We start from the raw sequence: 57,297 nt of genomic DNA on the forward strand, positions 1-57,297 counted from the left end.
GAAAAGCCTACGGGTTTCGAACCCTCAAATGCCTGCAAATCGCCCTATATCACGAGCTTGGCAAGTTGCCGGAACCTGATTATCTCCACAGATTCTGCTGACGAGCCAGTTTTTCACACCCATCCTCAACCAAACGAATAAAATCCGTGGCATCAGAGAAATAGTTTTTGAATGCAAATCTAACTTCCTCTGAGGTATCTGCTTTTACTAATACGATGTCAGTGCCAGGAAGTTCTTTTTCTAACTCAAATAGTGCGGCAAGTGCTTCAGTTGCGCTACGGAATGTCCGAACTTCAAGTTCGCTCGACTCGTGAAAAATAAGGATAGAGTTTCGATTTGCACTAACTTCAGTGCTTGCTGTGTTTAATCCTCTTAGCATGTTCAATAGGTTCAATTTCGCATCAATATCAAGAAATTCTTTAACAACCTCGATATCCGATTTTTCCGAAAAAGGACCTTTTTTGTCTTCATATGCTCTAGCTAGGATTTCTGAAGCAAGTGCCATAGCATGATTATAGCGATCATCGCCTTGCTCAAACTTGGGCTGGTTCTCAGTAATAAACCCTATTACTTCTACTGCAGTAGCCCATGCATGCTGAACTTCTGTTCGATATTGAATTTCAACCAGAAGTCCTTTTAGATGTTTTCCTGCCATAGAGTTGACATCGTATGAATAGACGTCGTGTATTCCTCGGTATCCTGTGCTTTTTGGGTTAGCTATATAGTTATATTTATCCGGATCATTCTTTCTCTTATGATGAAACCGTGCTTTATGGAAATTCCCCCGGAATCTATTTAGGGATTCAATATCTCTAAAGATTAAGCGGCATCCTGCAACATCATCCATTCTTGCAAGCTGCATTTCAGGGAAACGCGATAATTTGTCGAAAATAGTAGATTGTCTCTTATGCCTTTGTGCAACCGTAATATCAGTACCACGAGTACGGTTACGTAATATAGCCTGAAACGTATTCAAAACAGCACGATGTGCTGCTCTCCACTCTTCAATAACAAAATAGTCTTCGATATTTGCGGAGTTCTCTCGCACAGCATTTCCTGCCCGGTTTACTCTGGACTTAGACCCCCCTGGGAATTTGTCGTTTACTGTATTACTCAATGCAACCTCTTCATGTACGCCGAACGGTTCATGATAACCGGCGGCGACGCGAACTTGCGTGACCCACCGCATTTTTCAAAATTTTGCAGAAGTATTTTCCGTCCGCGTTGATTAAGTTGTCGCTATCTGCTGTTCCATTTTAACCGAAAATAAATTCGTCCTCATTTTCCATTTTTTAAATAAAATTAGAATTTATCCAATAGCTCTGCCTTTTTCTTTTCATATTCTAGCTGTGTAATATATCCAGAATCTAGCATTTTTTTTAACTCAACTATTTTATTGAGTGTTTCATCTGCAGAACCACCAGACGATGCTTTTTGTGAGATCCCACCAGTATGTGGGGGGGCTGAGTTAGCTGCTATATTATTGTTTATCAGGGAATCAATGAATGATTGATCATTAAACAATTGAGTAATACCGTCCTGCAACGCATTATCTAATGCTTCTTTTGCATTTTCGCCTGTCATAAGTTGGATATTTTTCAGAGTGCCATGCGCAACAATTTGTCTTGTATATATTTTCAGTCCTGTTTTAGAGTACACTGATATTCCAATATTAAAATCTGCAAATGCATCACACGCAAAAAAACCAGGTTGGAAATTATTGTAGAATCGTGTTAAATCTCCTTTAATAAATACATTTGGATTATTCCCATACTTGAACCCTCTCGCCTTCAATTCATTTTTAATAGCATTGGCGATGGTTTGAGTAACACTCTCTGTCGTCCTTATCGGGGCCAATTCATTCCCAAAAGCGTTTTTCTTGCAACTTATTCTTGTTTTATCGTCTCGATTGTCAGTAATTTCTAATTCTACAGTTACTTTATCTGCGCCTTTTATTAATTTCGATGAACTAATCGGCTTGTAATTAATTGAAACTCTCTCTGATGTCAAAGCACATCCAGTCAAACAAAGCAACGAAGAGATTAGTAATACCTGGAAAACATACCGAATTGTCATACTCCCCTCCTAATATATATTCGTAATTTTGGGACACCACACGTACTTGTGCATTTACCCGAGTCAACATTCATTTTTTCCCGTGCCCCTCCTTTGCAGGAATAAAGTAGATATCTATGGAAAGCTAACCCCGCTGGCAAACTTTCCCTCAGAGCGGTTCGAAATAGTCCTTGTTTACTTAAGAAGCGAACGAGCCCGTAGAAAAACCCTCCCACAAGAGCAATCCCCGTTTGCCTGATTGATTTTTTTCTTTCCGAAATCCGCCCGTCAGGTGTGACCTGTTCAGGCGATAACCGTCTCCTCAGTGTGAATTGTCGGAGATTCTACCGTTTATCAGCCGATTTGGCTCCCTTTTTTCTCTTTTTTGCCTTAAATCATCCCAAATCGGTGAATCTTTGTCATGTTGTGCAACATGGTCATCATCTGCCACTGGCCGTTGACCTTCTTCTTGCCCCGCAGGCTGAATCTCTTGATGCCGATGGCGTCGGTGATGTGGCAAACCTTGATGTTGACCTCTCGCATATCGGACAAAACGGAATGTATTAAAAACAAACCTATGACGATGGGTGGAACTAAGTGGCAAACAAGGGAAAGGAGACGCCGGTTGGCGGATCGGTCAGGATGGTGTGTTGGATATCCCCCTCCCTGGATACCTCGACTGTCGTAGAACACTGTTTGCCAGGATAGAAAAATTCTCAGGGTCTGTCAATCACCCATGAACGTGGTATTAAGATATTTTTAACGCCAAGACTGGCGAGAGTTGGGCAGCCATCTTGCACAGCTGGCTGGACGACCGCCTGCGGATGGGCATATTGGCATCCGGCGGTCTGCTCATATCGGGAGGGTTGCTGCAAAGACGATTTGCTGCCCACCCTCCTGGAGGGTACGGAACACATTTGCTCAAAGGAGGGGGGGCTGATGTCTGGACTGATCCCGCGACATGGTGGATACCGCAATCTGAAAAGCTTCCAGGTGGCGCAACTGGTCTACGACGTGACGGTCCGGTTCTGCGACAAGTACACCTGAATCAGTGGGTTTATGCCGGATGAAGAGTGCAGGTGCTTGGCCTGAATGCGCTTTTCAAAAATCTGAGGCGCACCCTTAGGTTCGCCGGTGATTTTTGGGAAGCGCAGGCAGGTCAATGACTTGTGCTATTCGCCGGTAATAAGCCCCCTGCTTCAGGTTATAGACCGTTTCAGCCGGACGAAAGATCAGATGGTTCAGGCGGCGCGCAGCGGGGTACAGAACATCGCGGAGGGTTCGCAGGCTTCGGCCACATCGAAGAAGACCGAACTCAAGCTGACACAGGTGGCCCGGGCGAGCCTGGAAGAGCTGAAGCTCGACTATGAGGATTTTCTGCGACAGCGGAAATTGCCCATGCTGGAACCGCAGCACCCTGCGCTGATGCGCTTCAAGGCTCTGAAGCCGCAAACCCTGAAAGAGGTTCAGGCCTGGGTTGCCGCGGAGCGGAAAAGATTCCTGGACGAACAGGGACTGACACGGAGGCTGGACAGGGAGACACGGACTGTCCCGGAGCGGTCGGGCCTTGCCGGGTCCGTGAACGTCGCTGCACGTCCGTGCGGGTCCCTCTCTTCTGCCTGCCTGGCCGCGAACGCCGCTCTTTCGTTGCTGAATCTGGCCTGTTACCTTCTCGATCGCCAGGTGAAGCGCCTGGCCCTGGATTTTGAGAACGAAGGGGGCTTTTCCGAACGCCTCTATCGTGTGCGCAGCGCAAAACGCAGGCAGAAGTCATAACCCATCCGCCGGCCCGTTCGGGCTGGCAGATCAGAACTCCGCAGGCTGAAATATCTTTATCCCGGCTCTTCCCGCCTGTGCTAAAATCCGCGCCTTCGCAACAACCGAACCACTGGAGGAAACATGGCCATTGAACTGACCGAACCGCAGCGGAAACTGCTGCTTTCCTGGCTGATTGAAGAGACCTCACTGCCTGCGGGCGGAGTGGCGCGAACCGTGGAGCTGCTTGGGGAGGGGGCGACGGTGCCGTTTATTGCCCGCTACCGCAAGGAGGCGACCGGCGAGCTGGATGAGGTGCAGATCCGCGCCATCGAGGAGCGCTGGAACTACCTGCTGGAGCTGGAAGAACGTCGCGAGACGGTGCTGAAGAGCATCGCCGACCAGCAGAAGCTGACCGCCGAGCTGGAGGCGAAGATCCGCGCCTGCCGGCAGAAGACCGAACTGGAGGATCTCTATCTGCCCTACCGGCCCCGGCGCCGGACCAAGGCGATGATTGCCCGCGAACGGGGACTGGAGCCGCTGGCGGAGATCATCTGGGCGCAGCAGCCCCTGCCGGGGAGCCTGGACGAGATCGCCGCTCCCTTCGTCGACGCCGGCAGGGAGGTCGCCGATACCGCCGCGGCGCTGGCCGGTGCCGGACATATCCTCGCCGAGCGGATTGCCGAGGACGCCGAGATCCGCGCCCAGGTCAGGCGCCTGACCTGGGAGAAGGGGGAGATGGTCTCGAAGGTCGCACGGGACAGGGAAGGGCAGGTGAGCAAGTACGAGATGTACTACGATTACCGCGAGCCGTTAAAATCCATCCCTTCGCACCGGCTGTTGGCCATGCGTCGCGGCGAAAAGGAAGACTGGCTGCGCCTGTCCCTGGCCGCTCCGGAGGAGGAAATCCGGGCGTTGATCGAAAAACGGGTCATTCATGGTGGAGGGCCGTTTGCCGAGCTGCTGCGTGACATCGTTCGGGACGCCTACGCCCGGCTGCTGGCGCCGGCCATCGAGGTCGACCTGCGGCTGGAGGCCAAGCAGGCGGCCGACGCGGCGGCCATCGAGGTGTTTGCTGAAAACCTGAAGAACCTGCTGCTGCAGCCGGCGGCCGGGCCGAAGCGGACCCTCGGCATCGACCCCGGGCTGCGCACCGGCTCCAAGCTGGCGGCGGTTGATGCCACCGGTCGTTTCCTGGCTCATGCCACCATTTATCCGCATACCGGTGGCGCACAGAAGGTCGAGCAGGCCCGCGCGATCCTGGTGGAGATGGTTCGCGACCACGCCATCGAACTGCTGGCGGTCGGCAACGGCACCGCCGGGCGCGAGATGGAGCAGTTTGCCCGTCAGACCCTGGGGGAGGCCGGCATTGAGCTGCCGGTGGTGCTGGTCAACGAGGCCGGGGCCAGTGTCTACTCGGCCAGCGAGATCGCCCGCGACGAATTTCCCGATCTCGACCTGACGGTGCGCGGCGCCGTCTCCATCGCCCGCCGGTTGCAGGACCCACTGGCCGAGCTGGTGAAGATCGACCCGAAAAGCATCGGCGTCGGCCAGTACCAGCACGACGTCAACCAGAACGCCCTGCAGCGCAGTCTCGACGCCACCGTCGAGTCGGCGGTCAACTGGGTCGGGGTCAATCTCAATACCGCCTCCTGGCGGCTGCTCAGCTACGTCTCCGGCCTCGGCGAGAACCTGGCCCGCAACATCGTCGCCCATCGTGACGTCAACGGTCCCTTCGCCAGTCGCGGGGCGCTGCTTGAAGTGTCGCGCTTCGGTCCGAGGGCCTTCGAGCTGGCGGCCGGATTCCTGCGCCTGCCGGAAAGCATCCATCCGCTTGACAACACGGCGGTACACCCGGAGCGCTACGCGCTGGTGGAGCGGATGGCTGCGGATCTCGGCTGCTCCGTTGCCGAACTCTGTGCCGATCCGCGGCGTACCGCGAATATCGATCTGCAGCGCTACGTCAGCGCCGAGGTCGGGCTGCCGACCCTGCGGGACATTCTGGCGGAGTTGCAGAAGCCGGGGCGCGATCCGCGCGAGAAATTCGAGCCGCCGCGCTTCCGTGACGATGTGCGGGAGATTTCAGACCTCAGGGAAGGAATGACTCTCGACGGCACGGTGACCAATGTCGCCGCTTTCGGCGCCTTTGTCGATATCGGCGTGCACCAGGATGGCCTGGTCCATGTTTCGGAGTTGGCACACCGCTTCGTCCGCGACCCGGCCGAGGTGGTCAAGGTCGGTCAGCAGGTGAAAGTGAAGGTGCTCAGTGTGGATGGCGCCCGCAAGCGCATCGGCCTGTCGATCAAGCAGACCCAGCCGGCTCCGCAGGGTGGGGGCGGAAATCGCCCGCAGCGAAAGCGCAGGGAAAAATCTCCTGATGGATTGCAGGCCGCTTTCGAGAAGGCGGGGTTTCGAGTGAAAAAGTAGGCTGGAAGGCTGGAAGATTCGGCAGACCTGCCTTGCCAGGTAGGGTATAATGTCGCCACGAAAGGAAAGTGCCTATGTCCGCAGCTGACAAAACCGTCGACCTTCACCTCCATTCCACCTGTTCCGACGGCCTGATGACCCCGGAAGAGGTGGTGACGCTGGCGGCCGAGCGCGGGGTGGCGGCCATCGCCCTGGCCGACCATGACAATGTCGACGGCATCGACGCGGCGCTGGCGACCGGTGAGCGGCTGGGGGTCGAGGTGATCTCCGGGGTCGAGTTGTCGGTCATCTGGGAGGATCTGCAGGATGTGCATCTGCTCGGTTACGGCTTCGATCATCACCACCCGCGGCTGACCGCCAGCCTGGCCGAATTCCGTGATTTCCGCGCCGGGCGCAACGAACGGATCGTCGAGCGGGTGAACGACAGACTGGCGGAGCAGGGACGGACGCCGATTTCTTTCGAGCGGGTGCGGCAACTGGCCGGCGGCACCTTCGGCCGCCCGCATATCGCCCGGGCGCTGCTGGAGGCGGGGCATGTCAAGACCATGGAAGAGGCGTTCAAGAACTACCTGGTCAGCTGCAATATCCAGAAACGCTTCTTCCCGGTTGCCGAGGCGATCGACCTGATTCACGATGCCGGCGGGGTCGCGGTGCTGGCCCATCCCCCCTACATTCCTGGAGGTCGTGAGACTTTCCGCCGCATTCTCGACGACCTGCAGCCGAAAGGTCTCGACGGGGTCGAGGTTTACAACGGCGGCGCCGGAGTCGAGGAGACCTTCTGGTATCTCACCGAAACCCGCCGGCGGGGCCTGCTGGTGACCGGCGGCTCCGACGATCACGGCAACGGCGACTCCGAACAGGATGCCGCCGGGGCACGCCTCGGTTCGCTGAATGTACCCTACGATTGCCTTGCGGAACTGCGGTGTAAGCTTGAATCGGCGGGTTGTACCTGCCGGTGATACGGCGTCTGGAATCCGGGTCAGTGTCCCACGGCATCCCACAGGGTCGGTGACGAAACATCCTTGTCGGTATTCTGTGTCCGGGTCGGCTGAGAGTCATTTCCGCTTCCCTCTCGGCGATCGAGCACCTGGCGTACCGCCCCGGCCAATTCCTGTGATCTGCAGGGTTTATGCAGGTAGTGGTCGAAGCCGAGATGATGAGCATCTTCAGGCGAACAGCTTTCGCTGTATCCGGTGCAGATGATGACCGGGAGGGTGGGGTTGAGATCGCGGATCGCCAGGGCCAGTTCAGAACCGCTCATTCCCGGCATGTTCTGGTCGGTTATCAGCAGGTCAAAGCTGAAAATTTCTTTCATCGCTTCCTTCAGGGCGGTTTCCGGTTTCTCGGCCGTCGTCACCCGGTAACCGAGGTCTTCCAGCAGGGTCTGCCAGGCCAGGAGAATGGCGGGCTCATCGTCAACCACCAGAATCCGTTCCTTGCCGCCGGGCAGTTCGCCAGTGGTTTCCTCCAGCGGGAGATTGTCAAAATCGCAGCAGGGAAAGCGGACCTCGAACGTTGTGCCGTTATCGGGGGAACTTTGGACATTCAGGGTTCCGTGATGGTTTCGGACGATTCCGTGTACCATGGCCAGCCCTATTCCCGTTCCTTGGCCGGCCTCTTTTGTCGTGAAGAATGGTTCAAAAATATGCTCAAGGATATCGGCCGGGATCCCTGGCCCGTTGTCGCTGACCTTGAGTACGGCCTGCGCACTCTCGTCCTGTTTCACTCGGATTTCAAGGCGCCCTTTGTCGCCCATGGCCTGGACGGCGTTGGTGCAGAGATTGAGAATCAACTGGTGCAGTTGGGTGGCGTTGGCTTCGACCCAGAGATTCGAAGCGTCGATATTCATGCAGATATCGATACCCGCCGGTGTTGAGGCCCTGACCAGTTTCATGGCCTCGCTGACCGACTCGGCCAGGTTGACCGGTTGCCGTTTCTGTTTGTCCTGACGGCTGAAAGCCAGGATCTGCCCGACCAGATCCTTGGCGCGGTTGCCGGCTTTGAGGATTTCTTCCAGCAGGGGACGGGTCTCATGATCCTCTGCCAGGCGCATATGGGCCAGATCGGCAAAGCAGATGATCGGCATCAGGATGTTGTTGAAATCGTGGGCGATACCTCCGGCCATGGCGCCAAGGGCCTCCATCTTCTGAGTCTGGCGCAGTTGCGCCTCAAGCTGAGCTTTTTCGCGTTCCGTCTTTTGCCGGGCCAGGATGTCGTGACGCAGGGCGTCGTTCGTTTTCTGCAGTTCCGCGGTTCGCTGGGCGACCCGGGCTTCCAGTTCACGGGTATGGTTCCGCTGGGTTCTGGCCATGTGAGCGAAGGTCCGGTTGAGCAGTCCGAATTCATCCGCTCGGTTCAAGTCGAGCTTCAACTCTTGCTCGCTCCCCTTTTCAAGCAGGGACGCGGCCCTTGTCAGACGATGGATCGGCCCGGTGAGTCCCTTGATCAGGCGTTGCAGAATCGTCAGCAGGATCAGGTAGAGGAGCAGGGCCAGCCCCGTGATCTGCATGCCGGTACGCCAGAAACTGTGTTGCAGGGGTTTGAGCGGCAGCAGCACTGAAGTACACAGCTGATGCTCTTCATTGTCGACGCAGCGGCTGAGGGATCGATACCCGGTCCCGGACAGAGTGATGGTGGCATCTTTTTCCGTCGAGGACAGTTCGGAGAAGATGTTGTCCGGCGGGCTTTCCAGGTTGCTGAGAAAGACCCGGCCGTCAAGTGTCAAAAGGAAATTGTCGAACAGGCTGGTCGGGGCATGGTGCCCGATGGTCTCCAGGGTCAGTCGCTCGCCGCCGACGATATAGCCGATCAGTTTTTCTCCCCGCTGGATAGTCGACCGGGTGCACAGAACGGCTCCCTGACCTTCGGTAAGCAGGTGAGTTCCCGGGGCATCAAAGCAGCTTTGCGGCAGTTTCGCGGTTGCCGCCAGAAGATGACCTGACGGGGTGAAAACCTGCAGGGCCGAAATGTCCAGCGCCCGGCTTTGGCGTTGCAGGTAATTTTGCAGCTGCGGAAGGATCTTGAGGTCGCTGGTGATCTGCAGGGTATTGTCATTGGCCAGACCGGCGACCCCTTGCTCGAGACTGTTGCGCAGGTGCTTCTGCAGCAATGTCAAGGCTCCCAGGTCGGCTTCGAGTCGCTGACTGAAGTTATGGTTGAGCTGCCGGTTGATCATGCCGTCGAATAACAGGACGGATGCCAACAACGGTACAATGAGTGCGATCGAAATCAGCAGTGTCAGTTTCTGTCGGAAATGGAGTCGGGTGAGAAAATTCATGAATTCGTATTTTTTAACGGTAGATATGGTCAGCAGCGGTCAGTAGCGGCATTGGTATCTGCAGCCCCAATTCTTTGGCGCGGGTGAGGTTGAAGACAATGGCGTAATCCGGGGCATCAACGATGGCCAGGTCACCTGCGCGGCGTCCTTCAAGAATCCAGCCGACCTGGCGTCCGGCGACGGCGCCCATTTTGCGAAAATCAACAGCGGCTCCACCGAACAGGCCGAGTTTGGAGAAGTAGTAATTGAGTGCCATCTCCGGCTTGGTGCTGTGGGCGATGGTCCAGGGAAAAATCTGTCTGGCGGTGCGGGTGGTTCCGTCGGCGGTGGGAAGCCGCACGGCAACCGGATAGATGGCGACCACTTCAGGGTTCTCGTTGAGTTGCCGGATCAGGTTCTGGTACTCGCCGAAGGTTTTTACCTGACGTTCTTCCCATTGCAGGCCGGCAATTTGACGAGCTTGACCGAGTTCTATCCGGAATTGTTTGCTGAGTGCTTTTCCGGTGGGAGAATCATCCGTGATGCCGACCACCTTGCCGCCCCGCAGCCCCGGAAAGGCCGCCGCCAGGACTTCAAGGGAGTGTTTGAGATACAATTTTTCATAAACGCCGGTGATATTGCCCTCCGGATGCTGGCGCGACGTCATGAAACGACGCATCCGGTTGTAATCTTCCGGTTGGCCGTTCAGGCCGGAAAAGACCACGGGGACCGGGCCCCCGGCCAGGGCCAGACCGACTTCCCGGAACGCATTGTCATCGAACGTGAGAACGATATCGGGATTGAATTGACGAATTTTCTCAAGGGCCGCCAAGCCTCTTTGATGAATTTCATCCGGGGATGTGTAGCGGCTTTTGGTCTGCATGTAGAATCGGCCGAGGATCAGGTTTTCACCTTCAATCCAGCCACTGTCGCGAAGCTCGTTCAGCGCCCCGGTTTCCTGGGGAGCGCCGCAGACGTTGTCACAGTCGTAGCTTGCCACCAGAAAGAGTCGTGCGGGGTTGTTGGCTCCGGTTGCCGAGACATTGACGGAGACACAGAGAACAAACACGATAACCGCAAAAAAGAAACCCCGTTTCATTGGCACTCCGAAATAAATTAATTTTTAAAAACAGTATGTTGTCTGCTCCTTATCGGAAGAATAACAGGATTGTTTAGATCTGTGGCATGGATTGTAAAATTATTTTTTATTAAACGGTAGGCAGGGGAGGTTGCTGGATGTCGTGGCTGGAACCTGAATCAGTGAGCCCCTTGTCGGCGGATAGCACAAAGTCATGGATCTGCCTGAGCTTCCCAAAAATCACCAGCGAACCTATGGGTGCGCTTCAGATTATTGGAAACCTCATTCAGACCAAGTACTTGCACTCTCCATCCAACAGGTACTCACTGATTCAGGTGGAATTTTGTCTTGGAGGGACGATATGCCGAAAGAGATGAGCTTTCAGCTGGTCAGGTGTTCGATGAGGATCTTCAGGCCGATGCCGATCAGCACCAGGCCGCCGATGATTTCCACCGGTTGCCCCCAGCGGTCGCCGAGACGCCGGCCGAGCAACATGCCGACCACGGTCAGGATTCCGGCCACCAGGCCGATGACCAGGGCCGGGAACCAGATCGAGACACCGAGCATCGCCAGGGTCAGTCCGACCGCCAGGGCGTCGATGCTGGTGGCAACCGACAGCATCACCATCGTCCAGCCGCGGGTCGGGTCGCCGCGGACCTCCTCCCCGTCATGGTGAAGGGCTTCCCACAGCATGCGGCCGCCGATGAAAGTGAGCAGGCCGAAGGCGATCCAGTGATCGACCGCGACGATCCACCGCTGTATCGCCAGACCCGCCAGCCAGCCGATGACCGGCATCAGCGCCTGGAAAAGGCCGAAATGCCAGCCGAGCCGGAACAGGTGGCGGCCGGTCAGTGTCGGCAGACTCAATGAGCTGGCCAGCGCCACGGCGAAAGCGTCCATTGCCAGCGCCAGGGCAAGGCCGAAGAGAGTGATCAGGTCCATGCGGGTCTCCTGCGGCGGAAGCGGCATTTAAACACTCCCCGGAGGACGGGTCAATCCCGCGCCGATCCCGTGACGATACTCTTGCCACAAGCGGGACGGCAGTTTATTATGAACCGCTTTGCAAGCCCGCTGACAGAACCGAATGAACAGGAGCTGACCTGATGAACCTACTGCTGACATTGCTGTGCCTGTTGTTTCTGACGTCTCCGGCCGCGGCGTTCATGGCCGAGGGCGGGGGCTGTGGTGCCGGTGAGTGCAGTGACTGCCACAGCCTCGATATCCCCGAAGCGACCAGGCTGCTGGAGGGCGGGGTCGACAAGGTGGTCAAGGTCGAATTCGCCGAGATGCCGGGCGTCTGGCTGGTGGAGGTGGAAAGGAACGGACAGACCTTTCCTCTCTATCTCGACTTTTCAAAAAAATACCTGATCGCCGGCAACATCATCCGCCTGAAGGACAAGACGAACATTACCGCGGCGGCACAGGAAAAAGAACGGCCCAAGGTCGATGTCAGCCGGATACCGCTGGATGACGCCCTGCTGCTCGGCAATCCGATGGCGGCCACCCGGGTGATCGTCTTCACCGACCCGCGCTGTCCCTACTGCAAGCGGTTGCACGGTGAATTGAAGAAAGTGGTCAAGCTCGATCCGAATATCGCCTTCCTGATCAAGTTTTTCCCCCTGAAGATGCATCCCGATGCCTACGGGTTGGCCAAGACCCTGGTCTGCAAGAAGGATATTGCCCTGCTCGACAAGGTTTTCGCCGAGGAGGAAATCCCGTCGGCCGAGTGTGAAGCCGCAGCGGCCGTCGATGCTAATCTGAAACTGGTGAAGGAGCTCGGTATCAACTCCACCCCGACCATGATCCTGCCCGACGGGACTGTCAGTCCGGGAGCAAAACCGGCGGCGGTTCTGTTGAAGATGCTGGGCTCGAAGGCTGCCGCGGAGCAGGATTGAGCCTGTTCTCTTGCCTTTATCCGGGACATCTGTTAAAAGGCAGTTTTTCACCTGCAAGGAGGTATCGATACCATGGGATTGATGTCCGGCAAACGCGGCGTCATTTTCGGCGTGGCCAACGACAAAAGTATTGCCTGGGGGGTTGCCCGGCAACTGCACGAGGCGGGAGCCGAGATCGCCTTCACCTATCTCAACGAGGCGCTGGAAAGGCGAGTCCGGCCGCTGGCCGAAAGCCTCGGTTCGGAGATCATTCTACCCTGCGATGTCGCTTCGGATGAGGATATCGCCGCGGTTTTCACTGAACTGGAAAAACGCTGGGGACAGATCGATTTCGTGGTCCACGCGGTCGCCTTCGCCAATCGCGAGGACCTGAAGAACCCCTTCTCCCAGACCCGTCGCGATGGTTTTCACCTGGCCCTCGACATCAGCGCCTACTCACTGATCCCGATGACCCGCTATGCCATCCCGTTGATGAAAGAAGGGGGCAGCGTGGTCACCATGACCTATCTCGGCGCGGTCATGGCGGTCCCCGAATACAATGTCATGGGAGTGGCCAAGGCGGCTCTCGAATCATCGGTCCGTTACCTGGCCACCGAACTGGGTGAGAAGAAGATTCGCGTCAACGCCGTTTCCGCGGGACCGATCAAGACCCTGGCGGCTTCGGGCGTCGGCAATTTCAAGCAGAAGCTGCATATCATGGAGGAACGCTCGCCGCTGCAGCGCCTGATCACCCAGGATGAAGTCGGCAAGGCGACCCTCTACCTGCTTTCTGATCTCGCCAGCGGCGTTACCGGCGAAATCCACTACGTCGATGGCGGCTTCAATATTTCCGCCCGCTGACATGGCGATTCGCTTGCGCGCGAATTCGGGGTCCGGCAACGGGCCCCTTTTCGTTTCGGGCGTTTCCGGGGTGCCGCGATGGCGGTGATCCACGGTGTTACCACCGGGCTCAAAGCGAGCCGGATCCAGGCCTTGGAGCGGATCTACCGGCGCCGGATTCCGGGCGGGGAGGTGGTCACCACCGAACTGGCCCGCTACCTGACCGAACTCTCTTTCGAGCTGCGCCGGCAGATCGGCATCATCGTCGACCGGCGCGGCCTGATCCAGCATGTCATCCTCGGTGACGACCGGGAAATCGTCATCCCCGACCTCTCCGGCTACGGCCTGGGGCGCAGCGGTCTGCGCGGACTGCGCTGCATCCACACCCATCTCAGGCAGGAACCCCTTTCCCAGGATGATATCAACGATCTCTCGTTGCTGCGTCTTGACCTGATGGTGGCCGTCGGTGTCGACGATCAGGGCCTGCCGGGACGGACCGAAGTCGCCCACCTGCTGCCGACCAACCCGGCCGGAACCACGTGTGAGCGGCTTTCCTTTGCCGACTTCTACCAGCTTGATCTTGTTTTTGACGCCTTTATCCACGCCCTTGATGATGAACTGGAGCGGGATCTTGCCGCCACCGTCGATCTCGATGACGGTCGGGAACGCGCCATCCTGATCTCGGTCAATGGCGGCAAACCGCGCCAGGTCGAGGAATCCCTGGCCGAGCTGGCCGAGCTGGCGCGAACCGCCGATGTCCAGGTGCTCGACCGGGTCGTGCAGCGGCCCCACCGGATTCATCCCCGCTACCTGATGGGGGAGGGGAAGCTCAAGGAGGTGGTGATCCGCGCCCTGCAGCAGCGGGCCACCATGCTGATTTTCGATCATGACCTGGCGCCGGCTCAGGTTGGAGCCATCGCCGCCATCACCGACCTCAAAGTTATTGATCGCAGTCAGCTGATTCTCGACATCTTCGCCCGCCGCGCCCACACCCGTGACGGCAAGGTGCAGGTCGAGCTGGCACAGCTGAAATATATCCTGCCGCGCCTGACCGGCCGGGGGACGGCCTTCTCCCGGTTGATGGGGGGGATCGGCGGTCGCGGACCGGGGGAGACCAAGCTGGAAATCGACCGCCGCCGGACCCGTGATCGCATCCGCCGTTTGGAGAAACAATTGCAGGAGCTGACTCGCGGCCGCCGCCAGCGCCGTCAGCGGCGGGTTCGCGCCGGAGTCCCGGTCATTTCCATCGTCGGCTATACCAACGCCGGCAAGTCGACCCTGCTCAACGCCCTGACCCAGAGCGCGACCTTCACCGAGGATCTGCTTTTCGCCACTCTCGACACCGCCAGCCGCCGCCTGCGTTTCCCCAGTGATCGCGAAGTGATCATTACCGATACCGTCGGTTTCATCCGCCAGCTGCCGAAGAGTCTGCTCGGAGCCTTTCGCGCGACCCTTGAAGAACTGGAGGATGCCGACCTGATTCTGCACCTGGTGGATCTTTCCAACCCGCAGTTCGAATCCCATATCAGTGCCGTGGAAAAGATTTTGCAGGATCTTGATCTGCAGCATCTTCCCCGGCTGCTGGTCTTCAACAAGATCGACCAGGTCCCCGAGGAGGAACTGCAACCCCTCTGTCGACGGTTCGAGGCCCTGCCGATCAGTGCTCTGCAGCGCCGCAGTTTCGACCCCCTGCTGGCGGAGCTGGAGCGGCGCTTCTGGCCGGAAGAAGCTCGAAATACTTGACACAAAAAGGTTTTTTGTTTAGGTTCGGGCCGACTTGCAGGAGTTTTTCATGGTGGTTCGCATACTTTTTGTTTTTTCTCTGATCCTTCTCGGCGGCTGCGGTGCCCGGCTTTCCGCGCCGTCTCCGGAGGTGAAGGCCGCCGCTGCTGCGGTTTCCGGGGGAGCGGCGGCAGAGGCGCGTCAAACCTGTGACATCTCGTCACTGGAAGCGGCGCGGGACAGAATGTCGTTGCTGCCCGGCGATTTTGTCCTCGCCGACCGGGCATTGCTGGAGAGCGAAGAACCGTCGTCCACGTTTGACCTCGAGACCCTGGCCGATACCCTGCTGCTCACCGGGTTTGATCAGCATCCCCCGGAAAATGAGGGTTTGACCACCCCCGCGTCGGGCGAACTGTTCGATTTTCCGGTGGTGGAAAACGCTAAAGTCAAATATTTCATCGATTATTACACTCACGGTGGTCGCAAGGGTTTTGTCCGCTGGCTCGCCCGCTCGGGGCGTTACCTGCCGAGGATGCGTGCCATTTTTGCCGAACAGGGCCTGCCGCGCGATCTCGCCTACCTGGCGATGGTCGAGTCCGGGTTCAATGAAAGGGCCTACAGTTGGGCCAATGCCGTCGGGCCCTGGCAGTTTATCGAGAAAACCGGCAGTCACTACGGCCTCAAAACCGACTGGTGGCGGGATGAACGGCGCGATTTCGAAAAATCGACTTACGCCGCCGCCCGTTTCCTTGCCGATCTGCGCGACCGTTTTGACGGCAACTGGTACCTGGCGGTAGCCGCCTACAATGCCGGCGGCGGAAAGATCAGTCGTGCCGTCAGGAAATACAAGAGCACTGACTTCTGGGATATTTCGCGCGGGAATTTTCTCCAGCCGGAAACCCGCAACTATGTGCCGAAGCTGCTGGCGGTGCTGCTGATCAGCAAACAGCCAGGCAAATACGGTTTCGATACGGTTGCATTGCAGCAACCGCTGGTTTACGACGAAGTGGCCCTGCCGTCAGCCACCGACCTGGAGGTCATCGCCAAACTGGCCGGCAGCGACTACCGGACCATTAAACAACTCAATCCGGAACTGAAACGCTGGTCGACGCCACCCGGTGAACGCGGCTACCTGGTCCGCCTGCCGAAGGGGAGCTACCGGCGATTTGTCGACGCCTATGCCGCCCTCGATCCGGCCGAACGGGTCAAGTATCTGCGCCACCGTGTCAAGCCGGGCGACACCCTGCTCAGCCTCTCCAAACGTCACCATGTCCGGGTCAACGACATCATCGCCCTCAACGCGATCCGCAATCCGCGCGCCCTCAAGATCGGCAGCGATCTGATCCTGCCGCTCAAGAAGGGGTACACCCGTCGTCCGCTGGACGAACTGCGCGATGATTACGTGCGCTCCTACCGTCGTTCCTACAAGGTGCGTAACGGCGACAGCCTGTGGAGCATCGCGAAGAAATTCAACGTCACCCAGAAAGAGCTGCGGGTCTGGAACCGGCTCGGCTGGAGCAACCTGATTCACCCCGGGCAGACCCTGGTGGTCTCCAGCAAGGGGGCCGGCGGGAAGCGCCTGAAGAAGCACCGGGGACCGCTGAAGAGAATCGTCTACCGGGTACGTGCCGGAGATTCCCTGTGGACCATTGGTCGCCGCTACGATGTGCCGACACGCCAGATCCTTGCCTGGAACAATCTTGCCGCCGACCATATTCTCCACCCGGGGGACAAGCTGACCCTGCTGGTTCCCGCCGGCTGAAAGGAGCGGGATGGAACGGGCGCTGCTGACCTGCCGGGTGCCGGATTCCCTGCCTCCGGGAATTGATCGCCTCTATTTCGGGGCCGAGTTCTGCTGCTGGCGGATGCCGTCACGCGACCAGGTTCTGCACGCGGTCGCTTTCTGCCGCCGGCAATCCATCGCCCTGACCCTGGTCACCCCGGTTCTTTACCAGTCCTGGCTTCCTGCTGCCCGCAGTCTGTTGAAGGGGCTGGTTGATGTTTTTGACGCCGGTGATGAACTGCTGATTTCAGACCTTGGCATGCTTGCTCTCGCCGGGGAGTTTCTTCCCCATCTGCCGCGGGTCTGCGGTCGTGCCCTGTCGGGGCAGAAACGCGGCCCGCGGATTCTCGATTTCGACCTCTCTCCCGCCGAACGGGACTATTTCCAGCGCGGCAGCTGGTATAGCAGCGAAGCGGTCGCCTTCCTGCGGGAGGCGGGTATCGGGCGGGTTGAACTCGACAACCTGCTGCAGGGAATCGCGCCTTTGCCGCGGCAGTTGCGCGGCAGCCTGCACCAACCTTATGTGCTGGTCACTTCCAGCCGAAACTGTCCTTTCCGCTCTCCCCGCCACGACCGGCCCTGCCGACCCGCCTGTGGTGAGGTCTTCACCCTCGAAAGCAGCCAGAGCGAGATTCCCCTGCTGCAGGGCGGCAACAGCCAGTTTCTGCGCAACGACCGCCTGCCCGACGACCTGGACCGGCTGGGCATTGATCGTATTGTTGAACACCTCGAATTGCCGGCCTGAGGGGCGGCCCCGCCCCCCGCGGCCTTTGACTTTTGGCGGTCGGGTTGCTAAACTCGCTTGCCTTTGACGGCTCGGTCCCGGTTGGAATTCCGGACGCGGGCCATCCCATTTGAAAGGAAGTCCAGTCAAGATGTTAAGTGTCCTTATTGCCGCGGCCTGCAGTGCCGCAACCTCCCTTGCCCTGCAGCACGGGGCCGGGTTCGAAATCTGGGTTGCCATCCTCATCAGCCTGGGGGTGTTTGCCGTCGTTTATTTTGTCCTGTTGCGCGTGGTGATGAAGAAGGTCGGGGTCATCATGGAACAGGCCCAGCGCGACATCCAGGGCAACCGGGCCGAAAAAGCGGTCAAGACCCTGGAGCAGGCCTACAAGTACGGTGCCTGGCAGTTCTACGTCAAACAGCAGGTCAACTCCCAGATCGGCACCATCTACTACCTGAAACGTGATTTCGCCAAGGCTTACGAGTATCTTGAGAAGGGGTTTTTCCGCCACTGGGTCGGCATGGGCATGCTGGCCATCTGCCAGATGCGCAAGAAACAGACCGAGAAGATGATCGCCACCTTCGACAAGGCGATCGCCGGAACCAAGAAGGAGGATATGCTCTGGAATCTCTATGCCTACTGCCTGGACCGGGTCGGCAGGCGGGACCAGGCGATCAAGGTCCTGGAGAAGGGACTCAAGAAGGTTTCCAACAAGGAGGCGCTGCAGGGCAACCTGGAGCTGCTCCGCGCCGGCAAAAAGATGAAGATGAAACAGTACGGCGATATGTGGCTGCAGTTTCATCTCGAAAAGCAGGGCGCGATCATCAAGCAGCAGACCCGGGCGATGCAGGGACGCCGGAAGATCGTCCGCCGTTGAAATGGCCTCCCGCAAGTCGAAAAAAGATTTCAACAACAGCCCCTTCAAGAAACTGAAGGGGCTTTCTGTTCCGTCGCCGGCGAAGACACCGGCGGCCCTGTTGAAACCGGCACCGCCGGAAGCGGCGGAAGCGGAGGAGGATTTCGCTTCGGCCATGGAGTCCCTCGGTGTCACCAGGTTCTCTGATGACGAGGACCGGTCTCATCGGTCGGTTGAGCCTGTGGAGGACCCGCCGGTGACCGTTCCGCGATCACCCGCATCGGACGAGGACGAGTTTCTCGCCGCCCTCGGACAACTTGATGTGCGCTTCACCGATGAACGGCCGGAGGAAGAAGAACCGGCCGCCGTTCCCCGGCGCATGAAGCAGCTGCAGCGCGGCCGGTTGCGCGTCGAGCGGGATCTCGATCTGCACGGTCTGAGCCGCGCCCGGGCGGAAGAAGCATTTCGCCACTTTCTTGTCGATGCCCGCTACCAGGGGTGGACCACGGTGCGGGTGATCACCGGCCGCGGCCTCCATTCGCCTGACGGACCGGTGCTGCGCGACGCCATCGAGCAGCTGCTGAAGCGGGAGTCCTTCCCGGAGGTCGTCGAGTGGGGGCGGGCGCCCCACAACCAGGGAGGGCAGGGGGCGCTGATTCTTTTTCTGCGCACCCCTCCTTCTCCCTAGGAGGCTGTCGGACTATCCATGGACTGGCTGCAAATCCGTCTGATTGGCCCATATTTCAGCTCCTTTTCGATCAATAGCTACGGCTATTGCCCTCAAATGAGCTAAAATCGGACCTCAATCAGCCAAATTTTCGCTTCAGCCCGGATAGTCCGACAGACTCCTAGAGATTTTCGTTTCTCCGGCCGATATGTTGATGTGCGGCTTTTTTTGTCGCGCGGGATTGACTGATTCTCAGTCAGACGGCCAGGAGTATTGCAATGACCCGGGATCAGATTATGCAGGGCGTCATGGACGCGGGAGCCCTGCCCACACTTTCCAGCGTTGCCTCCAAGTTGATCGAAATCACCGGTCGCGAGGAGACGACCATCTGCCAGATCAGCAGCCTGGTGGCCCAGGATGTCTCCCTCTCCGCCAAGCTGCTCAAGGTTGTCAATTCGGCTTTCTACAGTTTTCCCAACGAGGTCAGAACCATCCAGCAGGCGGTCGCGATTCTCGGCACCAACGCGGTGCGCAGCCTGGTTCTATCTTTCTCTTTTCTCGATGCCGAACATGCGCGGCGGCGGACCGGGTTCGATTACCAGCGTTTCTGGGAACAATCCCTGGCGACTGCCGTGGCGGCCAGGATGCTGGTCGAGGAAGTTGAGACCGATGTTGACCCGGAGGAGGTCTTTACCGTCTGCCTGCTGGAAAATATCGGGGTCCTGATCCTGGCCAAGGCCTTTCCCGAACAGTACGATGCCGTGTTGCGGAAATGTGAGACCGAGGCGGAGGAACTGTTCGTCCTTGAGGAACGGGAACTGGGTGCTGACCACTCCTTTGTCGGCTGTCATGCCGCGCGCCACTGGCAGTTTCCGGAGACCCTGGTGCAGCCGATCCTCTACCATCATGACCCGTCCTCCTACCAGGGCGGAAACCGGGAGATGGAGAAGGTCGTGGTGGTCGCCTATCTGGCCGGGCTGGTGGCCAATATTCTCTACTCAGGTCACCCGCTTGAATATGCCGACCGATTTCGCAGAGAGGCGAAAAAACGGCTCGGGCTGAAGTCCGGCGTGGTCGACCAGGTTTTTGAAAATGTCAATCGCGAGGTCAGCCGGGCGGCCGATTATTTCGGTCTCAAGATTGCCGGAACGCCATCGGTTCCGGAAATCCTGCAACGGGCGAATATTGAGTTGGCCACGCTCAACATGTCCTACGAGCAGGTCAACCGGGAGCTGGTCGAAGCCAAGCTCGAACTGGAACGCCTGAACGCGGAACTGGAGGAAAAAAACCGTTACCTGGAACAGATCGCCAATCTCGACGGGCTGACAGGGATCTTCAATCATCGCTATTTCCAGGAGAGCCTGGACAAGGAGATGAATCGCTCGGCACGCACCGGGCGGGGCCTCAGCCTGATCATGATTGATCTGGACAAGTTCAAGAACATCAATGACTTCTACGGTCACCAGGCGGGTGATTTCGTCCTTAAGGAGGCCTGCCGGATCTGGGGAGAACAGTTGCGGGATTATGACCTGCTGGCGCGCTACGGGGGCGAGGAGTTCATTGTCATCCTGCCGGAAACCGATGCCGACGAGGCGCTGGTGGTGGCGGAAAAGCTGCGCCAGGCGACCGCCGGGCATGAATTCGACAATGGCGGAGAGCGATATTCGGTGACAGCCAGTTTCGGGGTTGCCGCTTATGACCCGGTTGATGTGAACGCCGGCAGGAATCTGCTGATCGAGCAGGCTGACACCGCTCTCTACGCCGCCAAAGAGGGCGGACGCAACCGGGTGGAGAGGTATGTGGCGAAGAAGACCGGGTGGCTGAAACGGCTTAAGAGATAGGGCGGTCGATACGCGCGCATCTGCGGCGTTGAACTCAGTTCTGGTCCGGTTCGGTCTTTTTCTTTGTCGCGCGGCGGCGTGGTTTCGGTTTCTCCGTTTCGGCAGCCGGGGTGTCGGCCGCTGCCGGTTCTGATGGGGCCGGGGCGGCTTTTTTGCGTGTCGCGGGTTTCCGTTTCGGTTTGGTCGGGGTTTCGGCGGCGGCCTTGTCAGCCGTGGCCGGTTGTTCCACGGTCTTTTTTTGCGCGGCCGGGCGACGTTTTTTCGGCTCTTCGACAGTCGTGGAATCTTCCGTGACGGTCGTTTCCGCCGCCTTTTTACGGGGGGGGCGGCGTTTGGGCTTTGCTGGCTCGTTTTCGGCTTCGGTTGCGGGCGGGGCGGCTTCCGATTTGGTTTCGGTCGTTGTTTCTTTCTTGCGCGGGCTGCGGCGCCGTTTCGGTTTCTCTTCCACCGTCGCTTCGGGAGTTGCGGCTTCCGCTCCAACGGCTTCCTTGTCGCCCTCCGCGGCAGCCGGTTTGCGGCTGCTCCGGCGGCGTTTCGGTTTGCTCTCCGTGTCCTCGGTCGCCAGCGGCGCCTGTTCGGGCTGCGTTTCCTTTTCCTCCCCGGTGGTCGTTTTGGCGGTGCGCCTTCTTTTCCGGGGCGGTTCGGGCGGGGCCTCGGCTGCGGCCGGCTCGGCTTCGGTCGACTTGGCTTCGGTCGACTTGGCTTCGGTCGACTTGGCTTCGGTCGACTTGGCTGACGCGCCACCGGCCAGCTCTTCAGTGGCCTTTTTACGGCTGCGGCGTCGCTTGGGTGTTGCCGCCGTCGTTTCCGTCTCTGTTGTCTTTGTCGGGGCAGCAGCCCTCGATGCCGCCGTGCTGTCATCGGTGGTCACGGTGGGAGCGTCCCCGCTGCCGGTCGCAGTCTCCTGGCCGGCGTCATCCGCCGGTTTTTTTCTCCGCGAGCGGGAACGACGCGACCGGCTCGGTTTCTCCTCTGTCTCCACGACCGATTCCGGTTCGGCGGATTTCTGGCCGTCGGCGTCCCCGTTTGTTTCACCGTCGACGGTTTCCGTGGTCGGCTGCTGATCATTTTCAGTTGCTGACTGCTCGTTGTCTCTGCTGCCGCTGCGCGCTCCGCCGCGGCGTCCCCGCCGCCGACGCCGACGGGGGCGGCGCGGGGTTTCGGAGGCGGCTTCACCTTCATCTTCGGTTGTACCGGTCCCGGTTTCGGACACCTCCGCTTCTTCTTCAGGCTCTTCAGTGGAGTCCCCGCGGCGGCGACCTTCGTTCTCTTCGGCGTCGGCCGCGGTTTCGGCCAGCGCGGCGGCGGCGGTCACCGGGGCGGCGGCATCGCCATTGGCTGCTGCCTGTTTTTCACGCTTGATGAATTCGAGCTTGACCTCTTCGGCGACCAGTTCCGCTTCGCCCTTGAGGTAGATGCTGGTGTTGTAGCGGCGTTCCATATCCAGCAGCTCTTCCCTGCGGGTGTTGAGCAGGTACTCGGCGACCTCGGAGGGGATTGCCGCCTCGACCCGACCGATCTGCTTCTTGGCCACACCGGCGTGGATTTTGCGCATAATAGCCACCGCCTGGGCTTCGGTACTCTTGACCTTGCCCCGTCCCTGGCAGTGCGGGCAGGTGTGCCAGGCGGCCGCGGCGAGGGTTGCCTTGATCCGCTGGCGGCTCATTTCCATCAGGCCGAACTGGCTGATGCGGCCGACGGTGACGCGGGCCTTGTCCCCGCTGAGCGCGTTCTTGAGACGTTTCTCGACCTCCCGTCCGTGCTTGCGGTCGCGCATGTCGATGAAATCGATGACGATCAGGCCGCCCAGGTCGCGCAACCGCAGCTGTCGGGCTACTTCATCGGCCGCTTCGAGGTTGGTTTTGTAAGCGGTTGCTTCGATGCCTTTCTCGCTGGCCATTTTACCGGAGTTGACATCGATGGCGACCAGCGCCTCGGTCTGGTCGATGACGATCGATCCGCCGGAGGGGAGGTTGACCTGGTTCTGGGAAATGGTGTCGATCTGTTCTTCGATCTGGTACTTGGAAAAGATCGGCCGCTGTTCCTGGTGAAGTTTGACAATCCGCAGGTAGTCGGGCATCACCTGGGCAAAGAATTCCCGCGCTTCGTTGTAGACCTGCGGGTCGTCGATCAGGACTTCGTCCATTTCCCGGGTGAAGTAATCGCGAATGGAGCGGATCACCAGGTTCGATTCCTGGTAGATCAGGGCCGGGGCGCTGCATTTTTCGGCATGGGCGCTGATATTTTCGTACAGCCGCAGCAGGTAGTCGAGGTCGCGTTTGAGTTCGTCCGCTGATTTGCCGATGGCTGCGGTACGGATGATGTAACCCATGTTCGCCGGCAGCTCCAGGTCGGAGATGGCGGCCCGCAGGGCCTTGCGCTCGGCGCCGTCGGGGATTTTGCGGGAGATGCCGCGGGCATCGTCATCCGGCATCAGCACCATGTAGCGGCCGGGCAGGGAGAGAAAGGTCGTCAGCGCCGCGCCCTTGTTGCCCCGTTCTTCCTTGGTGATCTGCACCAGGATTTCCTGGCCGCGATGGAGAATTTCGTTGATGCGCGGGCGTGACTTGCTTTCCTGCTCGTCGCGCTGGGGGTAAAGAGAAGGATGGATTTCCCCGAGCTGCAGGAAACCGAGCCGTTCCGCTCCATAATCGACGAAGGCGGCCTGCAGCCCGGTTTCAACCCGGACCACCGCCGCCTTGTAGATATTACCCTTGGTCTGTTCCCGCCCGGTAATTTCGATGTCGAGTTCGGACAGCACACCGTCCTCGACGATGGCCACCCGGTTTTCTTCCGGGTTGCTGGCATTCACCAACATCTTCTTGATCATTATGAAAATCCTTCCGATGACCCCGCGGGATCATCGCAAACTGGTTGTCCGTCCGAAGACGGCTGCAGCCCCTGAGGCTGCCGGACAGGGTCGTTTCACCTGTCATCCCCGATTGGACACGAGCGAATGTTCCCGTCCGGGAGCATGGCTCGACCGGTCGGGATGATCTTTGCCGAACCGTCCCCTCAGTCTGGATCAGTGAGTTTCTGTTGGATGGCAAGTGCAATTGCTTGCCGCCGACAAGGGGCTCACTGATTCAGGATCAGGGCGTCCGACGCAGTCAATATAGCAAATTCTCACGTGTTTTGCAGGAAAATTCTTGTTCCCGGTCGGGATGCCCGCATCCGAATCGTTCCCGGCTACCGGCGATCCGTCTGCCGATCAGGACCGTAACAGGTTTCCCGAGGGTCAAGGCCTGTGCTATAAAAGCCGGATGCTGCAATTGAGACAAATCAGGAAGAATTTTGCCGACCGGGTTCTTTTCGCCGGTCTGGATCTCCATCTTCGCCCCGGTGACCGGATCGGCCTGTGCGGCGATAACGGCGCCGGGAAAACGACCCTGCTGAAGATTCTTGCTGGACAGGTCGAGCCTGACGGCGGATCCCTGCAGATGGCGAAAGGGACCAGCTACGGTTACCTGCCGCAGGATGGACTTGAACACAGCGGCCGAACCCTGTTCGAGGAAGTCCGCAGCGCCCTTTCCGAGCTGCTGTCGCTGGAGAACGAACTCGAACGGCTGCAGCAGCGTCTTGCCGACGGGGCCGACGACGCGGTCCTGGAGCGGTTCGCTGAAGTTCAGGAACTCTATCAGCAGCGCGGCGGTTACACCATGGCCGCCGAGGTCGGCAAGGTGCTGGCCGGGCTCGGCTTTTCCGAAGCGGACTGGGAAAAACCCTGCGAGACTTTTTCCGGTGGCTGGCAGATGCGTATCGCCCTGGCCAAGCTGCTGCTGCAGCGGCCGAACCTGCTGCTGCTCGATGAACCGACCAACCACCTCGATCTGCCGGCCCGCGACTGGCTGGAGGGTTATCTGCGCGCCTACCCCCACGCGGTGGTGATGGTGTCGCATGATCGTTATTTTCTCGACCAGGTGGTGAGCCGCATCGTCGAACTCTGGAACAGTCACCTGACCGAGTACCCGGGCAGTTATTCGCGCTACCTGGTGCAGCGTGATGAGCGTATCCGGGCGTTGCGGGAGGCCAAGCGCCGCCAGGATGAGGAGGTGGCGCGCATCGAGGCCTTCATCAACCGGTTCCGTTACCAGGCCAACAAGGCGTCCCAGGTGCAGAGCCGGGTCAAGCAGCTGGAAAAAATCGAACGGATCGAGATCCCGCCGCAACGTAAAAGCATCGCCTTCCGCTTTCCCGCGCCGATCAAGAGCGGTCGGGTGGTGCTGGAACTGGAGCAGGCCGGCCAACGGTACGGTGAACTGCAGGTCCTGCGGGGTGTTGACCTGGTGGTTGAACGCGGCGAACGGATCGCCCTGGTCGGCCCCAACGGCGCCGGCAAGTCGACCCTGATGCGTCTGCTGGCCGGGGTCGAGTCGCCTTCGCAGGGAACCCGCAGCGAGGGCCACAATCTGCAGCAGGCCTATTTCGCCCAGGATCAGGCCCGGGTGCTCGATCCCGGTAAAACGGTTCTGCAGCAGATCTCCGCCGCTGCGCCTTTCGACATGGTGCCGCGCCTGCGGGATATCCTCGGCAGCTTCCTGTTTAGCGGCGATGATGTTGAAAAACCGGTTCGGGTTCTCTCCGGAGGTGAGCGAAACCGACTGGCACTGGCCATTCTGCTGCTGCGGCCGGCCAATCTGCTGCTGCTCGACGAACCGACCAATCATCTTGACCTGGCCTCAAAGGAGGTGCTGCTGACGGCGCTGAAGAGCTATTCCGGGACCATGGTCTTTGTCAGTCATGACCGTTACTTCGTTGATTCCCTGGCGACCCGGGTGGTCGAAGTCGGGGGCGGGAGGATTGCATCCTGGCCGGGCAATTACGAGGATTTTCTGCGTGCCAAGGCGGCGCTTGGAGATTCCAGTCACAGCCGGCAGCGGGTCGAGCAACATCTGGACACGGTCGTCTCCGCCGACACCACGGACAAGGATGCCCGACGCAAGGCGCATGCTGAGCGCAAGGCGGCGCAACGGGCGGAGCAGAAACGCCGTCGGGAACTGGCCGAGGTCGAGGCCGAGATCGAACGCCTGGAAGGCGAGCTGGGGGAGTTTGAGCAATTGATGGCCGACCCGGACCTTTACCGGGATCAGCAGCGCTGGCGCGAGGTTTCGACCCGCTACGAGCGGCTCAAGGACCAGGTGGCCGAGCTTTATCATCGCTGGGAAGGGTTGCAGCTGGAAGAGTCGGCCTGAACCTGTTTAAGGTTATTATCGGACTGCCGGGGAACGGAGGGACGCATGGGACCGGATCAGCTGTTCGTCGTCGTTGTCGCCAGTGAAAAAGGGGGCGTCGGCAAGACCACTATCGCCACCAACCTGGCCGTCTACCTGAAGGCCCTCGCCGAGGATCTGCCGGTCACCATCGCCTCTTTTGACAACCATTTTTCGGTCGACAACATGTTCGCCATCGGCCGGCAGCGGGCTGTCTCGGTGGTGGACCTGTTTGCCGGTCGGCAGCCGTTCGGACCGGCCATGCTGGGTGAATACGGGGTCCAGTATCTCGCTTCGCAGCGGCAGCTGGAACCGCCTCCCGCGGCCGACTCGGCCACCCTGCGAAAACGTCTCGCGGGGAGTGGGCTGCGGGGCATCCTGATTCTCGATACCCGGCCGATTCTTGATTTCTTCACCCGCAGCGCCCTGGAAGCCGCTGACCTGGTGCTGGTGCCGGTCAAGGACCGTGCCTCGCTGGTCAATGTCGCCTCGATTCACAACCTGATGAATGATCGTCCGGAGGAGGAACGGCTGTGGCTGGTTCCGAGTCTGATCGACGGTCGGCTCAAACTCAAGGGCCGGGTCGGTATGCGTGACTACCTGGTCTTCAACGGTGAGGAGCGTGGTTACCGGTTTGCTCCGACCCATATTTCCAAGAGTCCCAAGGTGGAAGGGCTGGCCAGCGGTTTCAGCAGCCGCATCCACCCGGTTCTCATCCACGCCCGGGGGACGGCGGTCCATCGCCAGTTGCGGATTCTGGCCGACTTTGTCCTGGAGCGCCGGGCGTCCTGCCCCCGTGGACGCTGCCGGCAGGGTGCGCTGGCCCTGGAGGGGGCTGTCCCGGAGGGCCGCCTGCGTCGCCTGCTGCCGGATTGTCCGGTCTGTGGTACCGCAGGTGACGGCGGCAGCGGCCGGCTGTTTTTCGACCGTCGCAGCAGGCGACGCGGTTTTCTGCATGAAGATTGTTTCCAGCGGCTGCTCGAAGGGACCGATCTGCGGACCCTGTTGACCGGGCAGCGGGGCCTGCTGGCGCTGACCCTCACCGGTGGCGGGCTCAGCGGAGAGGGGAGACGGCTGTGCCTGGCCCTGTTTGATGCCGATGGCACCTGTCAGCTTGAAGAGATCCCGACTGCGCGTACCGGGCGTCGCCTTGAGGCCTTCCTGGTCACCGCGGCCGGACGGGATGATCCCTCCGAACTGTTCCAGGAGCTGCTGCTGATCCCCCTGACCGGGGACCCGCCGGTTACGTTGCTGCAGGATCCGGGCTATCGAAACTGGCGGCGGCTGGCTCTGCGGGCCGCCCGCGACCGTTCCCTGCGCGAGCGCTGATATCCCCTGCGGGCGCGGAGTTTGCAACTGGCGTTAATGCCCGCGCGTCACGGTTGTCTCCGGGGGGACGGTCGACCTGTTGCCGGTTTTTGCCGCCGGTGGTTGCGCGTGTTCTTTTTTCAATCGAACTAAAAACGTTGACAGCCGACGCTAACTAGCTTAAATATAAAAAGTTTTCTGTTATGGATTGAATCTTTCACAGTCGAGGTTGTCTCATGATCCTGCTGCCACGGGGGAACCCCGTTAAAGAAAATATCGATCCGGGCAAAGTGCAATTGCCGGACGCCCTGCAGAAATTGCAAAAAGGCAATTTCACCGGATACCTGCGATTTGACACGACCCGTGGGGTCGGCATCCTGATCTACGACAAGGGCCGACTGATCAGCGCACTGTTCGAGGGCGCCAGTGAGCGTGAAATTGCCTACGATGCCATCGCGCTGATTTTCGAATGTTCCCTGGCCGGTAATGCCAATCTCAATATCTACAGGCTGTCTTCCGAGTTGGCGATGAGTATTCATGCCCTGTTGCACGGCCAGGTTCTCTACAAGGGGCAGGAGGTCAAGCTGCTCGATATCCGTGGCCTGCTCGGCAAAATGAAGGAAGATAGGATCACCGGTTGTCTGCGGATCTACACCTCGGACCATATCGCGCTGATCTTCTACCGCGAGGGGAATCCGCTCGGATTTTTTCATGACGGTTCGACCGATCTGGAAAAGAGCGCGGAAAATTCCCTTTCGGTCGCCAAGCTGCCGGGCGCCAAGATCGACGTACTGACCGCCCAGATCTCCGAAGAAGCGACCATGGCCGATCTGCAGGCCTCGGCCGATATTCGCGCCCTCTGGCAGAAAGCCCATGAAAATGTTACCCGGGACAAACGTTCGCGGGAAGCGGAGGTCGCCCGTAGTCTTGAAGAGCGGGAGAAGGACCGTCGGCAGAAGGTGCTCGGCCTGCTCAAGGGGGTGGCGGAAAAGAGCCTGGGCCGTATCGGTGCCCAGTTGGCGGACAAGGAGTTCAACCGTGCCATGAACGGGCAGGGGGTTGTTTCGGAAGTGGTACTCGAAGATTTTTATCAACGTCTGGGCAAGGCGGCGAAACTGGTCGCCGGACCCACGACGGTGAAGCAGATGGTTGATGAAATGCAGCGCGGCATCAAGGCGCTGATGAAGACGGACTGATTTATTTTCCAGCCGTGCCGGGACTGTTGCCCGGTCGCGGCCGGTCTTGCCACCAGGAGGCATCGGGTATGGATTGGAACATCGTACAACTGGTTCTCTGGCTGATTGCCGGGATCGTCTCTTTCTACTTCAGTATCGGCAACGCCCGCGTTTGGACCAGCATCGCCGTCGGTTTCGGCCTGATCCTGCTGGGGGAACTGCTGCCCCAGGCGATGCCGTTTCTGCCCGGCGCCAGCAGTCCGCAGATCGAGGCAATGAGCTACATTCTCGGCACCATCTCGATTTTGGTGATGAGTCATGGTTTCCAGGAGTATTATGTCTTTTCCCGCACCCTGGAACTGGAAGGCAACAAGCTGCTGGTCTATGTCGCGACTCTCGGGGTTATTTTCGCCTCGATGATCTTCATCCTGATCAATCCCGCCCCCACTCCGTCAACCCTCAAGGTCATCCGTGTGGTCGAAGACACCAACTGGGTTTTCCTGTCTCTGATCAATATCGACCTGATCCGCAAGATTTATATCAATGTCAAGGACAGCCCGATCAGCAAAGGCTTCATCGCCTTCATGCTGGTCTTTGTCTTCATCTTCCTGTGGCGCGGTTCAGAACTCTATATCCAGGTCTACGATCTCGCCAACCCGGATGTCAGCCGGCTGTTCCCTTTCCGCTACGAGCTGTCGCAGATCTGTTCCAATGTCGGCAATCTGCTGGCCGGGTTGTCGGTGGGGGGGACGTTTATCTATCTCGCCCGGCTCCTCCGCTGATCTGCGAGGGCCGATGAAAAGCACCCGTCTGCTTCGTTGCCCTCGCCCTCGTCACTGCGACGTAGCTGCTGCTACGCCTCACTTCTCGGGCTTCGGGCGCCTCGCATTCGGGCACTTTTGATCGGCCTGGGACGGTAGCGGGGTGGGGGAGGTTCCTGCTCCGGTTCAGAGTTGGTGCGAGGGCCGATGAAAAGCACCCGTCTGCTTCGTTGCCCTCGCCCTCGTCACTGCGACGTAGCTGCTGCTACGCCTCACTTCTCGGGCTTCGGGCGCCTCGCATTCGGGCACTTTTGATCGGCCTTGACTGACACTTCAATGAATAGAAAAAGGGCCTCTGCCTTCTTCCGGCAGCGGCCCTTTTTTGACGTGACGGACATTGGTTGTCAGTTGGTCGGCTTAACCACCCTCCCCTGGGCGGGGACCAGCACGATCTGGATGCGGCGGTTCTGCTCGCGGCCTTCGGGGGTGTCGTTGCCGGCGATGGGGCGGTAGGGTCCGTAGCCGGTGACGGCGAGGCGCTCGCCGGGGATGCCGACCTCATCCTGCAGGAAATGAACGACGTTGGCGGCGCGGGCAGTAGAGAGTTCCCAGTTGCTGGGAAACTTGTCCCGCAGGCGGGCGCTGATCGGTACGTTGTCGGTATGCCCTTCGACCTGTACGACCTTGTCCTGGGCGGCATTGAGGATGTTGCCGACCCGGCGCAGGACGTCGAGTCCTTCCGGTTTGATCTCGGCCTTGCCGGAGTCGAACAGGATCCGCTCGACCATGTTGACGGTCAGCCGTCCCTGCAGTTCGGAGATGGTGACTTCGCCGCGCTGGATCTCGTTTTCCAGTTTGCCGACCAGCTGATCGTAGGTGTTCTTTAATTGCGCCAGACGCGCTTCGCGGGCGATGCGCTCCCGCTCCACCTGGTTCTCAAGATCATGTTTCGCCGCTTCCAGGGCGTCGATCTTCTGCCGCATCTCGGTCATCGCGGCGCCGGCTTCGGCACTGCGGGTGGTCAGAACGTCCTCCAGACGCTTGATGTCGTTCTGGGCCCGTTCCAGGTCATCATTGCAGGCCTTGAGGCGCTCGCCGGTGTCGGCCAGGTTGTCGGTGAGAACCTCTTTTTCGCTGCTCAGTTGCCGGTAGTCTTCCTGCAGTTTTGAGAGGGATGACTGCAGTTCGTCTCGCGATGCCTGCAGCCGGTCGGCTTCGGCTGCCTTTTGTTCGTAGGTTGACTTGCTCACGCAGCCGGTCGCGAGCAGGCAGAGACAAAGACCGAAAAAAAAGAACGGGGACTTGATGCGCACGGCAATCTCCTTGGTTGTCAGAGGATGCCCGGAGGGCTATTTTCCAGGATCTTCTTTTCTATCATAACTGTTTGGAATGTAAAGGAAAAACAATTTGCCTTATTTCCCTTGTCGGGGTTTGGGGGCTATGATATAAAAAAGTGTTTTCAATAGCTTAGCGTCTATTTTTCAGCCTCTTCGGCTGCGTCGGAAACGGCTGTTCTTGTCAGGAGTATGCATGTTTGAAGTTGAACGCATCGTGCGGCAGGCACTGCAGGAGGATATCGGTCTGGGAGATATCACCACCCAGGCAACTGTGGAACCTGGGACCAGGGCTCATGCCGAACTGGTGGCCAAGGAGGATTTCATCCTCTCCGGCGTCAATGTCGCGCGCCGGGTCTTCCACCAGCTTGACGATGAAATCGCTTTTGAAGCCCTCACTGTTGACGGTCAGAAGGTCCGCCGCGGAGAAGTGATCGCCTGGATCAAGGGTGAGGCGGTCGCCCTGCTGCAGGGGGAACGGGTGGCTCTCAACCTGCTGCAGCGGATGAGCGGCATCGCGACCATGACGCGCCGTTTTGTCGATGCCGTCGCCGGCACCCGGGCGACCATTGTCGATACCCGCAAGACGACTCCGGGGTTGCGGGTGCTGGAGAAATACTCGGTTCGCCAGGGGGGCGGTCATAACCATCGCACTTCGCTTTACGATGGCGTGCTGATCAAGGAAAACCATATTGCCGCGGCCGGTGGTATCGCCGTTGCCGTTGAAAGGGCGCGGGCGCGAGTGTCCCATGTCCTCAAGATTGAAATCGAGACCCGTGACCTCGATGAAGTCAGCCAGGCGCTGCAGGCGGGGGCGGAGGTGATCCTGCTCGACAACATGAGTCCGGATGAGTTACGCCGGGCGGTGGAGCTGGTTGCCGGACGCGCCTTGACGGAAGCCTCCGGAGGCGTCAATCTCGAGACGGTGGCGGATATTGCCGCCACCGGGGTCGACCTGATCTCGGTCGGCGCCCTGACCCATTCCTATCGTTCGGTTGATATTTCGATGCTCTTTCGTTGATGTCTGGGGGACTGTTTGCCGCATAACGATGCCCGCCAACAGATTCTGCGCCTGTTCATGGCCCGGCAGGGGGCCTTTATCTCCGGAGCTGAACTCAGCCGTGAGCTGGGAGTCAGCCGGGCCGCGGTCTGGAAGCAGATTGAATCCCTGCGGGCCCTCGGTTACCGGATTGAGGCGGCCCGCTCGCACGGTTACCGCCTGCAGTCAAGCCCCGACCGACTCTCCGCCGAAGATCTTTCCGCTCGTCTGCAGACGCGCATTGTCGGCCGCGAGCTGGTCTGCTTCGAGGAAACCGATTCCACCAATCTGCAGGCCCTGCGGCTGGGAGAACAGGGCGCGAGTGAGGGGACGGTGCTGGTTGCCGAGTCACAGCGGGGCGGCAAAGGCCGACTGGGTCGTCACTGGTTGTCCCCGTCCGGCGTCAATCTCTATACCTCGATTATCCTGCGGCCGCGGATTCCTCCCTGGGATGCTCCCCAACTGACTTTTCTGTCGGCGGTTGCCGTGGCTCGTGCCGTTCAGCAGGTCTGCGGACTGCCGGCGCGGGTCAAGTGGCCGAACGATATTCTCATCAACGGCCGCAAGGTTGCCGGCCTGCTCAACGAGTTGAGCGCCGAGACCGATGCCGTCCACTTCGTCGTCCTCGGCATCGGCCTGAACATCAACATGCGGGCCGATCAGATCCCCGCCAGCCTGCGCTATCCGGCCACGTCACTGGCCATTGAACTGGAGCGACCGTTGCCCCGGGCCGAGGTCGCCTGTGCTGTCTACCGGCAGCTTGATGATCTCTACCGCCTTTATCTCAACGAGGGGTTCGATCCGATCCGGTTGGCCTGGGAGGCCTGTTTCGACCTGGTGGGGGAAAAGGTCCGGGTCGAATCCGGGGAGCGGACCCTGACCGGCATCGTGCAGGGCATCGACACTGACGGCGCCCTGCTGGTCGGCTCCGCCGGCACCGTCGAACGGATTCTGGCCGGGGATGTGGTGCCGGTGGGGTGAGATGTGAATGAAGGGGACCGGTTCCGCAGGTGCCTGTCTCCGTGGGGATGTGAGACAACCAACAACAGGTTCAATATCATGCTTCTGGTTATCGATGTAGGCAACAGCAATACCGTACTCGGTATTTACCGTGATTCCGATCTACTGCACGACTGGCGGCTGACTACCGACAAGGCACGTACGGTCGATGAATACGCCATGCTCATCCATGAGTTGTTCAGCATGGCGGGACTGCATTTCACCGATATTGACGATGTCATCATCTCCAGTGTCGTGCCGCCGATGCTGCCGACCCTGGAGGGGCTTTGCCGCAGTTACTTCGCCAGGCCGCCGCTGGTGGTCGGCCCCGGAATCAAGACCGGGATGCCGATTCTCTACGACAATCCCCGCGAGGTCGGTGCCGACCGGATTGTCAATGCCATCGCCGCCTATGAGAAGAAACAGCGTCCGTTGATCGTGGTTGATTTCGGCACCGCGACCACCTTCGATTATATTTCAGCGCGTGGTGAATACCTTGGCGGCGCAATCGCTCCCGGCCTGGGAATTTCGACCGAGGCCCTGTTCGACCGGGCCAGCAAGCTGCCGCGGGTCGAATTTTCGCGGCCGCCGCAGGTGATAGCCAAGAACACGGTCAACAGTATCCAGTCCGGTCTTTTCTTCGGCTATGTCGGTCTGGTTGACGGTATTGTTCGGCGGATGCAGGATGAAGCCGGTGAGTCCGCCTCGGTCCTTGCGACCGGTGGTATCGCCCCCCTGTTGTCCAGGGCCTCGGAAACCATCGAGGAGGTTCATCCCAATCTGACTCTGGAGGGGCTGCAAATTATCTATCAGCGTAATAAAACCGCGTTTTGACACCCCGTAGGGCGGGTGTTAGAATCCTCCTGAATCAGTGAGCCCCTTGTCGGCGGATAGCACAAGTCATTAATCTGCCTGAGCTTCCCAAAAATCACCAGCGAACCTATGGGTGCGCTTCAGATTTTTGGAAATCTCATTCAGACCAAGCACTTACGCTCTCCATCCAACAGGAACTCACTGATTCAGGATCCTCTTCAATATTCCGTCCGGATCAGAGATTTTCTCACCGGTTTACGGGTCCGGGCTGCATCAGGGAGTTCATTCGACAGGGGTTACTTAATCAGGTTTGAGTTCCAGTCCCCGCCGTTGCGGGAGTAAAGGAGTGACCATGGGAAAGTACGCGACTGAAAACATCAGAAACCTCGGAATTGTCGCCCAGGGAGATGCCGGCAAGACCTCGCTGACGGAAGCAATGCTCTTCAATACCGGGATGATCGATCGTCTCGGCAAGGTCGATGACGGCTCCTCCGCCATGGATTTCGAACCCGAAGAAGTCAAGCGTCACATCACCATCAGTTCAAGCCTGCATCACTGTGAATGGCAGGGCCATGGCCTGCACATCGTCGATACTCCCGGCTACACCAACTTTCTGCACGATACCCGCAACTGCCTGCGCATCCTCGGCGGCGCGGTGCTGCTGGTTTCCGCCGTTGACGGCGTCAAGGCCTCGACCAACCGGATCTGGGGCTGGATGGATGAATTCGAGGTGCCGCGTATCGCCTTTGTCAACAAGCTCGATCGCGAGCGGGCCGACTATCTCAAGGCTCTGGACGAACTGGAAAAGAATCTCGGTACCCGACCGGTTCCGGTCAACATGCCGATCGGCAGCGAAGACAACTTCAAGGGGATCATCGACCTGATCCACATGAAGGCGCGGATTTACCAGTTTGACGACAAGGGAACCTACAGCGAAGAGGAGATCCCGGACGAATATCGCGAGGAGGCCGAGCGGCTGCGCGTGATGCTGGTCGAAGCGGCGGCGGAATCGGATGACGAGTTGATGGAAAAATATCTCGACACCGATGAATTGAGCAATGAGGAGATCTACCGTGGTCTGCGGGAAGGGACCCTGACCGGTGTTTTCACCCCGGTTCTGTGCGGCAGCGCCACGGCCAATATCGGGGTCCGGCAGCTGCTCGATTACATCGTCGCCTGTCTGCCGTCTCCGCTCGACAAGGGAACGCAGGTCGGCGTTGACCCCAAGTCAGGCGACGAGGTGACCCGCAATCCCGACCCGAACGAACCCTTCTCGGCCATGGTTTTCAAGACCATCAGTGACCCCTACGCCGGCAAGCTGACCCTCTTCCGGGTTTATTCCGGCAAGGTGAAATCGGACAGCGTGGTTTTCAATCCCAACCGCGACTGCACCGAGCGTCTCGCGACCCTGTACGAGATGGAGGGCAAGAAACAGAAGGCGACGACCGAAGCTGAGGCCGGGGATATCGTTGCCGTGGCCAAACTCAAGGAGACGATGACCGGCGACACCCTCTGCGATGGCGGAAAACCGGTCCAGTATGAAAGCCCGCTGGCCCTGAAGCCGGTTATTTCCTTTGCTCTCGAAGCCAGGTCGAAGGGGGATGAGGACAAGATCATAAGTTCGCTCAAGCGTCTCATGGAAGAGGATCCGACCCTGCAGGTGCAACGTGACGAGGAAACCAAGGAGATGATCATCTCGGGGATGGGGCAGGTCCATATCGAGGTCGCCTGCGACAAGCTGCAGCGCAAGTTCGGTGTCGAGGTGGTACTCAAGGAACCGAAGGTTCCCTATCGCGAGACGATGAAGAAAACGGTCGAGCAGTCCTACCGCCACAAGAAACAGTCGGGCGGCAAGGGGCAGTTCGCCGATGTCACCATCAAACTTGAGCCGCTTGGTCGTGGAGAAGGGTACGAGTTTGTCAACAAGATCGTTGGTGGAGTCATTCCGAGACAGTTCATTCCCGCTGTCGACAAGGGCATCCAGGAAACGATGCGCAAGGGACCAATGGCCGGATTCCCGGTGCAGGATTTCCGCATCACCCTCTTTGACGGTGGCCACCACAGCGTCGATTCTTCCGAGATGGCCTTCAAGATTGCCGGATCGATGGCCTTCAAGAAGGCGATGGAAGCGGCCAACCCGGTTCTGCTGGAACCGGTCATGGAGATGGAAATCACTGTCCCGGATGACTGCGTCGGCGATGTGATCGGCGACATGAACTCGAGACGGGGCAAGGTTCTCGGTGTCGATCCGCAGGGCGGCAACCAGATTGTCAAGGTCCAGGTGCCGATGTCCGAGGTTCTCAAGTATGCCCCGGAACTGCGTTCGATGACCTCTGATCGCGGGCTGTTCACCATGGAATTTTCCCATTACGAAGAAGTCCCCTCGCATATGGCTGCCAAGGTGGTCGCCGCCAGCAAGGCCGAGGACTGACCCGGGACGGCTGTTGAAGGAAGGGTTGAAGCTGTTATGAGTGGACGTGACGACGAAAATTTCGGGTTTGAAACGGAAAAGGCGTCTGGTGCGGAAGAAGAGGAGTTTACCCTTGCCGTGACCGATGAAGAGTCCGGGGATGGCCCGAAAGACCGCGATCTCTTCGGCGAGGAGCTTTTCACTATTGCCGATGAAGAGGTGCTGATCAGTGACGAGGCGGAAACCGGTTTTGAGGTCGAGGAACCGGTCCTCCCTCCGGAAACGGCTGTTGAAGCGGAAGAGGTTGAAGCAGAGCCGTTGTTCGGAGATGCCGGGGACGCGGAGGTCATCTTCGATTCCGGTGAGGAAGAAGTCCTGCCTCCCGTGCGTCGCGGTTCACCGGCGAAACTGGTGTTGCTGGTGTTGGTGCTGCTGTTGACCGGGGCACTCGGTTTCTATTTCTTTACCCTGCCGGCCAACGACACCTCGTCCACCCGGATGCCGGTGGTGAAATCTTCGGCGAAACAGCCGATCGTGCCGCCGCGGAAAAAAGCGGCACCGAACCTTCCGGCGGTTTCGGGCGTTCCCAAAGCCGCGGCCGGGGAAACGGCCGCGGCGGATGTCACCGGGAGCGGGAAAACTGTTCGTCCCTCGCAGACGAAGCCGGAACCGGCGGCCGATCCCGTGAAGGTCGCCGCCGCGACCGGGAAAAAGACCGTCGAAGCGGATGCCGGGAAACACGTCCCGCCGTCTTCTCCGGTGGTGAAAAAGGTGTCCGCGGTCCTGCGGGAAAAGGCGGTCGTGAAGGTGCCCGCGGTTCCTAAGCCGGCAGCACGGGTTCCTGCCCCGGCCAGGGCCGTCGCCCGTTACCGGGTGCAGGTAGGGGCCTTCCTGCTGAAGAGCAACCTGCACGCGGCGGAGAAAAAAGTACGGCAACTCGGCTTCACGCCGGAACTGACGGAGGCCAGGAAAAAGTCTTCGATGACACGACTCAAGTACGGCAGCTTCAGTCCGGAGGAGGGACGCCGGAAGTTGGCTGAACTGAAAAAGATCGATGCCGATGCCTTCGTGCTGCACGAGGGAGACCGGCTCGGTGTCTATGCCGGATCTTATCTCAATCTCGATAAGGCACGGCATTATGCCGACCTGTTGTGGGAGAAGGGGATTCATGTTGACGAGGTTCCGGTCGAGGTGGAGGTGCCCCTGCATCGTCTCAGCCTCGGCGGCTTTGCCGATCGGGAAAGTGCCCGTGCCGCGGCCGAAAAAGTGAAAAAAGCCGGTCTTGAAGCCCAGGTTATCGCACTTCGAAACATCTGAGTTCCGCAATGACTTCACAGAAAAAAACGGTGCGCCTCAAGGTTTCCCCCGAGGTGGCCCGTGTCGTCGACCCTAAAGCCCCCCGTGAACTGCAGCTGTCAGCGGCCCGGGGGGCCTTGCCGTTAAGCGGCAGGGACCTGGTGACAACCCTCTTCTTCCTGGCTCACGGCAAAGACCGGGATATCCGTCGGTCGGCCCTGCAGACTTTCCGCGCCCTGCCGGGCAGCATACTGCAGCCGGTCGCTCTCGATGCCGGTGCCCATCCGCAACTGCTTGACTTCATGGCGCGTTATCATCTTCATGATTTGGCGCTGATGGAGATTGTCCTGACCCATGCCCAAATCAGCGATGAAACCCTGACTTATGTCGCAGGACGGGCGACCGGAAGCGTGCTTTCGCTGATTGCCAACAACGATGAGCGGCTGATTCGCGAGCCTGAGATCATCAACGCGATCTTTGCCAATCCCGATGCCGACAAAGCGGTCAAGTTTCGTCTCGGCTGGAAAGATCCCGAGGCGGAACCAACCGCAGAGGAGCAGAAACAGCGGGAAGATCATGCCGCCGACATCGAAGAGCTGGATGATGAGGCCAAGTCGAAATACCAGTTGGCACTCGAGTTCGGTGTTTCGGAGAAGATCAAGGCGGCGCTGACCGGTGACAAGGAATGGCGCAATCTGCTGATCAAGGATTCCAACAAGCTGGTCTGTTCGGCGGTGATCAAGAACCCGCGCATCACCGAGGGGGAGATCCTCATGGTGGCCAAGAACCGCAGTGCCCACGAAGAGCTGATCCGCCTGATCAATCTCAACCGTGAATGGGTCAAGAATTACGAAATCCGCCGCGCGCTGGTGATGAATCCGCGCACGCCGTTGCCCAAGGCCCTCCGCTATATGAGTACTCTGACCGACAAAGATATCAGGGAGCTCTCCAAGAGCCGAAATGTAACCCAGGTGATCGTCAATAATGCCCGGCGGATGATCATGGCGAAGGAAAAGAAGAAATGACGAAGAATGCCGTTACAGAGTTTCGGGTCGGTATCCTGACCCTGTCCGACAAGGGAGCGCGGGGGGAACGGGTTGATGAAAGCGGTGAGATCCTGCGGGAGATGGCAGCCGAGTTGGGACCTGTCTGCTGCTACGAAATGATACCTGATGATTTTTCCCTGATTGTCGCCACCCTGCGGGACTGGGCGGACAACCGCAAACTTGACCTGCTGCTGACCACCGGAGGCACCGGTCTGAGTCCCCGCGATGTCACCCCCGAGGCGACCCTGGCGGTGATCGATCGTGAGGTTCCCGGCATGGCCGAGGCGATGCGAGCCGCGAGCCTGGCAAAGACGCCGCACGCGATGATTTCACGGGCGGTGGTCGGTCTGCGCGGGACGACGTTGATTGCCAACATGCCGGGCAGCCCGAAAGCGGTACGGGAAAACTTTGCCGTGCTGTTGCCGGCTCTGCCCCATGCCCTGGCCAAGCTCAAGGGTGACCCGAGCGACTGCGCCCGCTGAATGTTGATCCGGGCAAAGATTTCCTCCCCACCATCCGAAAAGAGACTATGAGGGTTGCGGCAATTCACCATGTTGTTGATGGAGACTGACCATGGAACGGAAAAAAGTCCTGCTGGCGGATGACGTAGAACTGTTTCTGGAGCTGGAAAAGACCTTTTTCCGGCGTGAACAGGTCGATCTGCTGATTGCCCGCAATGGCGTTGAAGCGGTCGAGTTGGCCCGTCGGGAAAAGCCGCACCTGATATTCATGGACCTGTTCATGCCGGAGATGAATGGCGATGCCGCCTGCCGTGCCATCAAGGCCGATCCGGAACTGGCGGATATCCCGCTGCTGATGGTGACCCACGGCGGGCGTGAGGCCGATCTCGAACGCTGCCGGGCGGCGGGTTGCGACGACCTGTTGCTGAAACCGATCAACCGTCATCAGTTCGTCGACGCGGCCAGCCGTTACCTTCGTTTGAGTGAGCGCCAGGCACCGCGGGTCGATGCCCGGCTGCAGGTGCGTTACGGCGAGGGACTGGAGCGGGAATTGACCGACTACAGCCTCAATATCAGTACCGGAGGAGTCTTCCTGGAAACCACCAATCCACTGCCGCCCGGTTCACCCCTCTCCCTTGAATTCAATCTTCCCCAGCGCTCCGAACCGATCGTCAGCCAGGCTCGGGTCGCCTGGATCAACGATCCGAAACGAATCACCAAGCCCCATTTGCCGCCCGGCATGGGGGTGCAGTTTCTCGATCTGTCTCTCGCCGATCTGCAGGCCGTGCGGGATTTCGTACAGACCGCGTTCTGCAAAACCTGATTCCGTCTCTCCGTCTCTTTCCCGGAAAGTTTTCCCCTGGCTCGGCTTTCCACGCCGTCCCGTCGTCCCGGCCCTTTGCTCCCCGCCGCTTTTGGTTTCCCTGGATCAGAGGGTACATTGTCGGCGAACAGTACAAGTCATTGGCCTGCCTGCGGTTTTCAAAAATCACCGGCGAACCTATAGGTGCGTCTTAGATTTTTGAAAACCTCATTCAGACCAAGCACATGCACTCTTCATCCGACATGAACCCACTGATTCAGGGTTTCGCCTTGCTGTGGCTTGATAGATTACCAAAAAAGTTTCAAATCCAATCATTATTTTTTGACCTGGGTCAATTGCGTAAATCGGAATGGCTGTTAATGTTTACAAATGTGGTTAAGCACATTCCTGTCTTGTACCGATAACCCCTTTAAAGAAGTTTGAACGCCCCGCGGGGCCAACCCTTCCCAGGAGGAAAACGATGAAGAAGAGTGCGATTGTATCAATTCTGGCCATGCTGACGGCGTTGTTGTTCTGCGGCGCCTTCACCGCTACGGCCAAGGACCGGATTTCGAAGCAGACGGCCGAATGTCTGGAGTGTCATTCTTCGACCACGACCGGTATTGTCAAACAGTGGGAGAAGAGTGCCCACTGGAGTTCCGGGGTCGGCTGTTACGAGTGTCACAAGGCTGAAAAGACCGATGCCGACGCCATGGATCACTACGGTTTTACCGTGGCGATCATCGTCTCTCCGCGTGACTGCGGCCAGTGCCATGCCAAGGAAACCGCCGAGCAGGAGGCCAGTCATCATGCCAAGGCCGGTGACATTCTCAATACCAAGGACGGCATTCTCGGTCAGACCGTCGGCGGTGAACCGGCGGTCGCGGTTGCCTGCCGCCAGTGTCATGGTTCCATCGTCAAGGTCAATGCCGATGGCACCCTTGATACCAGTACCTGGCCCAATACCGGTATCGGCCGGGTCAATCCGGATGGTTCCAAGGGGACCTGTTCCGCCTGTCACACCCGCCACCGTTTCAGCAAGGAACAGGCCCGCCAGCCGGAGACCTGCGGCAAGTGTCATCTCGGCCCCGATCATCCGCAGAAGGAGGTTTACGAGGAGTCCAAGCATGGCATTCTCTACCGGGCCTTTAAAGATGATCTGAACATGGACAAGTCGAAGTGGGTCTCCGGTGAAGATTATTTCGATGCCGCGACCTGCGCCACCTGTCACATGAGCGCCACCCGCAACCAGGGCGTGACGCATGATGTCGGCACCCGGCTTTCCTGGAATCTGCGGGCTCCGGTTTCCAAGCGGACCGCCAACAGCCCCGAGAAACTGAAGGCGATGAAGGACGTCTGCTCATCCTGCCATGCCGGTCCGTTTGTTGATGGGTTCTACAAGCAGCTGGACGAGTTTGTCGAGTTCTACAACAACAAGTTCGCTATCCCGGCCAAGGAAATTCGCGCCCTGCTGATCAAGGAAGGTGTGCTGACCAAGGCCAACTTCGACGACAAGATCGACTGGATCTACTGGGAACTCTGGCATCATGAAGGCCGTCGCGCCCGTCACGGTGCCGCCATGAGCGGTCCTGATTACGCCTGGTGGCACGGCATCTACGAAGTGGCCAAGCACTTCTATACCGAACTGCTGCCCGAGGCCAAGGAAGCCTGCGAGAAGGCCGGCAAGCCCGAGGTCTACGAGCAGATCATCGCCAAGTATATCGATGGCCGTAAGGAGCACGAGTGGTACACTAAGGGCTTTGACAAGAAGCGCATCGAAGAGATGAAGAAGTATTACCAGGATCGCTACCAGCAGAAAGTCGACTGACAGCGAGCCACAACAGCAGGGGCGACCGGGAGACCGGTCGCCGTTTTTTTCATGAGAGGACGAAGCCATGCCGGTCAGTGGAGTTGTTATCAGGATCGACGCCGCGCGAGACAACGAAGTCATCGAGAAACTGAACTGTCTCCAAGGGGTTGAAGTCATGATGGAACGTACCGAGGGAAAGCTGGTAGCCGTGATCGACGCTCCTGACTTCGAGGTCCAGGAAGAACTGACCCGGAGCATCCGTGAGATCGACGGGGTCGCGGACCTGACCCTCGCCTATCACAATTTTGAAGATATGGTCGACGCCTGAAACGGGCGGCGATTGCGTGGAGAAAGGATCGGGATATGACACTCAAACGAAGAGAATTTATCAAGGGAGCCGCGGCGGCCGCCGCCCTGTCGGCTGCCGGCCTGCCGGTCAATCTGCTTCTGGCGGACCGGGCTGCAGCTGCCGACGACGGCTTGACTTGGGGCAAAGCCCCCTGTCGTTTTTGCGGTACCGGTTGCGGGGTGTTGGTCGGCACCCGGAACGGCAAGGTGGTTGCGACCCGTGGCGATGCCAAGGCACCGGTCAACAAGGGGCTTAACTGCATCAAGGGTTACTTTCTTGCCAAGATTCTTTATGGCCCGGACCGGTTGACCAAACCGTTGTTGCGCAAAGGGGACAGGTTCGTCGAGATTTCCTGGGACCAGGCCCTGGATACGATTGCCGACAAGCTCAGGAACACCATCCGGACCTTTGGTCCGCAGGCGGTCGGCATGTTCGGTTCCGGTCAGTGGACGATCCAGGACGGCTATGTCGCCGCCAAGTTTATGAAAGCCGGTATCGGCAGCAACAGCATAGACCCGAACGCCAGGTTCTGCATGGCCAGCGCTGTCGCCGCTTTCATGAAGACCTTCGGTTCGGATGAACCGATGGGCAATTACGATGATCTTGACCTCGGCGACACCTTTTTTCTCTGGGGCGCCAACATGAGCGAGTGCCATCCGATCCTCTTCTCGCGCATGACCGCCAACCGGGTGAAAAATCCCAACGTGAAAATCATCGACCTGGCGCCGCGTTTCTCGCGCACCTCCCAGGAAGCGGATATGTACGTCGCCTTCCGGCCGCAAACCGACCTGGCGCTGGCCAACGGCATTGCCCATGTCATAATCCGCGACAAGCTCTACGATGAGAAGTTCATTGCCAAGAACGTGGTCTTCAAGAAGGCGAAAACCAACATCGGCTACGGTACCGAGGACCGTTTCAAGTTCAAGGACAAGGAGGAGATGATCGACTTCGCGGCCTACAAGGAGATGATCGCCGAGTATACGCCGAAAAAAGTCGAAGAAATTTCCGGTGTTCCGGCGGCCAAGGTGGCAGAACTGGCCCGCCTCTATGCCGATCCCGGGCGTAAGGTCTGCTCCTATTGGACCATGGGGTTCAACCAGCATGTGCGCGGCACCTGGGTCAACCAGCTGGTTTACAACCTGCATCTTCTGACGGGGAAAATTTCCCAGCCGGGGCAGGGGCCCTTCAGTCTCACCGGCCAGCCCTCGGCTTGTGGTACCGCCCGTGAAGTCGGCACCTTCGCCCATCGTCTGCCGGCCGACATGGTGGTGATGAAGAAGGAGCATCGTGAGAAAGCGGCCAGGATATGGAATGTCCCGGTTGCGAAGATTCCCGCCAAGCCTGGGTTCCATGCCACCGAGATGCTGCGGGCGCTCGATCGCGGCGACATCCGCTTCCTGTGGGTGCAGTGCAACAATCCCTTCCAGGCTGCCCCCAACGTCGATCGATTCCGCAAGGGCGCGCGCAAGCCGGGACGCTTCGTCGTTGTTTCGGACGCCTATCCGACCCGCTCCACCGAGGTCGCCGACCTGATTCTGCCGACCTCCATGTGGGTCGAGAAAGAGGGCATGTTCGGTAACGCCGAGCGCCGCACCCAGCACTGGTTCAAGCTGGCCGACGCTCCCGGCGAGGCAAAGGAGGACCTCTGGCAGATTATCGAGGTGGCCAGGCGCATGGGGCTCGGCAAGCTGTTCGAGTACCCGGAAGACAAGCCGCTGCACCAGTCGCTGTTCGAAGAGTATCGCCAGTTCGGTCTCGGCACCGGCAAGGATCTCGCTCCCTACGAACTCTATCAGAAGGAACGCGGGGTGATCTGGCCTTACATCAACGGTAAGAGCGTCCGGTGGCGCTACAACGAGAAGTACGATCCCATGGTTGACAAGGGGGCCGGTATCCAGTTTCACAAGGCCAAGAAATACGGCAAGCGGGCGGCCATCTATTTCCGTCCCTACGAGCCGGCCGCCGAGCCGCCCGATGCCGCCTACCCCTTCTGGCTCTGTACCGGCCGGGTGCTGGAGCATTGGCATACCGGCACCATGACCCGCCGGGTTCCGGAACTGCACCGCGCGGTACCGGAGGCCCTCTGCGAGCTGCATCCCGAGGATGCCGGAGAACTGGGGATCAGGAATGGTGACCGCATTCGTCTCACCACCCGCCGCGGGCAACTGGAACTCAAGGCCAGCGTCGGGGGCCGCGGTGTACCGGGACGGGGCAGCGTCTTCGTCCCCTTCTTCGATGAGGAGAAGATGATCAATAACCTGACCTTGGACGCCTTCTGCCCGATTTCCAAGGAACCGGATTACAAGAAGTGCGCGGTCAAAGTCGAAAAAGTCTGATGTCGGAAGAACGGGGACGAGCCGTGACAAACGGGGTGCGTGCCACCCTGGCCGGTGCCGCGGCGGGCTACCTGCTGCTGCGTTCCGGGTCCGGCTATGCCTGGCTGCTGCGGCCGCCGGGAGCGGTCGAGGAACAGGAGTTCCTGCGCAAGTGCATCCGCTGCGGCCGTTGCGCCCAAGCCTGTCCCTATCGGGCGGTCGAGATGGGGCGGCTCGATGCCGGCATCGCTCTCGGTACACCGGTTATCCGGGCGCGAAAAAATCCCTGTCGACTCTGTGCCGACCTGCCCTGCGTCAAGGCCTGCCCGAGTGGCGCTCTCGACCCGCAGCTGCAGGATGCCGCCAAGACCCGCATCGGCACCGCGGTGCTGGTCGAGCGGCAGGAGTGCCTGTCGCTCAAGGGACTGCGTTGCGAAGTCTGCTATCGCGCCTGTCCGCTGCTCGACAAGGCGATCACCATCGAGAATTATCTCAACGCCCGTACCGGTCGCCACGCGATCTTTGAACCGGTGGTTCACAAGGAGTACTGCACCGGTTGTGGCATCTGTGAACAGGCCTGTGTGCTGGAGCGACCGGCAATCGTAGTCGGCCCGCTGCAGCCTCCGTCGGAGAGTCTCTATGAAGGTTAATCGCTGGACTCTGGCGCGGCGAGTGGTGCAGTTGACGGTGATAGGCCTGCTGTTCACCCCATGTCTCGGCTGGGGACTGTTCCAGGGCAATCTGCAGTCAGCTTCGCTGCTCGGGCTCAAGTTCTCTGATCCCCTGGCCGCCCTGCAGGTGCTGTTGTTGACCGGTACCGTGGCGCTGCCGCTGCTTGGTGGGGCGCTGTTGGTCCTCGGTGGTTACGGACTGCTGGGGGGCAAGACCTTCTGTGGCTGGGTCTGCCCGGTCGGACTGACGACCGATTTGCTCGAATGTCTGCCGAGTACGCGCCGGCTCCGGGTCTGGCCCCTGCGGGGAAAGCTGATTGCGCTGCTGGTGGTACTGCTGCTCAGTCTGACGCTGAAAATACCGGCATTCGAAACCATCTCTCCGATCGGCATCCTCAGCCGCGCCCTGAGCTTTGGGCCGTCAAGTGCTCTGTTGCTGATGGCGGTGATTTTACTGGTGGAGGTCCTGCTGGTCAGGCGTTTCTGGTGTCGCAGCCTCTGCCCCCTGGGAGGATTCTACAGCCTGGTGGGGCGGGTCAGCCCGCTGCGCATCGGTTATCGGGTCGAAGCCTGTACCCATTGTGATCGTTGCCGCAGGAGCTGCTTCGTTTACGAGGTGCTGGACGCGCCGCTGGTCGAGGGGACGAGCCATGTTGTCTCCGGAGAATGTACCCGTTGCGGTGCCTGCCTCGATGCCTGTCCGACCGGTGCTCTGAACATGAGATTTCAACATCCTCTCAAATAAGGAGAATACGATGAAAACTATCCTGACTCTGATTTCATTCCTGCTGTTAGCGCTGTTCTGGGGCTGCCAGACTGCGCAGCCGACTGCGCCCGCGGTGTCTGATTCAAGTCTTTCCGTACCGGCGGGGTCGACTGGAAATCCCCCCCTGATTCCCCATGATGTTGCTGCCGATGAAGGCGGTGATACCTGCCTCGGTTGTCATCGCGACGGCGACAATGGAGCCCCAAAAACAGAGCATCCGCAGTATGTCGACTGTCGCCAGTGCCATATCCCTGGGACCGGTGACGTGAAGCCCTTCTCGACAAGCTATTAACAACGGGCTGCTGCATGGGATAATATAAAAGTTGGCTTTCTGTCGAGTTTGGTTCGGCCCGTCACAAAAGGAGTTGCCATGGCTGATCAACGCTGCAGTCGCTGTCACATGCTCTACCCGGAGGAGGAACTGCTGATCCGGGAAGACAATGGTGAGCCGGTTTGTGCCGACTGTTCGGGTCTGCTCGCCGGTGAGGATCTCAGTTGTCGTTATGACGAGGACGGCTGAACCCGTTTCCTGATTGCTGTCCGCGTCATCCATCACGCCGACCTTTTTCCGGGGCCGGCGTTCTTTCTGTCAAAGTGTATACAGCATACGTTTTCCATCCACAAGATTCTGTGGATAGGGGTGTTGACAACTGCTCATTCCGGCTGTAAGTGCATTCAGAAAACGGCGGAAATAGCGAATTGCCTAGAAAACCGGCAGTACCTAAGGTCTGCGATAAATTGCAATTATTAAAGAATCACTATATTTATAAAGTCACTACTGTCCGGTTAATAGCTGAATAAATTCAGCTGGTTATCGACTTGAGGGTCTTGAATTTGCTTAAGAGCATCCGTAACTAGCGATAAAATGGACTTTTTCTCAAACAAATTGACCTCCAGAATCTGTAGAAAAGTGTAGAGCTGACACGGGATGTCGAGCTTTTTCTTGGCGATCACCACCAACAGATAAATGCTCAGCGCTACCCAAATCTGGCTCTTCACCGCATTGATCGACGTGCCGTAAAACGACTTGATTCGCAGGTGCCCTTTGACCCATTTGAAGAACAACTCGACCTGCCAACGTTGCTTGTAGATTTCGGCAACGGTTGTCGCAGGAATAGCGAAATTGTTGGTCAAAAACACCAGACGCTTGTTTCGTTCTTTGTCAACATAACTGACCCGACGAAGCTTTTCGGGGTAGTCCTTTTTCGACTTGTAGGTCACCAGGGCGATGGTCTGGTCGGCTCTGACACCGCCATCCTTGTCTTTGGCTGCTGAATACAGTCGCTTGAAGCGCAAGTTGTCCTTGGCCCTGATCACGAAAAAAGCACCCTGTCGATGAAGCGCATAGAGCCGCGAGAAATCCGTATAGGCCTTGTCCATGGTGTAAATGGCATCTTCCGTCACCGGTAACGCGTCGAGCATACGGACATCATGAACCTTGCCTGTGGTGACGGCGACATAGGTCGGGATCGTTCCCCGCAGGTCAAGCAGCGTGTGCATTTTCACAGCCGCCTTTGTCGTTCGAAACTCTGCCCAAGGGAACAGGGACAGGCACAAATCGATGGTCGTTGAATCGAACGCATACAGTGGCTGGTCCAGTTCCAGGGCAAAAGGATCGTCGCAGTAAAGCTGCTGGGCCATGCGGATCAGGACATGGCCGAAGTCCTGAAAGATACGCCAGTCTCGACGTTCGCAGGAGTCTGCAAGAGTTGACCGGGAAACGGAACCACGAAAGCCAATGTGATAGAGCTTCTCCCGGTGTGAATTCAGGCAGGTTTCAATATCGCGCAGGCTTTCACCATAGGCAAGGCACAAAAACTGGTCGAACGTCGAGAATGTTCTGGCTCTGTAATCACCACGGTAGCGACGAACACACAAGTTGAAGTCGTGCCGAGGCAAGAACTGCAGCAGTTGCCGAAAAACGGTTTTGCCTGAATTCATCGATACCTCCTGCGATAACGAGAGGTATCTCCCCACATCGGTGGAGTGAATTCAAATCGAAAACGGAACAGTTATGTCAAAGAACAATTATTTTCAGCCACTTACGAGATTGACTGATTTTTTAACCGGACAGTAGTGTTATAAAGTCATTGAAAAATTGCGTAATTGGCGTTGACATACGGCTGACGGGCTTGTCAGAATACGTCCGGTCCGACAGCCTGTGCTGCCGGTTCCGGATGGTTTGCCCTGAAAGGAAGAAGCGATGCGTATCACACCGGCAACAGAATTGACTGATCGTTTTCAGCAGCTGCAGGAACTGATGCTGAAAGAGAGCCTTGATGCCGTGATCCTGGCCCAGAACGCCGACCTGTTTTATTTTACCGGCGCCACCCAGCAGGGGCTGCTCTATATCCCGGTTGACGGGGAACCGCTCTACCTGGTGCGCAGGGATTTCGGCCGGGCAAGGATGGAATCGGGACTTCGGCACCTGGTGCCGTTGCGCAGTCCCCGTGATCTTCCCGGTATCCTGGCGGATTTCGGCTACGCGGCGCCGAAACGGGTCGGGCTGGAATTCGATGTATTGCCGGTTGCGTTTTTTCGTCGCCTGGAAAAGGTCTTGACCGGGTGTGATTTTCGAGATGCCACGCCCCTGATCCGCCGGGTTCGCGCCGTCAAGTCGGATTACGAGATCACGATCATGAAGGACGCGGCGTTGATCGCTGACAAGATTCACCAGCGTGCCGCCGAGGTCATCCGCGAGGGTATCACCGACCTGGAGTTGGCGGCGGAGCTGGAATTTCATGCCCGCAAGGAAGGCCACCAGGGCTATATCCGCATGCGTGGGTTCAACAGTGAAATCTTTTTCGGTCATGCCTTTTCCGGTCCCGACAGCGCGGTTCCGACCGGCAGTGATACCCCGCTCGGGGGGATGGGGCTGAATCCTTCCTTTGCCCAGGGCGCCAGTTACAAGAAGATCCGTTCTCAAGAGCCGGTACTGGTTGATTTCGTCAGCTGTTTTGACGGTTACATGGTTGATCAGACCCGGCTGTTCTGCATCGGCGGACTCGATCCGAAACTGGAGAAGGGGTTTGCCGACATGCTGCAGATCCAGCAGCTGCTGATGGAGCAGGCACGCCCCGGTGTCGCCTGGGGGGCAATCTACGATACCTGCCTGCAGGCGGCGCGGCAGCTCGGGTACGGTGATCACTTTATGGGGGCCGGCGACGCCCGGGTGACTTTCATCGGACACGGGGTGGGGGTGGAGCTGGATGAATATCCCTTTATCGCCCGCGGTTTCAACGATCAGCTGCTCGAAGAGAAAATGACCTTTGCCTTTGAGCCGAAAGTTGTTTTTCCCGGCCTCGGCGCCGTCGGCATCGAGAACACCTTCTGGGTTTCAGGCGACGGGTTGAAATCCTTGACCTACTCCGATCAGTCACTGCGGATTCTCTGATCCTACTCTGCCGGGCATTGATCTGCCTGCTCCGGGTTCCGCCAGCAACGACTCTGCCAGTTATAGTGTTCGCGCGGGCGAAAGCTGTCCTTGTATGCCATCCGTTCCGACCCCGAGACGAAATATCCCAGATAGTAGTAACGCAGGCCGAGTTGTCGCGTGTAGCTGATTTCGTGCAGCACGCTCAGGGTCCCGAGACGCAGGTGACTGAATTCGGGATCGTAGCAGAAGTAGATACTGCTCAGGGCTTCACTGCTGCGGTCGAGGTAGCCGATGCCGATCAGCCGTCCGTTGAGCCGATATTCACTCTGCAGAACCGGTCCTGAAGGGAAATAGAAATGCATCAGGAAGCTGTCCCGGTCGACCTCTTCTCCGAAACGCCGCAGGGAATGCTCCCGGTAGATTTCGAAAGCGCGTTCTGTGATGCGCAGCGGCCCGAAACGAACGTCGACGCAATGTCCTTTTCTCTCCACCCGCCGTTGGCCGCGTGACGGTCGAAAGTCGGCGACGGGCACTCGCACCGGAATGCATTGTCGGCATCCGGGACAGGCCGGCTGAAAAAAATAGGGACCGAATTTGCGCCATCCCCGTGTCAGCAACCGGTTCAGTTCCTCCGCCTTGATGTTCCTGGCCAGAAACGAGAGGGATGATTTCGGTCGACCGGGAAGATAGGGGCAATCTTCAGGGATTTCACAGCTGGGGTTCTGGAGAATCTGCATGATAACCAACATTAGCACAGTTCGACGCACCGCATGCTGCGGCGCTTGCAATTCGGGGTGGAGAGATTAGGCTTGAATAACAAACGGTATCTTGTTGCCGACGGGTCAATTCTCTCACTGAAGGAGATGCGGATATGAAGGGTCTGATAAAAGTTCTGGTTGCCGTGCTGGTCGTTGTCGTCGCGGCGTTTGCCGGCGTGCTGTTTTATGTCGACACGATTGCCAAGAAGGCGGTTGAATACGGTGGCAGTCAGGCTCTCGGGGTGCCGACCAGTCTGCAGCAGATTCATATTTCGCTGTTCGGGGGCGAGGCCACCCTCACCGGGCTGCAGGTTGCCAACCCGCCCGGTTTCAGCGGAGATAAATTTCTCAGTCTCGGCACCGGTGAAGTGGCTGTCTCGCTCGGATCGTTGACCGGCGACACCATTCGCATCCCGAAGGTGCGCCTCGCCGATATCGTCGTCAATCTTGAGCAGGACGGCAAGAAGAACAATATCCAGCCCCTGCTGCGAAATGCCAAGGCCGCTTCCGGCGGTGCTTCTTCGGGGCGAAAAGCACCCGCGGCATCCGAAGGGAGCGGCAAGAAATTCATCGTTGATCGTTTCACCATTGAAAATGTCAGGGTCACTGCCCAACTCGCGGCTCTCGGCCAGTCCTCGAAAATCAACCTGGTGCTGCCGAAGATTGAGTTGAAGAATCTCGGCGCCGACAAGGGCGGCATGCTGATGGAGGAGATGATCCAGAAGGTGGTGCAGGCGATTCTCGATGCCGCGGCCAACAGCAGCGGCAGCCTCTCGCCGATGCTCTCCAACCTGCTCAAGGGCGAACTCAAGGGGCTCGACACGATCAAGACCGAGGTGATCGGCAAGGCCGGGGTCGAGGTGGAGAAGGCTGCCGCCAAAGTCCAGGAACAGCTGGACAAGGTCCAGTTGCCCGCCGGTGATTCGGACCAGGTGCAACAGGAAGCCGACAAGGTCCTGAAAGGGGTCAAGGGCCTGTTCGGCGGCAGCAAGTAACGGCGAACGACCTTGCGGAGTGCGGTCCCGGAAAGATGATTCCCCGGTTGCCGGAAAACCGGCGAACTGTCAGTCTCCGGGGGTGTGTTCCATTGCTGTCCGCAACCTGTTCCGCAGGGCATGCAGGTCGGGGCTGATCGATACCTTGTAGCGGTGAGGATTGGTGGTTCGCAGGGTTCCGCTCGGCAGGGCGAGAAGGCCGGTCCGGCACCGTTCCGCGAGGCAGGCGAGGGGTTCGGTCGGCAGCAATTTCTGTCCGTTGTTCATCACCGTCTGCCGTAGATCGCGGATGGTCAGGTCCGGTTCCAGTGTTCGACTGCGGGCCGGGTTGGTCGGATCGAAGACAGTCGTTCCCGCCGTTGGTTTTTCCCCCGGACGGGTCAGCACATCCTGCACATGACGCCCCTCCGCGGTACTCAGACGCCACAGGATCTTGCGTCCCGGCAGGGTCGCCTTGGTGATGTCGGCGGTCAGTTTCATCTTTGGCCGACCGTTGATTTCAACCAGCTTGTAGACGCCTCCCAGGGCTCCGCCCCCCTTTCCGGCGCAGGTTGCCAGCCGGGTACCGACTCCGTAGATATCAATGCAGCCACCCTCGTCGCGAATGGCGTGAATCACCTCTTCGTCCAGTTCGTTGGAGGCGACGATCCTGACCTCCGGGAAACCCGCTTCATCCAGCATCCGCCTGGCCTGTCGACTGAGCCAGGCGAGATCCCCCGAATCGAGCCGAATGCCGAGCAGTTCGTGTCCCTTGGCGCGCAGTTCCCTTGCCACCCGGATGGCGTTCGGCAGCCCGCTGCCGAGGGTGTCGCAGGTGTCGACCAGCAGCACGCAGTTGTCGGGAAAGGCTTCAGCGTAGGCGCGGAAGGCGCTCAGCTCGTCGTCGAAGGCCATGATCCAGCTGTGGGCGTGGGTTCCCCTGACCGGCAGTCCGAACTGTTTGCCGGCCAGCACGTTGCTGGTGCTGCCCACCCCGCCGATGCAGGCGGCGCGGGCTACCGACAGGGCACCGTCCGGTCCCTGGGCGCGCCGCAGGCCGAACTCCAGAACCGTACTCTCTCCGGCGGCCAGGCTGACGCGGGCCGCCTTGGTGGCGACCAGGGTCTGGAAATTGATGATATTGAGCAGGGCGGTTTCAACCAGTTGCGCCTCAGCCAGGCCGGCTTCCACGGTCAGCAGCGGTTCGTGGGGAAAGACGATGCTGCCTTCCGGCGGCGCCAGCACCCGGCCGCGAAAACGGAAGTCGCGCAGGTAGGCGAGGAAGGGTTTGTCAAACAGCTGCAGCGAGGCGAGGTAGCCCAGATCCTCCTCGCTGAAGGAGAGCTCGGCCAGGTAATCGAGGGCCGGGCCGAGCCCGGCGAAAACGGCATAGCCGCCGCCATAGGGAAGATCTCGGAAAAAGAGATCGAAGACTGCCGGGCGTTCCGCCAGCCCCTCCCGCTGGTAGCCGGCCAGCATGGTCAGCTGGTAAAGGTCGGTGAGCAGGGCTGAGGGTTTCATGACAACTCCTTCGATCGTCAGTTGAGCTGTTGATCGATGGCCCGTAAGCCTTCGAGGGCGCCGCAGGGCAGACCGATGTGCGGCGGGCGGATATGGGCCTCGCGCGGGTTGATGCGGATCACCCCCGCTCCCGGACGGGCGCCGAGCCTTTCGCTGAGGTGGCGGATGGTGGGGATGGCGGTTCCGGCGCCCATTTCGACCACCGCCAGCCGCCGGTCGCGGTGCTGGTCGCAGAACAGATCGAAACGCATCTGCTGGCCGTGGCTGCGCTGCGGCAGCCAGGAACAGTCGCCGAACATCAGGATGTTCGGTCGCGCCGTGCCGCCGCAATGGGGGCATTGTGGCACCCGGTCGGCGCGCATCGAGTCGAAGTTGACCGCTATCTCTTCCCGGTTCGGCCAGATCGCGTTGCCGCAGGGAATCAGGCACTGCAGGTGATGGATGGAGCCGTGCACTTCGAGAATCTGCTCCTCGGCGAACCCTGCTTTCTGGAACTGGCCGTCGACATTGGAGGTAACGACAAAGGTGTCGAGATTGAAACGCGCGGCCCAGGATCGCAGGAGGTCGAACCCGGCATGCGGTTCGGTTTCGCGGTAGAGGTTGGTGCGGTGACCATAGAATCCCCAGCCGAAGGCCGGGTCGCGTTCAAAATGCTCCGGGTTGGCGGCGCCGACAAAGTTGATGCCGAGGTGTCGGTACATGGGGTAGGCGTTCCAGAAGCCATGGTCGCCGCGGAAGTCGGGCAGGCCCGAGTCGACACCCATGCCGGCCCCGGCGGTGATGACCAGCGCCTCGGCCTTCCGCAGGATTTCCGCCGCTTTCTGAACTGCTTCCGTCATCGTGCGCTCCCGTTTAGGTTCCTGATCAGATGGCCACCCGAACCGGTTGCGGATCGAGCAGGCGGATCACATCGGCCGCGGCGATCTCGACCAGGAATCCGCGTTTGCCGCCGTTGAGGTAAATGGTTTCGAGGTTCGTAATACTCTCCTCCATGTAGACCGGCATCTGTTTTCGGGTGCCGAACGGGGAGGTGCCGCCGACCAGGTAACCGGAATGCCGGTTGGCGACCTCCGGCGCGCAGGGCTGGATCGATTTGCAGCCGATCGTGCGTGCCAGCTGCCTGGTCGAGACTTCCCTGTCGCCGTGCATCAGGACGATCAGCGGCTGCCGTCGTTCATCCTCCATGATCAGGGTCTTGATCACCCGGTGTTCATCGATCCCCAGTTCCCGGGCCGAGACGGCGGTGCCGCCTTTCTCCTGGTAGCTGTAGAGATGCGGGATGAAGGTGACCCGGTGCTGTTTCAGCAGGCGGATGGCCGGGGTGACGGGGGGCTTGATTTTCGCCATGGATTATCCCCTGCTTTGAAACCAGGAGAGAATCAGCAGCAGCTGGCTACCGACCAGAACCAGCAGGCTGACGCCGCCGAGAACCTGGAACAGTCTGTTCGTGGCGTGCCGCAACTGCCAGCTCATCGGCAGCAGCAGCCCGAAGATCACCCCGCCGATGACGCCGCCGGCATGTCCGGCGTTGTCGGCCCCGACCAGCAGCCCGAAGATAAAGGCGAACACCGCCCATTGCAGCATGAAGTTGCGGCGCTGAATGGACCCGGGATCACCGAGACGGTGATAGTGGACGGCGGCAAAGCCGATCAGGCCGAAGATCGCGGACGAGGCGCCGACCACCGGTGCCAGGGGATGCCAGAGATAATCGGCCCAGGAGCCGGTCAGGGCACAGAGGGTGTAGAGTGTCAGGAAACGTCCGGGTCCGAGTTCGCTTTCAACCAGCGGACCGACCTGGTAGAGAACCACCATGTTGAAAGCGAGGTGGATCAGCCCGGCATGGGTGAAGGCGTAGCTGATGCAGCGCCACCATTCCCCCTCGCCGAGGACCAGTGGCCAGTACTGGGCGCCGGCATGGATCAACAGGTAGCCGTCGGGGGAGAGCAGTGGGCGCAGCCCCTGTCCGGCAAGCAGCCCCTGGGTGATCATCAGGACAAAAAAGACCAGGTTGGCAAGGATCAGCGTCCGGCTGACCTGAATCGATGTGGTCGGTAGTTCGCCCCGTTTGAGGTTTCGCAGGGCGCGCTCCCAGCGCATGGCACGCCACTGCCAGCGGGGGGTGTTGAGGCCGAGAGCGCGAAAGATTTCGGTCAGGTCCATGAGGTTCCTTCTGCTTGAGTCGTTAGCACTATGACAAAAAAGTGGCCGCTCTTCAAGCCGCGGCATACGGGAACGGTGGTTTCTGGTATTCTGGAAGACATGAAGGTCCCCGCTCTGTCGTTACTGTTCCTGATCCTGTTTTCTTTCTGCCGACCGGGTCCGGTTATGGCCGCGCCGCTGGTGGATGAAGTTCGCGAACAATTGCGTTTCCTGCTGGAAGATGCCGCGCCGGCCGTTGAATTGCCGGGTATTCGGCAACTGCTTGTGAATCCGCGCCTGCGGCAATTCTATCGGCAGCGGAACCATGTTCCCGCCTGGATGAACAATCTCGGCCTGACCACCATGGCACACCAACTGCTCGATGTGTTGCGTGCCAGTGGCGACAAGGGGTTGTGCAGTGATCATTACCACCTGCAGGAACTGGAGCCGCTGGTTCGCTACGAGGCCGATTCCCTGCGGGCCGGAGTTCTGTTCGATGCCCGTTACCAGGCGCTGATCGACCTGTTGCTGACCGATGCCTACTTCGGATACGCGGTCGATATCTCCGGGGGCAGGATACCACCGGTTGCCGGTCAACGCCGCAAGGGACTCGATCGTCTCATTCCCTATCTTGAGAAAGCCCTCGGCAGCGGACAGATAACCGCCGGCCTTGAACGCCTGGAACCGCGTCAGCCCGGCTATCTGGCCCTGCGCGATGAACTGCAGCGTTTGCGGGCGCTCTCCGCTTACGGCGGTTGGCCGACGGTTCCGGCGGGCGAGGTGCTTCGTCCGGGGATGCGGGATGAACGGTTGCCGGTGTTGCGCAACCGGCTCTTTTTCGGTGGTGATCTGCAACCCTACGCGGCCTGGGATGAGAAGAACTACGGACCGGAAACGGAGCAGGCGGTCCGCCGTTTCCAGTTGCGACATGGTCTGCGCGAGGACGGCGTGCTGGGGACGATGACCCTGGCGGAGCTGAACCTGCCGGTCGAGGCGCGGATTCGCCAGATCAGTTACAACCTGCAGCGTTGGCGCAGCGAGCCGGACAGCTTCGGCGGACGCAGTCTGCAGGTCAACATCGCCGCCTTCCGGCTGGACGTGGTTGAGAACGGCGAGACAGTGATGAGCATGCCGGTGGTGGTCGGCACCCCCTATCGCAAGACGCCGAACTTTTCCGCGCAGTTGCGCTACCTGGAGTTCGCCCCTTTCTGGTACGTGCCGAAAACCATTCTGCGTGAGGACAAGCTGCCGATCATCCGCCGCGACCCCGGCTGGCTGACCCGCCATCACTACGAAATTCTTTCCTGGGTCGGCAAGGGGGAGCGCCTGCTCGATCCGGAAAAACTTGACTGGTCGAAAATTCACGCCGACAATTTCCCCGGCATACTGCGTATGCGCCCCGGTCCCTGGAACCCTCTCGGACGGGTCAAATTCATGTTCCCCAACCGCTACGCGGTCTACCTGCACGATACCGATTCCCCTCAGCTGTTTGATCGAAACGCCAGACTTTTCAGCTCGGGCTGCATCCGTGTTGAACGTCCCCTCGACCTGGCTGAATACCTGCTGCAGTCACTGGATGGCTGGGATTGTGACCGGATTCTAGCGGCGATGAACGGCGACCGGACCCTCAAGGTCGATCTTCTGGAACCGATCCCGGTTCATATCTTCTACTGGACGGCCTGGGTCGACAGCGCCGGCCGCGTGCAGTATCGCTCGGATATTTACCAGCGTGACGCCGACCTCGAGATCGTCTGGGAAAAGCGGCTGCCGCAACAGGACCAGGCACCGCAACTGGCAGGGCAGTAAAACCTCGAACCTACCTGATCAGATCCTTCAGCCAGTGAAACGCCACCAGGGTGCCGATTGCCGAGCCGATGGAGGAGAAGAGGAAGACCAGCAGCACCCGGGTGACCCGGTTGCGCCACCAGCCGCGCAGATTGGCGAGGTCTTCACCGACATGTTCCAGGTCACGGACCGTCGGGGCGGCGATAAAGGCTTGCACCAGGCCGACCACCATGCCGGCTCCGATGGTCGGATTGAGAGAGGTGATCGGGGCGGCGACGAAGGCGGCGAGGACCGACAGCGGATGGCCGAAGGCGAGGATGGTTCCGGCTGCTGAAAGCAGGCCGTTGACCAGCACCCAGGCGACCGCGGCATCGGCCATCGCCTGACGGTCACCGAAGAAAAAACCGGCAATGAACAGGGCGATGACAATGCCCGGAATCAGCCAGGGGATCAGCTTCGAAACCATGGATTTGGCCGGAATGACATCCAACTCGGCAAAGGTCTGCGGATCGGCCGGCTGCTGAATCCGTCTGCAGATTCCTGCGGCATGGGCCGCGCCGACCACCGCCACCAGTTTCTGCCCGGGGGCGCGGCGGATCTTTTCCGCCATGTAGGCATCCCGCTCATCCACCAGGATCTGCTTGACGTTCGGCAGCAGGTCGCCCATCTCTTCCAGCATTGCCGACAGGGTGTCGGTTTCGCGCAGCCTGTCCAGTTCCTCTTCGTTGATCTCCTGTTTTTCAAACAGGCTGGCGAGCAGGGTCGAGAGCAGTTGCAGCTTGCGCCACAGTCCGGTTTTGCGCCAGGCGCGCAGCAGGGTGGTGCGGATGTTGCGGTCGATCAGTTCGACCCCGATACCGTGTTCCTCGGCGGTTTCGGCGGCGGCGGCGAGTTCCGCCCCCGGCTTCACCCCGGTTTGCAGCCCCATCCGTTTCTGAAACGAGGCCAGCGCCAGGTTGGCGAGCAGGAAGGGCACCTGCCCCTTGCGCACCACCTGGATCAGGTTGAGCGATTCCCAGCGGTTGCGGTCGCGCAGGGCCTGGAAACGCTGGGCGTCGAGTTCGATGCAGACGGTATCCGGTTGTTCGGCGGCGATCACTTCGCGGACCGTGTCCACCGAGTTCTGGGAAATATGGGCGGTGCCGATCAGGACGATCTCGCGGCCGTCCAGTTCAATACGGGTGATATCTGAAGTCGGGGAATCGGTCATGGGTGGGTTTCCATTCGCTCAAAGTGCGCAGCATCCTAGCATAACCGGCCGGGAGCGAACAGTTCTTTCTAGGGTTTGACCAACTGTCAGA

Annotated in this window: 48 protein-coding genes; 33 read left to right on the forward strand and 15 right to left on the reverse strand. The window is 59.2% G+C overall.

Annotation, left to right across the window (positions count from 1 at the left end; translation table 11 throughout):
* Positions 1-79: 79 nt before the first annotated feature.
* From C2E25_RS07695 to C2E25_RS07705, 3 genes are all read right to left on the reverse strand, one after another.
* On the reverse strand, positions 80-1,117 hold the full coding sequence (locus C2E25_RS07695; protein ID WP_199177380.1) for a RelA/SpoT domain-containing protein: 1,038 nt from the start codon (positions 1,115-1,117) through the stop codon (positions 80-82).
* A 185-nt stretch (positions 1,118-1,302) separates the two neighbouring features.
* On the reverse strand, positions 1,303-2,076 hold the full coding sequence (locus tag C2E25_RS07700) for a YajG family lipoprotein (RefSeq protein ID WP_103115183.1): 774 nt from the start codon (positions 2,074-2,076) through the stop codon (positions 1,303-1,305).
* A gap of 369 nt (positions 2,077-2,445) precedes the next feature.
* Positions 2,446-2,607, reverse strand: a complete 162-nt coding sequence (locus C2E25_RS07705) for a transposase (RefSeq protein WP_199177381.1) — start codon at positions 2,605-2,607, stop codon at positions 2,446-2,448.
* Between the two features lie 684 nt (positions 2,608-3,291).
* On the opposite strand from C2E25_RS07705, the gene C2E25_RS07715 reads away from it, so the two are divergent.
* From C2E25_RS07715 to C2E25_RS07725, 3 genes are all read left to right on the forward strand, one after another.
* Positions 3,292-3,831: a four helix bundle suffix domain-containing protein gene (locus C2E25_RS07715; protein WP_103115184.1), complete on the forward strand. Its 540-nt coding sequence runs from the start codon at positions 3,292-3,294 to the stop codon at positions 3,829-3,831.
* A gap of 123 nt (positions 3,832-3,954) precedes the next feature.
* A complete protein-coding gene (locus tag C2E25_RS07720) occupies positions 3,955-6,237 on the forward strand; it encodes a Tex family protein (protein WP_199177382.1) in 2,283 nt (760 codons plus the stop codon).
* A gap of 74 nt (positions 6,238-6,311) precedes the next feature.
* The gene (locus C2E25_RS07725) at positions 6,312-7,196 is read left to right on the forward strand and encodes a PHP domain-containing protein (RefSeq protein WP_103115185.1); all 885 of its coding nucleotides are present in this window, start codon (positions 6,312-6,314) and stop codon (positions 7,194-7,196) included.
* Between the two features lie 20 nt (positions 7,197-7,216).
* Here C2E25_RS07725 and C2E25_RS07730 read toward each other — a convergent pair whose 3' ends face one another.
* The 3 genes from C2E25_RS07730 to C2E25_RS07740 all read right to left on the reverse strand — a co-directional run bounded on the left by C2E25_RS07730 (position 7,217) and on the right by C2E25_RS07740 (position 11,513).
* The gene (locus C2E25_RS07730) at positions 7,217-9,514 is read right to left on the reverse strand and encodes a hybrid sensor histidine kinase/response regulator (RefSeq protein ID WP_103115186.1); all 2,298 of its coding nucleotides are present in this window, start codon (positions 9,512-9,514) and stop codon (positions 7,217-7,219) included.
* Between the two features lie 13 nt (positions 9,515-9,527).
* Positions 9,528-10,592, reverse strand: coding sequence for an ABC transporter substrate-binding protein (locus C2E25_RS07735; RefSeq protein WP_103115187.1), 1,065 nt, complete (start codon positions 10,590-10,592; stop codon positions 9,528-9,530).
* A 360-nt stretch (positions 10,593-10,952) separates the two neighbouring features.
* Positions 10,953-11,513 carry a manganese efflux pump MntP family protein gene (locus tag C2E25_RS07740; RefSeq protein WP_103115188.1) on the reverse strand — a complete coding sequence of 187 codons (561 nt, stop codon included), beginning with the start codon at positions 11,511-11,513 and terminating at the stop codon, positions 10,953-10,955.
* 161 nt (positions 11,514-11,674) lie between these two features.
* Between C2E25_RS07740 and C2E25_RS07745 the strand changes: the two genes are divergently transcribed.
* The 8 genes from C2E25_RS07745 to C2E25_RS07780 all read left to right on the forward strand — a co-directional run bounded on the left by C2E25_RS07745 (position 11,675) and on the right by C2E25_RS07780 (position 20,878).
* Positions 11,675-12,466, forward strand: a complete 792-nt coding sequence (locus tag C2E25_RS07745; protein WP_103115189.1) for a DsbC family protein — start codon at positions 11,675-11,677, stop codon at positions 12,464-12,466.
* Between the two features lie 72 nt (positions 12,467-12,538).
* Positions 12,539-13,306: an enoyl-ACP reductase FabI gene (gene fabI / locus C2E25_RS07750; protein WP_103115190.1), complete on the forward strand. Its 768-nt coding sequence runs from the start codon at positions 12,539-12,541 to the stop codon at positions 13,304-13,306.
* Positions 13,307-13,384: 78 nt separating this feature from the next.
* Positions 13,385-15,028, forward strand: coding sequence for a GTPase HflX (gene hflX / locus C2E25_RS07755; RefSeq protein WP_103115191.1), 1,644 nt, complete (start codon positions 13,385-13,387; stop codon positions 15,026-15,028).
* A gap of 49 nt (positions 15,029-15,077) precedes the next feature.
* On the forward strand, positions 15,078-16,769 hold the full coding sequence (locus C2E25_RS07760) for a LysM peptidoglycan-binding domain-containing protein (protein ID WP_233189374.1): 1,692 nt from the start codon (positions 15,078-15,080) through the stop codon (positions 16,767-16,769).
* Positions 16,770-16,779: 10 nt separating this feature from the next.
* Positions 16,780-17,535: a hypothetical protein gene (locus C2E25_RS07765; protein WP_103115192.1), complete on the forward strand. Its 756-nt coding sequence runs from the start codon at positions 16,780-16,782 to the stop codon at positions 17,533-17,535.
* A gap of 130 nt (positions 17,536-17,665) precedes the next feature.
* On the forward strand, positions 17,666-18,391 hold the full coding sequence (locus tag C2E25_RS07770) for a hypothetical protein (RefSeq protein ID WP_103115193.1): 726 nt from the start codon (positions 17,666-17,668) through the stop codon (positions 18,389-18,391).
* A gap of 1 nt (position 18,392) precedes the next feature.
* A complete protein-coding gene (locus C2E25_RS07775; RefSeq protein WP_103115194.1) occupies positions 18,393-19,058 on the forward strand; it encodes a Smr/MutS family protein in 666 nt (221 codons plus the stop codon).
* Between the two features lie 257 nt (positions 19,059-19,315).
* A complete protein-coding gene (locus tag C2E25_RS07780; protein WP_103115195.1) occupies positions 19,316-20,878 on the forward strand; it encodes a GGDEF domain-containing protein in 1,563 nt (520 codons plus the stop codon).
* 34 nt (positions 20,879-20,912) lie between these two features.
* Here C2E25_RS07780 and C2E25_RS07785 read toward each other — a convergent pair whose 3' ends face one another.
* A complete protein-coding gene (locus tag C2E25_RS07785) occupies positions 20,913-23,708 on the reverse strand; it encodes an Rne/Rng family ribonuclease (protein ID WP_103115196.1) in 2,796 nt (931 codons plus the stop codon).
* Between the two features lie 433 nt (positions 23,709-24,141).
* Between C2E25_RS07785 and C2E25_RS07790 the strand changes: the two genes are divergently transcribed.
* The 4 genes from C2E25_RS07790 to C2E25_RS07805 all read left to right on the forward strand — a co-directional run bounded on the left by C2E25_RS07790 (position 24,142) and on the right by C2E25_RS07805 (position 29,353).
* Positions 24,142-26,070 carry an ATP-binding cassette domain-containing protein gene (locus tag C2E25_RS07790; RefSeq protein ID WP_103115245.1) on the forward strand — a complete coding sequence of 643 codons (1,929 nt, stop codon included), beginning with the start codon at positions 24,142-24,144 and terminating at the stop codon, positions 26,068-26,070.
* A gap of 45 nt (positions 26,071-26,115) precedes the next feature.
* Positions 26,116-27,417, forward strand: coding sequence for a ParA family protein (locus C2E25_RS07795; RefSeq protein ID WP_103115197.1), 1,302 nt, complete (start codon positions 26,116-26,118; stop codon positions 27,415-27,417).
* Positions 27,418-27,632: 215 nt separating this feature from the next.
* Entirely contained in the window at positions 27,633-28,592 is a 960-nt protein-coding gene (locus C2E25_RS07800) for a GTPase-activating protein (RefSeq protein ID WP_103115198.1), read from the forward strand.
* A 68-nt stretch (positions 28,593-28,660) separates the two neighbouring features.
* Positions 28,661-29,353: a hypothetical protein gene (locus C2E25_RS07805; protein ID WP_103115199.1), complete on the forward strand. Its 693-nt coding sequence runs from the start codon at positions 28,661-28,663 to the stop codon at positions 29,351-29,353.
* A 383-nt stretch (positions 29,354-29,736) separates the two neighbouring features.
* Here C2E25_RS07805 and C2E25_RS07810 read toward each other — a convergent pair whose 3' ends face one another.
* A complete protein-coding gene (locus C2E25_RS07810) occupies positions 29,737-30,645 on the reverse strand; it encodes an OmpA/MotB family protein (RefSeq protein ID WP_103115200.1) in 909 nt (302 codons plus the stop codon).
* 217 nt (positions 30,646-30,862) lie between these two features.
* Here C2E25_RS07810 and nadC point away from each other — a divergent pair, with 217 nt between their 5' ends.
* The 15 genes from nadC (at position 30,863) to C2E25_RS17485 (ending at position 45,963) form a co-directional block, all read left to right on the forward strand.
* Positions 30,863-31,687 carry a carboxylating nicotinate-nucleotide diphosphorylase gene (nadC, locus tag C2E25_RS07815; protein ID WP_103115201.1) on the forward strand — a complete coding sequence of 275 codons (825 nt, stop codon included), beginning with the start codon at positions 30,863-30,865 and terminating at the stop codon, positions 31,685-31,687.
* Between the two features lie 15 nt (positions 31,688-31,702).
* Positions 31,703-32,686, forward strand: a complete 984-nt coding sequence (locus C2E25_RS07820) for a biotin--[acetyl-CoA-carboxylase] ligase (protein ID WP_103115202.1) — start codon at positions 31,703-31,705, stop codon at positions 32,684-32,686.
* 78 nt (positions 32,687-32,764) lie between these two features.
* A complete protein-coding gene (locus C2E25_RS07825; protein WP_103115203.1) occupies positions 32,765-33,538 on the forward strand; it encodes a type III pantothenate kinase in 774 nt (257 codons plus the stop codon).
* Positions 33,539-33,869: 331 nt separating this feature from the next.
* Complete coding sequence (fusA, locus tag C2E25_RS07830; RefSeq protein WP_103115204.1) at positions 33,870-35,948, forward strand: elongation factor G; 2,079 nt, start codon at positions 33,870-33,872, stop codon at positions 35,946-35,948.
* Positions 35,949-35,984: 36 nt separating this feature from the next.
* Positions 35,985-37,244, forward strand: a complete 1,260-nt coding sequence (locus C2E25_RS07835) for an SPOR domain-containing protein (protein ID WP_103115205.1) — start codon at positions 35,985-35,987, stop codon at positions 37,242-37,244.
* Between the two features lie 8 nt (positions 37,245-37,252).
* Complete coding sequence (locus C2E25_RS07840; RefSeq protein ID WP_103115206.1) at positions 37,253-38,248, forward strand: hypothetical protein; 996 nt, start codon at positions 37,253-37,255, stop codon at positions 38,246-38,248.
* The gene (locus tag C2E25_RS07845) at positions 38,245-38,751 is read left to right on the forward strand and encodes a MogA/MoaB family molybdenum cofactor biosynthesis protein (protein ID WP_103115207.1); all 507 of its coding nucleotides are present in this window, start codon (positions 38,245-38,247) and stop codon (positions 38,749-38,751) included. Before C2E25_RS07840 ends, C2E25_RS07845 begins: the two co-directional genes overlap by 4 nt.
* 91 nt (positions 38,752-38,842) lie before the next feature.
* Positions 38,843-39,553, forward strand: a complete 711-nt coding sequence (locus tag C2E25_RS07850) for a TIGR02266 family protein (protein WP_103115208.1) — start codon at positions 38,843-38,845, stop codon at positions 39,551-39,553.
* A 460-nt stretch (positions 39,554-40,013) separates the two neighbouring features.
* On the forward strand, positions 40,014-41,360 hold the full coding sequence (locus C2E25_RS07855; protein ID WP_103115209.1) for a multiheme c-type cytochrome: 1,347 nt from the start codon (positions 40,014-40,016) through the stop codon (positions 41,358-41,360).
* Between the two features lie 67 nt (positions 41,361-41,427).
* Positions 41,428-41,670, forward strand: a complete 243-nt coding sequence (locus C2E25_RS07860; protein ID WP_103115210.1) for a chaperone NapD — start codon at positions 41,428-41,430, stop codon at positions 41,668-41,670.
* A gap of 35 nt (positions 41,671-41,705) precedes the next feature.
* Positions 41,706-44,027, forward strand: coding sequence for a molybdopterin-dependent oxidoreductase (locus C2E25_RS07865; protein ID WP_103115211.1), 2,322 nt, complete (start codon positions 41,706-41,708; stop codon positions 44,025-44,027).
* Positions 44,027-44,656 (forward strand): 4Fe-4S dicluster domain-containing protein, encoded by a 630-nt coding sequence (locus C2E25_RS07870; protein ID WP_103115212.1) that lies wholly within the window; start codon positions 44,027-44,029, stop codon positions 44,654-44,656. Before C2E25_RS07865 ends, C2E25_RS07870 begins: the two co-directional genes overlap by 1 nt.
* Positions 44,646-45,422, forward strand: coding sequence for a NapH/MauN family ferredoxin-type protein (locus C2E25_RS07875; protein WP_103115213.1), 777 nt, complete (start codon positions 44,646-44,648; stop codon positions 45,420-45,422). Before C2E25_RS07870 ends, C2E25_RS07875 begins: the two co-directional genes overlap by 11 nt.
* 10 nt (positions 45,423-45,432) lie before the next feature.
* Positions 45,433-45,735: a hypothetical protein gene (locus tag C2E25_RS17295; RefSeq protein WP_146032921.1), complete on the forward strand. Its 303-nt coding sequence runs from the start codon at positions 45,433-45,435 to the stop codon at positions 45,733-45,735.
* A gap of 78 nt (positions 45,736-45,813) precedes the next feature.
* Positions 45,814-45,963: a hypothetical protein gene (locus C2E25_RS17485; RefSeq protein WP_158247185.1), complete on the forward strand. Its 150-nt coding sequence runs from the start codon at positions 45,814-45,816 to the stop codon at positions 45,961-45,963.
* A gap of 266 nt (positions 45,964-46,229) precedes the next feature.
* Here the strand turns inward: C2E25_RS17485 and C2E25_RS07880 are convergent, their stop codons facing one another.
* Entirely contained in the window at positions 46,230-47,384 is a 1,155-nt protein-coding gene (locus C2E25_RS07880) for an IS4 family transposase (protein ID WP_103115214.1), read from the reverse strand.
* 262 nt (positions 47,385-47,646) lie between these two features.
* Between C2E25_RS07880 and C2E25_RS07885 the strand changes: the two genes are divergently transcribed.
* Positions 47,647-48,837, forward strand: coding sequence for a M24 family metallopeptidase (locus C2E25_RS07885; protein WP_103115215.1), 1,191 nt, complete (start codon positions 47,647-47,649; stop codon positions 48,835-48,837).
* Between the two features lie 2 nt (positions 48,838-48,839).
* On the opposite strand, the gene C2E25_RS07890 is transcribed toward C2E25_RS07885, so the two are convergent.
* Positions 48,840-49,556 (reverse strand): arginyltransferase, encoded by a 717-nt coding sequence (locus C2E25_RS07890; protein ID WP_158247186.1) that lies wholly within the window; start codon positions 49,554-49,556, stop codon positions 48,840-48,842.
* A gap of 134 nt (positions 49,557-49,690) precedes the next feature.
* On the opposite strand from C2E25_RS07890, the gene C2E25_RS07895 reads away from it, so the two are divergent.
* Positions 49,691-50,572 carry a hypothetical protein gene (locus C2E25_RS07895; protein ID WP_103115217.1) on the forward strand — a complete coding sequence of 294 codons (882 nt, stop codon included), beginning with the start codon at positions 49,691-49,693 and terminating at the stop codon, positions 50,570-50,572.
* Between the two features lie 69 nt (positions 50,573-50,641).
* On the opposite strand, the gene C2E25_RS07900 is transcribed toward C2E25_RS07895, so the two are convergent.
* From C2E25_RS07900 to C2E25_RS07915, 4 genes are read right to left on the reverse strand one after another with little or no spacing between them, the layout of a single operon-like run.
* Positions 50,642-52,072, reverse strand: coding sequence for a nicotinate phosphoribosyltransferase (locus C2E25_RS07900; RefSeq protein WP_103115218.1), 1,431 nt, complete (start codon positions 52,070-52,072; stop codon positions 50,642-50,644).
* 17 nt (positions 52,073-52,089) lie between these two features.
* Positions 52,090-52,911, reverse strand: coding sequence for an SIR2 family NAD-dependent protein deacylase (locus tag C2E25_RS07905; protein ID WP_103115219.1), 822 nt, complete (start codon positions 52,909-52,911; stop codon positions 52,090-52,092).
* Positions 52,912-52,936: 25 nt separating this feature from the next.
* A complete protein-coding gene (gene ybaK, locus C2E25_RS07910) occupies positions 52,937-53,419 on the reverse strand; it encodes a Cys-tRNA(Pro) deacylase (RefSeq protein WP_103115220.1) in 483 nt (160 codons plus the stop codon).
* 3 nt (positions 53,420-53,422) lie between these two features.
* Positions 53,423-54,232 carry a rhomboid family intramembrane serine protease gene (locus tag C2E25_RS07915; protein ID WP_103115221.1) on the reverse strand — a complete coding sequence of 270 codons (810 nt, stop codon included), beginning with the start codon at positions 54,230-54,232 and terminating at the stop codon, positions 53,423-53,425.
* A 30-nt stretch (positions 54,233-54,262) separates the two neighbouring features.
* Here C2E25_RS07915 and C2E25_RS07920 point away from each other — a divergent pair, with 30 nt between their 5' ends.
* Entirely contained in the window at positions 54,263-56,017 is a 1,755-nt protein-coding gene (locus tag C2E25_RS07920; protein ID WP_103115222.1) for a L,D-transpeptidase family protein, read from the forward strand.
* A gap of 10 nt (positions 56,018-56,027) precedes the next feature.
* On the opposite strand, the gene C2E25_RS07925 is transcribed toward C2E25_RS07920, so the two are convergent.
* Complete coding sequence (locus C2E25_RS07925) at positions 56,028-57,206, reverse strand: TraB/GumN family protein (protein ID WP_103115223.1); 1,179 nt, start codon at positions 57,204-57,206, stop codon at positions 56,028-56,030.
* Positions 57,207-57,297: the final 91 nt, after the last annotated feature.

This window comes from Geothermobacter hydrogeniphilus (assembly GCF_002898515.1).
GTDB lineage: Bacteria > Desulfobacterota > Desulfuromonadia > Desulfuromonadales > Geothermobacteraceae > Geothermobacter_A.

Excerpts from the sequence above, each read along its gene's own strand:
- C2E25_RS07700 (WP_103115183.1), bottom strand. The coding sequence starts at position 2,076 with ATGACAATTCGGTATGTTTTCCAGGTATTACTAATCTCTTCGTTGCTT.
- C2E25_RS07715 (WP_103115184.1), top strand. The coding sequence starts at position 3,292 with ATGGTTCAGGCGGCGCGCAGCGGGGTACAGAACATCGCGGAGGGTTCG.
- C2E25_RS07720 (WP_199177382.1), top strand. The coding sequence starts at position 3,955 with ATGGCCATTGAACTGACCGAACCGCAGCGGAAACTGCTGCTTTCCTGG.
- C2E25_RS07725 (WP_103115185.1), top strand. The coding sequence starts at position 6,312 with ATGTCCGCAGCTGACAAAACCGTCGACCTTCACCTCCATTCCACCTGT.
- C2E25_RS07730 (WP_103115186.1), bottom strand. The coding sequence starts at position 9,514 with ATGAATTTTCTCACCCGACTCCATTTCCGACAGAAACTGACACTGCTG.
- C2E25_RS07735 (WP_103115187.1), bottom strand. The coding sequence starts at position 10,592 with ATGAAACGGGGTTTCTTTTTTGCGGTTATCGTGTTTGTTCTCTGTGTC.
- C2E25_RS07740 (WP_103115188.1), bottom strand. The coding sequence starts at position 11,513 with ATGGACCTGATCACTCTCTTCGGCCTTGCCCTGGCGCTGGCAATGGAC.
- C2E25_RS07745 (WP_103115189.1), top strand. The coding sequence starts at position 11,675 with ATGAACCTACTGCTGACATTGCTGTGCCTGTTGTTTCTGACGTCTCCG.
- fabI (WP_103115190.1), top strand. The coding sequence starts at position 12,539 with ATGGGATTGATGTCCGGCAAACGCGGCGTCATTTTCGGCGTGGCCAAC.
- hflX (WP_103115191.1), top strand. The coding sequence starts at position 13,385 with ATGGCGGTGATCCACGGTGTTACCACCGGGCTCAAAGCGAGCCGGATC.
- C2E25_RS07760 (WP_233189374.1), top strand. The coding sequence starts at position 15,078 with ATGGTGGTTCGCATACTTTTTGTTTTTTCTCTGATCCTTCTCGGCGGC.
- C2E25_RS07765 (WP_103115192.1), top strand. The coding sequence starts at position 16,780 with ATGGAACGGGCGCTGCTGACCTGCCGGGTGCCGGATTCCCTGCCTCCG.
- C2E25_RS07770 (WP_103115193.1), top strand. The coding sequence starts at position 17,666 with ATGTTAAGTGTCCTTATTGCCGCGGCCTGCAGTGCCGCAACCTCCCTT.
- C2E25_RS07775 (WP_103115194.1), top strand. The coding sequence starts at position 18,393 with ATGGCCTCCCGCAAGTCGAAAAAAGATTTCAACAACAGCCCCTTCAAG.
- C2E25_RS07780 (WP_103115195.1), top strand. The coding sequence starts at position 19,316 with ATGACCCGGGATCAGATTATGCAGGGCGTCATGGACGCGGGAGCCCTG.
- C2E25_RS07785 (WP_103115196.1), bottom strand. The coding sequence starts at position 23,708 with ATGATCAAGAAGATGTTGGTGAATGCCAGCAACCCGGAAGAAAACCGG.
- C2E25_RS07790 (WP_103115245.1), top strand. The coding sequence starts at position 24,142 with ATGCTGCAATTGAGACAAATCAGGAAGAATTTTGCCGACCGGGTTCTT.
- C2E25_RS07795 (WP_103115197.1), top strand. The coding sequence starts at position 26,116 with ATGGGACCGGATCAGCTGTTCGTCGTCGTTGTCGCCAGTGAAAAAGGG.
- C2E25_RS07800 (WP_103115198.1), top strand. The coding sequence starts at position 27,633 with ATGATCCTGCTGCCACGGGGGAACCCCGTTAAAGAAAATATCGATCCG.
- C2E25_RS07805 (WP_103115199.1), top strand. The coding sequence starts at position 28,661 with ATGGATTGGAACATCGTACAACTGGTTCTCTGGCTGATTGCCGGGATC.
- nadC (WP_103115201.1), top strand. The coding sequence starts at position 30,863 with ATGTTTGAAGTTGAACGCATCGTGCGGCAGGCACTGCAGGAGGATATC.
- C2E25_RS07825 (WP_103115203.1), top strand. The coding sequence starts at position 32,765 with ATGCTTCTGGTTATCGATGTAGGCAACAGCAATACCGTACTCGGTATT.
- fusA (WP_103115204.1), top strand. The coding sequence starts at position 33,870 with ATGGGAAAGTACGCGACTGAAAACATCAGAAACCTCGGAATTGTCGCC.
- C2E25_RS07835 (WP_103115205.1), top strand. The coding sequence starts at position 35,985 with ATGAGTGGACGTGACGACGAAAATTTCGGGTTTGAAACGGAAAAGGCG.
- C2E25_RS07840 (WP_103115206.1), top strand. The coding sequence starts at position 37,253 with ATGACTTCACAGAAAAAAACGGTGCGCCTCAAGGTTTCCCCCGAGGTG.
- C2E25_RS07845 (WP_103115207.1), top strand. The coding sequence starts at position 38,245 with ATGACGAAGAATGCCGTTACAGAGTTTCGGGTCGGTATCCTGACCCTG.
- C2E25_RS07850 (WP_103115208.1), top strand. The coding sequence starts at position 38,843 with ATGGAACGGAAAAAAGTCCTGCTGGCGGATGACGTAGAACTGTTTCTG.
- C2E25_RS07855 (WP_103115209.1), top strand. The coding sequence starts at position 40,014 with ATGAAGAAGAGTGCGATTGTATCAATTCTGGCCATGCTGACGGCGTTG.
- C2E25_RS07860 (WP_103115210.1), top strand. The coding sequence starts at position 41,428 with ATGCCGGTCAGTGGAGTTGTTATCAGGATCGACGCCGCGCGAGACAAC.
- C2E25_RS07865 (WP_103115211.1), top strand. The coding sequence starts at position 41,706 with ATGACACTCAAACGAAGAGAATTTATCAAGGGAGCCGCGGCGGCCGCC.
- C2E25_RS07870 (WP_103115212.1), top strand. The coding sequence starts at position 44,027 with ATGTCGGAAGAACGGGGACGAGCCGTGACAAACGGGGTGCGTGCCACC.
- C2E25_RS07875 (WP_103115213.1), top strand. The coding sequence starts at position 44,646 with ATGAAGGTTAATCGCTGGACTCTGGCGCGGCGAGTGGTGCAGTTGACG.
- C2E25_RS17295 (WP_146032921.1), top strand. The coding sequence starts at position 45,433 with ATGAAAACTATCCTGACTCTGATTTCATTCCTGCTGTTAGCGCTGTTC.
- C2E25_RS17485 (WP_158247185.1), top strand. The coding sequence starts at position 45,814 with ATGGCTGATCAACGCTGCAGTCGCTGTCACATGCTCTACCCGGAGGAG.
- C2E25_RS07880 (WP_103115214.1), bottom strand. The coding sequence starts at position 47,384 with ATGAATTCAGGCAAAACCGTTTTTCGGCAACTGCTGCAGTTCTTGCCT.
- C2E25_RS07885 (WP_103115215.1), top strand. The coding sequence starts at position 47,647 with ATGCGTATCACACCGGCAACAGAATTGACTGATCGTTTTCAGCAGCTG.
- C2E25_RS07890 (WP_158247186.1), bottom strand. The coding sequence starts at position 49,556 with ATGCAGATTCTCCAGAACCCCAGCTGTGAAATCCCTGAAGATTGCCCC.
- C2E25_RS07895 (WP_103115217.1), top strand. The coding sequence starts at position 49,691 with ATGAAGGGTCTGATAAAAGTTCTGGTTGCCGTGCTGGTCGTTGTCGTC.
- C2E25_RS07900 (WP_103115218.1), bottom strand. The coding sequence starts at position 52,072 with ATGAAACCCTCAGCCCTGCTCACCGACCTTTACCAGCTGACCATGCTG.
- C2E25_RS07905 (WP_103115219.1), bottom strand. The coding sequence starts at position 52,911 with ATGACGGAAGCAGTTCAGAAAGCGGCGGAAATCCTGCGGAAGGCCGAG.
- ybaK (WP_103115220.1), bottom strand. The coding sequence starts at position 53,419 with ATGGCGAAAATCAAGCCCCCCGTCACCCCGGCCATCCGCCTGCTGAAA.
- C2E25_RS07915 (WP_103115221.1), bottom strand. The coding sequence starts at position 54,232 with ATGGACCTGACCGAAATCTTTCGCGCTCTCGGCCTCAACACCCCCCGC.
- C2E25_RS07920 (WP_103115222.1), top strand. The coding sequence starts at position 54,263 with ATGACAAAAAAGTGGCCGCTCTTCAAGCCGCGGCATACGGGAACGGTG.
- C2E25_RS07925 (WP_103115223.1), bottom strand. The coding sequence starts at position 57,206 with ATGACCGATTCCCCGACTTCAGATATCACCCGTATTGAACTGGACGGC.